The following is a 57,671-nucleotide window of genomic DNA, read 5'->3' as shown; positions in this document are numbered from 1 at the left end:
TTCGCCTGCTACCAGACGAACAACGCCTGTGAGCAAATCGGCAACGCCATCATGTCCTTCGGATCCGGCGGCACTCTCGGCAGCGGCTGGGGCCAGGGCCACTCCGACCTGATCGGCTTCGCCGCCAACGCCGACTTCATCCTCTCCACCGTCGGTGAGGAACTCGGCCTCGCCGGAATGATGGCCGTCCTGCTGATCTACGGTCTGATCGTCGAGCGCGGTGTCCGTACCGCCCTCGCCGCCCGCGACCCGTTCGGCAAGCTCCTCGCCATCGGCCTCTCCGGCGCCTTCGCCATCCAGGTCTTCGTCGTCGCCGGCGGTGTCATGGGCCTCATCCCGCTGACCGGTATGACGATGCCCTTCCTCGCCGCCGGTGGTTCGTCGGTGATCGCCAACTGGGCCCTGATCGGGATCCTGATCCGCATCAGCGACACCGCGCGCCGCCCCGCCCCTGCCCCCGCCCCCTCCTCCGACGCCGAGATGACCCAGGTGGTCCGTCCGTGAACAAGCCCCTGCGCCGGATCGCGGTCTTCTGCGGAATCCTCATCCTGGCTCTGCTCGTACGCACCAACTACCTCCAGTACGTACGGGCCGACGAGCTCAACACCCGCGACGAGAACCGCCGCGTCCGTATCGAGCGGTACGCGCACGAGCGCGGCGACATCATCGTCGACGGCGGCAAGGCCGTCACCGGGTCCAAGGAGACCAAGGACAGCGACTTCAAGTACAAGCGGGTCTGGCAGGACGGCCCGATGTGGGCCCCGGTCACCGGCTACTCCTCGCAGGCGTTCGACGCCTCGCAGCTCGAAAAGCTTGAGGACGGCATCCTCACCGGCAACGACGACCAGCTCTTCTTCGACCGCACGATGTCGATGTTCACCAACGACAAGAAGCAGGGCGGCAACATCGTCACCACGCTCAACGCCGCCGCGCAGAAGGCGGCCTTCACGGGCCTCGGTGACAAGAAGGGCGCCGTCGCCGCCCTCGACCCGCAGACCGGCGCCATCCTGGCGCTCGCCAGCACGCCCTCGTACGACCCCTCGACCTTCGCGGGCAACTCCAACAAGGACTCCGAGGCCTGGCAGGCGCTCCAGAAGGACAAGGACAAGCCGATGCTCAACAGGGCATTGCGCGAGACCTACCCGCCCGGCTCGACCTTCAAGGTCGTCACCGCGGCGGCCGCCCTGGAGAACGGCCTCTACACGGACATCGACGCCAAGACGGATTCCCCGCTGCCCTACCGCCTTCCCCTGAGCACCAGGAACCTGGACAACGAGAACAACATCCCGTGTAAGAACGTCTCGCTCCGGGAAGCGCTGCGGATGTCCTGCAACACCGTCTTCGGCAAGATCAGCGATGACCTCGGCAACCAGAAGATGATCGACGAGGCCGACAAGTTCGGCTTCAACAAGGACGTCTTCATCCCGGTCCGCGCCACCGCGAGCATCTACCCGAAGGACAACCGCCCGCAGAACGCCATGGCAGGCATCGGTCAGGCGTCCAACCGCGCCACCCCGCTCCAGATGGCGATGGTCGCCGCCGCGGTCGCCAACGACGGCAAGCTGATGCAGCCGTACATGGTCGCCAAGCGGCAGTCGCCCAGCCTGGACGACATCTACACCCACCAGCCGGAACAGCTCAGCCAGCCCCTCTCGGGTGAGAACGCCCAGAAGCTCCAGGAGATGATGAAGACCGTCGTCGAGTCGGGAACGGGCGGGAACGCCAAGATTCCCGGCGTCACCGTCGGCGGCAAGACGGGTACGGCTCAGCACGGTCTCGACAACAGTGAGAAGCCGTACGCCTGGTTCATCTCGTACGCGAAGACCGACAGCGGCTCTCCCGTCGCCGTCGCCGTGGTCGTCGAGGACGGCAAGGCCAACCGCGACGACGTCTCCGGTGGCGGTCTGGCCGCCCCCATCGCGAAGGCCGTCATGAAGGCGGTCATCGACGGCAAGAAGTGACGCCCGTCACGCCGAGCACCATATCCGCACGTTGGGATACCGGTCGGATATCAGGTGTGGGCTGCGGGCTGATCAGGTAGTGCGCGGCCGGTAGCGTATGCGCGGACAGCACACCGCCGGACCGCACACCGGTGCGGTCAGGACTGACGGAGAGGGCTGGAACAGTTATGGAAGAGCCGCGTCGCCTCGGCGGCCGGTACGAGCTGGGCTCGGTGCTCGGCCGTGGTGGCATGGCCGAGGTATACCTCGCCCACGACACCCGGCTCGGCCGCACCGTAGCTGTGAAGACGCTGCGGGCGGACCTCGCCCGCGACCCGTCCTTCCAGGCCCGGTTCCGCCGTGAGGCCCAGTCCGCCGCCTCGCTCAACCATCCGGCGATCGTCGCGGTGTACGACACCGGCGAGGACTACGTCGACGGGGTCTCGATCCCGTACATCGTCATGGAGTACGTCGACGGCTCGACGCTCAGAGAGCTGCTGCACTCGGGCCGCAGACTGCTGCCGGAGCGCACGCTCGAAATGACGGTCGGCATCCTCCAGGCGCTGGAGTACTCGCACCGCGCGGGCATCGTTCACCGTGACATCAAGCCGGCCAACGTCATGCTGACGCGCACCGGCCAGGTCAAGGTCATGGACTTCGGCATCGCCCGCGCCATGGGTGACTCCGGTATGACGATGACCCAGACCTCGGCCGTCATCGGCACCGCCCAGTACCTCTCCCCGGAGCAGGCCAAGGGCGAGCAGGTCGACGCCCGGTCGGACCTTTATTCGACGGGTTGTCTGCTCTATGAGCTGCTGACGGTCCGGCCGCCGTTCATCGGTGACTCACCTGTCGCGGTCGCCTACCAGCACGTACGGGAAGAGCCGCAGACCCCGAGCAACTTCGACCCCGAGATCACGCCCGAGATGGACGCGATCGTGTTGAAGGCCCTGGTCAAGGACCCGGACTACCGCTACCAGTCGGCCGACGAGATGCGCGCCGACATCGAGGCCTGCCTCGACGGCCAGCCGGTCACCGCGGCGATGGGCGCGGCCGGCTACGGCGGCTACGACGGGTACGGCAACGACCAGCCCACCACCGCCCCGCATCCCGCGGACCAGAACGGCGCCCAGACGTCGATGCTGCCCCCGGTCAACCCGGACGACGGCGGCTACGGCTACGACGACCGGCCCGGCCGCCGGCGTCAGAAGAAGAGCAACACCTCGACGATCCTGCTGGTCGTCGCGGGCATCCTGGTGCTGATCGGGGCCATCCTGATCGGCAAGCAGGTCTTCGGCGACACGAACAGCGGCGCCGACGAGTTCAAGGTGCCCGACATGGTCGGTTCGACCGTCAAGGAAGCACAGGGGCTCGCCGACAACACCAACATCGTGCTCAAGATCGGCCCGAAGGAAGCGTGCAAGGACCAGCCCAAGAACAAGATCTGCCGCCAGACCCCGACGCCTGACGAGAAGATGGCGGAGCAGGAGACCGTCACGGTCTTCGTCTCCACCGGTGCGCCGAAGGTCAGTGTCCCGGACGTCACTGGGGAGTCCGAGGACAGCGCGCGCAAGCTCCTTGAGGAGCAGGGCTTCACGGTCACCGTCCATTCGGTCGAGTCCGCAGACGCCCAGCCCGGCACCATCCTTGACCAGTCCCCCAAGGGCAACGCCAAGGCCGAGAAGAACTCCGAGGTCAAGCTCTCGGTCGCCAAGCGGGACACGGCGTCTCTGCCGGACCTCCAGGGGCGGACTTTCGACCAGGCAGTGGCCCAGCTCACTCCCCTCGGCTTCACCAACGTCGCTCAGACACCGGTGGATTCGTCCGAACCCGCGGGTATGGTCATCGAACAGAATCCGGCCGGTCCGAGCCAGCAGCCGAAGGACGTCCAGATCATCCTGAAGGTCTCCAAGGGCCCGCCGGAGCCGACGACGACGCCCGTTCCCGAGGTCAGGGGCAAGAAGGTCTCCGAGGCCAAGCAGGCCCTGACCGATGCCGGCTTCACGAACATCCAGTTCGCGGAGAACAGCTCGGACAACGACAACGCCAGGGTCACCGGCGTCGACCCGCAGCCGAACACCCAGGCCGACCCGGCGAACACCACCATCACCCTCACCACGATGGGCGGCGGCGGAGACGGCGGAGACAGCAACTTCTTCGGCGGCCCGTCCGGCTCCCGGCACTGACCGCGTCCCACCCCGTCCGCGCGACCGGCACGGACACAGCGCAGGGCCCCGGCACCTCAACAACGGTGACCGGGGCCCTGTGCTGTGCCTGCGGACGGGGACGGGAACGGGGGCAGGGGCGGGGGCGGGAATGGAAGCGCGGGACGGGGACGCGCGTCAGCGCAGCTCCGCCGGCTTCGTACGGTCGTGGTCGACCTTCTCCGTACGGACCAGCTCGCCCCACACGATGTAGCGGTACTTCGACGTGAAGACGGGCGTGCACGTCGTCAGCGTGATGTAGCGGCCGGGCTTCTTCTTGCCCGAGCCCTTCGGGACCTCCTGGAGCACGTCGACGTTGTACTTCGACGTCTCCGGCAGCTCCTTGAAGACCTTGTAGACGTACCAGGTGTCCTTGGTCTCGAAGACGACCGCGTCCCCGGTCCGCACCTTGTCGATGTTGTGGAACTTCGCGCCGTGGCCGTCCCGGTGGGCGGCCAGCGTGAAGTTGCCCTTCTCGGCGGAGGGGAGCGCCGACTTCACCGGGTCGGTGTAGTAGCCGGCGATGCCGTCGTTGAGGTTCTCGGTGTCGGTGCCCTTCTTGACGAGCACCTCGCCGTTCTTCATCGACGGGACGTGCAGGAAGCCGATGCCGTCCTTGGTGTCCAGCGCCCCCGGACCGTCGGCCCAGCGGTCGCGGACGGTGTGGCCCTGCTTGGTGGCCTCGCGGTCGGCGAGCACGTTCGTCCACCAGAGGGAGTAGACGACGAAGAGCCCGAGCACCAGGCCCGCGGTGATCAGGAGTTCGCCGAAGACACTGACCGCGGCCGCGACGGGATGGCGGCCCCTGCGCCGCACCGGGGGCGCGGACTCGCCGGTCTGTTCTTGGTCCTCGGTCCTCGCTGCCACCGCACCGTCCCTGTCGTGATGATGTCCAGCCCGTTCAGCCCGTTCAGCCCACGAGCGCGTCGGGCTTCCCCTTGCTGCGCGGCCGTTCGTCGACCATCTTGCCCCAGACGATCAATCGGTACGTACTCGTGAATTCGGGCGTACAGGTCGTCAATGTGATGTACCGACCGGGCTTGGTGAATCCGGACTGCGGCGGCACCGGGCCGATCACCGACACATTGGACGGCGAGGTCTGGGGCAGCACGCTCGTCATCTCGTACGTGTAGTAGGCGTCCTGCGTCTCGACCACGATCGGGTCGCCGGGGCTCAGCCGGTTGATGTAGCGGAACGGCTCGCCGTGGGTGTTGCGGTGGCCGGCCAGCGCGAAGTTGCCCTGCTTCGCCGACGGCATGGCCGTGCGCAGCGGGTCCTCGCCGTAGTGGCCGACCATGCCGCGGTCGAGGACCTTGTCCTTGCTGATGCCCTCGGCGATCGGCGTGACCACGTCCAGTTTCGGGATGTGGATGATGGCGAAGCCCTGTCCGGCCTCGAACGTACCGGGGGCACGTTTGCCGCTGGCCCAGTCGTTCTGGATCTTGTGCGTCTCGTTGCCGGCGATCTGGTCGGCCCGCACGTTGGTCCACCACAGCTGGTACGTGACGAACAGCAGCATCAGCACGCCCAGCGAGATGAACAGCTCGCCGACCACCCGGCTGGCCACGACCGCCGGGCTGTCCTTGGCCGCCCGCGCCGCCCGTCGCGCCTCGACGCGTGACATCGGCTTCGCGGGGCCGGCCGGCCCGGACGCCGGCTGCGGGTCGGGCCGTCTGCGGCCGCGGCCCTTGGCCGCACGGCGCCGTTCGGCCCGGCCTCCGGTACCGGGCGCTTCCGCGGATTCCGCGGGCCCTGCGGGTTCCGCGGGTTCCGCATCTGGCCCGGCAGGTACGGCAGGTACGGCAGGTACGGCAGGTACGGCAGGTACGGCTGGTTCGACCGGCCCGGCAGGTATGGCTGCCATGACCTCCGTGGCGTCTTCGGCCGCCGGATCGCATTCCGGTTCCGGGCGGTGTTCCGGGCGGTGTTCCGTCCGTGCGCGGGGGACTACCCGGGGGACTATTCGCCGGGTGTCCGGCGTCCGCAGTGCGACGGTCTCGTCGTGGGGAGGGAGCACTTCGGCCGGAGCCGCCGGGACGGGCGCCTGCCCGCCGTACCAGTCCCGTTCGTACCCCTCGGGGTCGTACCACTCGCGCGGAGGCTCCTGAGCCGTCTGTGGCCCGTGTGGCGCCTGCTGCGGCCCGTGTGGCGCCTGTGCCGACGGCGTACCGGCGCCGTCCGGCCCGCCGCCCGGGTCCGCCGTCCCCCCGGCAACGTCCTCCGCCCGGGACCAGGGCGAGGCGTGCTCCCCCGGCAACGGGTCGTTCAACGGGTCCGCCAACTGGCCGACCGCCGCCTCGAACGCGCCCGCGGCCTCGTACGTCCCCTCTTCGTGCGGGCCGTCCTGACCGGCGTCGCGGCCGTGGCGGGGTGGGGTCACGCGACGGCCTTGCCCACCACCGGCGCGAGCCCCGCCGACCTCTCGACAGCTCCGGCGTCACCGCACTGCGCCAGCCAGTTCGCCAGCATCAGATGGCCGTGCTCGGTGAGCACCGACTCCGGGTGGAACTGCACTCCCTCGACCGCGAACTCCCGGTGTCGCAGCCCCATGATGATGCCGTCGGGCGTGCGCGCGGTGACCTCCAGCTCCTCCGGGACCGTGTCCGGTTCGGCGGCGAGCGAGTGGTAGCGGGTCGCAGTGAAGGGCGAGGGCAGACCGGCGAAGACGCCCTTGCCCTCGTGGGTCACCGGGGACGTCTTGCCGTGCAGCAGTTCGGGGGCTCGGTCCACGACACCGCCGTACGCCACCGCCATCGACTGCATCCCGAGGCAGACCCCGAAGACCGGGACGCCGGTCGCCGCGCAGTGCCGCACCATGTCGACGCAGACGCCCGCGTGCTCGGGGGTGCCGGGGCCCGGCGAGAGCAGGACGCCGTCGAAGCCGTCCTGGGCGTGGGCCGTGGTCACCTCGTCGTTGCGCAGCACCTCGCACTCGGCGCCCAGTTGGTAGAGGTACTGCACGAGGTTGAAGACGAAGCTGTCGTAGTTGTCGACGACCAGGATGCGGGCGCTCATCGGCCGGCCCCCGTCGCGTCCGCGCCGTCGACCGTCACATCGCCGAACGGAAGCAGCGGCTCCGCCCACGGGAAGACGTACTGGAACAGCACATAGACAACCGCCAGGGCGAGCACGAGCGAGACGAACCCGCGCACCCACACGTTGCCCGGCAGATGACGCCAGATCCAGCCGTACATGCTGACCCCTCCGATTCGGTACGGGACCAGACTAAAGGGCCGGGGCAGGGCCGTGGGTCAGCTGTGGAAAGCTGCCGGCCTTCCGTCGGTCACGGGCTGGGTCGCGTCCAGGTGCGCCCAGGCGATCAGCCGGTGGCTGCTGCCCCACTCGGGGTCGCAGGTGGTCAGCGTCAGATAGCGGCCGGGCCCGTCGAAGCCGGACCTGCGCGGCACGGGGTCGATGACACCGATATCGGTCGGCACGGTGCGGTAGGGCTTCTTGTCGATGCGGTACGTGAACCACGTCGTCCCGTCCGTCAGCAGCACCGGGTCCCCGGGGCGCAGCTTCGGGAAGTCCTTGAAGGGGTCGCCGTACGTGCGGCGGTGGCCGGCCACCGCGAAGTTGCCGGTGGTTCCCGGGCGGGCGGTGCCGCGGTAGTGCCCGAGGCCCTTCTGTAACGTCTTGACCTCGGTGTTCTCCAGGACGGGCCACTCCCAGCCCTTTCCGAAGCGGGGTATGTAGAGCATCGCGAACGGCTTCCCGTCGCGGTACGCCTTGGGAGCCGGGGGCTTCGGACCCGGTGATGACCCTGCTGATGGTGATGACGGCGATGACGACGGGGCGGGTGCGGACACCGCCCCTCGCGCCCACTGGCGCTGCAGGTCGTCGATCTGTCCCTCGGTCGCACCGGCGGCCTTCACCCCGGTCCAGAACAGCACGTACACCACAAACAGAACGATCAGGGCACCGACCGTGATGCACAGTTCGCTGAACGTCCTGACGATCAGTCGCACCGACACCGGTCGGCCTCCCCGCAGCTGCTCGCTACTTCACCGGCTCCGCATAGTGGAGATCCACTGTGCCCGAGTAACCGGGAAGAGTCATCGCCTGGCGCTCGTCGACTTTCCAGCCGAGCCCGTACGCCTTCACGTACAGCAGGTAGTTCTGGATCGCCGGGGAGGCGTCGAGCGCCCGCTTGAGCTTGCCGGGGTCACCGACGGCGGTGATCTTGTACGGCGGCGAGTAGACCCGGCCCTGGAGGATCAGGGTGTTGCCGACACAGCGCACCGCGCTGGTGGAGATCAGCCGCTGGTCCATGACCTCGATGCCGCCGGCTCCGCCCTGCCACAGGGCGTTGACGACCGCTTGCAGGTCCTGCTGGTGAATGACCAGGTCATTGGGTTGCGGATCGGGGTAGCCGGGGTTCGCGGTGGCGTTCGGCGGGGCGTCGTCGAGGGTGACGGACACGGCTCGGCCGGAGAGCTTCGCGGTGCCGGCGGCCCGCTCCAGCGCCTTGAGCCGGGCGTCGTCCGCCGTGGTGCTGCCGTCGTCGCGCTGGGCGAGGGCGTCGATGTCCCCGCGCACGGACGCGGCGGATTCCTCCAGGCCCGCGTTCTTCTCGCTGCGCTGCTGGATGAGGTCGGAGAGCTTCAGCAGCGAGGAGTCGGTGCGGATGTTGGTGCCCTTGGCCGTGTTCGCACTGGTGACGAAGATGAGACCGGCGAGGGCGAAAACGGCGGCGGTGAGCACTCTGACCGGATACCGGAGGGTGCGCCGGACCGGCCCGGGGGGAGAGTCGGCAGAATTGCTCAACGTACCCTTATCTCCTTCGGCGCCACGGAAGCACTACGCTAACGGACGCCCGGGGGAGGCAGCATTTCCCCCTCGCGCCACGCCCGGCGTCAGCCAACAGTTCCCTGCGCGGTAACGCAGCGCATCGACAGGAGAGTTCCTCGTGCCGAAGTCACGTATCCGCAAGAAGGCCGACTTCACGCCCCCTCCGGCGAAGCAGGCAACCAGCATAAAGCTGACCAACCGCAGTTGGGTGGCGCCGGTCATGCTGGCGCTGTTCCTGATCGGTCTGGCCTGGATCGTCGTTTTCTACGTGACCGACGGCTCCCTGCCGATCAAGCCACTGGGGAACTGGAACATCGTCGTCGGCTTCGGCTTCATCGCCGGCGGCTTCGGCGTCTCCACCCAGTGGAAGTAGCTCCCCGGAGCACCTGGGTCGTATCCCCAGCACCACAGCGGACCCCGGTACCGCAACCCCTGCCCTGAGTTACCCACAGCGTTATCCACAGGCGGGGGAAAAGGTCAGACGATCTGTGGATAACTCCTTGGTCGTTGACGCCGGTGTGACTGCAGCCACCCCTGAGCGGGGCGGCACGCCCCTTGTCCCTGCTGGAAAAACCCAGCTCAGCGACAAGGGGCACAGTTGTACCCACTGAATGCACAAGATCCGGTACACGCTGTGGACAACTTCGATCACAAACGGTCTTTATCGGGCTGACAGCGTGCTGACAGCGTGCTGCCGATGTGCTGACGACGTGCTGACGACGTGCTTCCTACGTCAGCGAGGCTGTTCTGAGAACCACGATCAGGACCACCACGACCAGGGCCGCGGCGCAGGTGGCGTACTGCACCGGATTCCGCCGCTCGCGCGGGGCATGCACCATGCCGATCGCGATCAGCGTGCCCGCGATCAGCCCGCCGACATGTGCCTGCCAGGCGATTCCGCCCCAGGGGTTGAAGGTGATGATCAGGTTGATCGCGAGGAGCGCGAAGACCGGGCGCATGTCGTAGTTCAGCCGGCGCATGAGCACCACGGTGGCGCCCAGCAGCCCGAAGATGGCGCCCGAGGCACCCAGCGAGGGCTGGTTCGGCTCCGCGAGCCAGTAGGTCAGGGCGCTGCCCGCCAGCCCCGAGAGCATGTAGAGCGCGAGGTAGCGGGCCCGGCCGAGCGCCGCTTCCAGCGGACCCCCGAGCCACCACAGCCCCAGCATGTTGAAGGCGATGTGCCACACCTCCTGGTGCAGGAACATCGACGTCACCAGCCGGTACCACTGGCCTTCCGCAATACCCTCGGGCGGACCGCCGTAGTAGAAATTGGCCCGGCCCAGCAACACCAGATCATTGACCAGCGCGCTGTTGGCCAGCACCGCGACGAAGACCGCGACGTTGATCCCGAGCAGGATCTTGGTGATCAGCCTCGGGTCCGCCGCGACCGAGCCGCCGGCGATCGTACGCGGCCGGGCGGCAGCCGGACTGTGTCCCGTACCGGATCCCTGACGCACGCAGTCCGGGCACTGGAAGCCGACCGAGGCGTTGATCATGCAGTCCGGGCATATCGGGCGGTCGCAGCGGGTGCAGCGGATCGACGTCTCACGGTCCGGGTGGCGGTAGCAGACGACCGGACCGTCCACGGGAGCGGACGCGTTCTGCTCGCCCGGCGGCTGCTGGTCCATCGGTCCCATCACTTCCCGGTCCCCTCGGTCCTCGTCATCGCGGCAGGGCACACCGAGCCGCCCTGCACGTCCGTTCTGTCATCAAGTACGGACGGGCGGGGCGGTTGGTTCCCGGACGGACCAGAGAGTGAGCGGCCGGCGACGTTCAGCGATCAGCGGGTCTCGACGACGACCGACTCGATGACCACGTCCTGCAACGGACGGTCGGTGCGCGCGTTGGTCTGCGCGGCCGCGATGGTGTCGACGACCTTCTGGCTCGCCGGGTCCACCACCTCACCGAAGATGGTGTGCTTGCCGGTCAGCCAGGCGGTCGGCGACACCGTCACGAAGAACTGCGAGCCGTTGGTCCCCGGGCCGGCGTTGGCCATGGCCAGCAGGTACGGCTTGGTGAAGGCGAGGTCCGGGTGGAACTCGTCACCGAACTCGTATCCCGGGCCGCCCGTGCCGTTGCCCAGCGGGTCGCCGCCCTGGATCATGAAGCCGCTGATGACGCGGTGGAAGACGGTGCCGTCGTACAGCCGGTCCTTGGACTTCTTCCCGGTCGCGGGGTGGGTCCACTCGCGCTCACCGGTGGCGAGCTCGACGAAGTTCTTGACCGTCTTGGGCGCGTGGTTCGGCAGAAGCCGGACCTCGATATCACCCTGATTGGTCTTCAAGGTGGCGTAAAGCTGCTCGGCCACGATCTGCCTTCCGTAAGTCTTCCCTGACGTCCACCGATCCTCGCACGGACCACACCCCTCGTCGTCCGGCCCACCCACTCCGCACGGGCCGCCTTAAGCCTCCCTGGCGCCCGGCTCCGGCGGGCGCCGCCGCTTCCGGCCGAGAGGAATGCGGCCAAGTGCGTGACGAACCGGCGCGTGCCGGGCCGAACCGTGGCATTGTCGTCGACAGGCTCCCCTTGCACCTCATTGCCCGAGGGTGTCCCTCATGACCTGAATAACCCGGATGCCCGCCCCAGGTGCCGCACAAGCCCCGTGTAGGCATGATCTCGAACTGGGTGGAAAGGCGGAGTACCAACCCGCCACCAAGGAGGAGGATCCCGTGACCCGCATCGACAGCGTGCGTGCCGCAACCGACTCGGCGAGGGACAGCGTGCAGCACGCCGCGGAAGTAGTGGCCCCCTACGCCGACACGGCCAGGGAACAGGCCGCTCACTACGCGCTGGAGGCCCGTACGCTGCTCGCGCCGAAGGTTTCGAAGGCAGCTCAGCAGGCCCGCGTCCAATACGGCGCGCACCTCGCACCACGTATCGAACTCGCCCGTACCCATGTGCCCTCCAAGGTCGACGAGGCCGCGCAGCGCGCCGCGCTCCGCACCCGTCAGGCCGCCCGGAGCGCCGCGGACTACACCGTCCCCCGCGTCGAGACCGCGATGGCCGCCGCCCAGCCGGTCGCCGAGCAGGCCTCCGCGCGCAGCACCGCCGCACTGGCCGCTCTGCGCGGTCAGGTCACGGCGAAGGAGATCAGGAAGCTGACCCGGAAGCACGAGCGGCGGGCCAGGGCCGGCCGGGCGTGCAAGGGGCTGGCCGTGGCCGGCCTCCTGGCGGGCGGCGCCTATGCCGTCTGGCGCTGGTGGGACCGGCAGGCCAACCCCGACTGGCTGGTCGAGCCGCCCGCCCCCACCGAGGTGGACGACCGTGCCCCGCTGACCTCGGTCGACGGAAGCGGCTCGACGGTCCTCGACCCCGACGTCCAGGCCAAGCAGGCCGACGCCGAGGGACCGGACAGCGCGGACGGCACGGACCTGGACGACCGCCCCTGACCGGCGGCTGAGCAGCGGCACGACGGACGGGCGCCAGGAGGCCTCGGGTCTCCCGGCGCCGGGACGAGGCCGTACTCGCGACGAAGGTCCACTTCCAGACGGGCGAGGGCAGGAACCGGAGCGGCAACTCACGCCGCTGGATCACCCAGGCCGTGGAGGCGAGCCTGCGGCGGCTCGACACCGACTGGACCGACCTCTACCAGGTGCACCGGCCGGACGGGGGTGCTGACGTGGAGTCCGCTCGCCTCCGGCTTCCCGAGCGGCCGGTACCGAGCGGGCGAGCCGTCGATCTCACCTCGGGACGAGCGCAGTTGAACCCCGCCCACTTCGATCCGTCGATCCGTCGATCCGTCGATCCGTCGATCCGTCGATCCCCGAGAACATCACCAAGCTGGAGGTCGCCGACAAGCTCGCCGAACTGGCCACGGACATCGGTTGCACTCTGCCGGAGCTGGCGGTGGCCCGCCGGCCCAGGGAAGAGCGCCCGGCATCGTGACACCGGCCGGGCATCGGCGTATCCGTACGAGAAAAGCCCGCCTGACCTGCATCTTCACAGGTCAGGCGGGCTTTCGGGATGTGGAGCCTAGGAGATTCGAACTCCTGACATCTGCCTTGCAAAGGCAGCGCTCTACCAACTGAGCTAAGGCCCCTGAAGCGGGCAGCAACGGACGCACCGGCATCGTGGTCACCGCCGCAGACCAGAGTACCCGGTGATCCCCTCAATCCTCCAAAAGACAGGGGCTCCCGGTCGACGACCACGCTCCGTAAGATGCTCGTCGGGGTTCGCAGCAGCGAAGCCTCGGCGAAGGGGAGACGCTATGGATGCGGCACAGCAAGAGGCGACGGCCAGAGCCAGGGAGCTTCAGCGCAGTTGGTACGGAGAACCGCTGGGGGCGCTCTTCCGTCGGCTGATCGATGACCTGGGGCTCAACCAGGCCCGGCTGGCGGCAGCACTCGGGCTGTCCGCTCCCATGCTCTCCCAGCTCATGAGCGGTCAGCGGGCGAAGATCGGCAATCCGGCAGTGGTCCAGCGCGTCCAGGCGCTCCAGGAACTGGCCAGTCAGGTCGCGGACGGCAGTGTCAGCGCGGGAGAGGCCACCGACCGGATGGAAGAGATCAAGAAGTCCCAGGGCGGCTCCGTGCTCACCGGCACCAGCCAGACGTCGTCGACCAGTGGCGCTCCCACCGTGCGCCGTGTGGTCCGCGAGATCCAGTCGCTGCTGCGGTCCGTCGCGGCCGCCGGTGACATCATCGATGCCTCGGACGCCCTCGCCCCGACGCACCCGGAACTGGCAGAGTTCCTCAAGGTGTACGGGGCAGGACGCACCGCGGACGCGGTGGCGCACTACGAGGGACACCAGAACTAGTCGGGCCGGGCACGGACCCGGCCACCGCAGTATCCGGGCACGGGCACACGCACCGGCCGAAAGCAGGAACGGGGAGCGAGCGCAGCGCAATGGGTGAGGTCTTCGCTGGTCGGTACGAGCTGATCGATCCGATCGGACGTGGTGGGGTCGGTGCTGTCTGGCGTGCCTGGGATCACCGGCGCCGCCGCTATGTGGCGGCCAAGGTTCTCCAGCAGAGCGACGCACACACGCTGCTGCGCTTCGTCCGTGAACAGGCACTGCGGATCGAGCATCCGCATGTACTCGCTCCGGCCAGCTGGGCCGCGGACGACGACAAGGTCCTGTTCACCATGGACCTCATCAGCGGCGGTTCGCTGGCCCACGTCATCGGTGACTACGGGCCGCTGCCCCCTCGGTTCGTCTGCACGCTGCTCGACCAGTTGCTGTCCGGTCTGTCGACGGTGCATGCCGAGGGGGTCGTGCACCGGGACATCAAGCCCGCCAACATCCTTATGGAGGCCACCGGAAGCGGCCGGCCGCATCTGCGGCTGTCGGACTTCGGCATCTCCATGCGCAAGGGTGAGCCGCGCCTCACCGAGACGAACTACGTGGTGGGAACGCCGGGTTACTTCGCGCCCGAGCAGATGATGGGTGCGGAGCCGGACTTCCCCGCGGACCTCTTCGCGGTCGGCCTCGTCGCCCTGTATCTGCTCCAGGGGCAGAAGCCCGACTCGCAGGCGCTCGTCGAGCACTTCGCCTCGTACGGCACGCCCAGTGCCCCGCAGGGCATCCCCGAGCCTCTCTGGCAGGTGCTCGCGGGGCTGCTGCAACCGGATCCGCAGGCCCGCTTCCGTACGGCCACGGGCGCGCGCAAGGCGCTGACGGCCGCGGTCGAGATGCTGCCCGAGCCCGGCGCCGAGGACGAGCCGGTGGAGGTCTTCGACCAGATCGGCCCGCTGCCCGCCGGCTTCGGCCCCGAAGGGCCGGTCCCGGCCTCGCCGCCGCCCGGCGGCCCGCTGGGTCAGGCGCAGGCGGCGCAGGAACCCGGGCAGCAGACGGGCCGGCAGGCCGCACAGCAGCCATACGCACAGCCACCGGCCTCGATGTCGGAGACGGGCAGCTTCCACCTCCAGCCACCCCCGCAGCACGCCGACTCCACGCCCCAGGCGGCGCAGGCCAGCACTCCCAGCACTCCCGGTACTCCCGGCACTCCCGGCACTCTCCATCCGGCGCATCCGGCATCCTCCTTCCCCGGCGCCGCAGCGGACCTCTCCCAGGCCCCCACGGCCGCGGTGCAGCACGACCAAGCTCTCACTCGTCCATACACCGCTCAGCAGGCGCAGGTTCCCTCTCCCGGACCGGGGTTTTCCGGGGCCGGGGCTCCGCCGGCCTTCGCGCAGGGACCGTCGCCCCAGGTCATGTCCCCTTCGCACACCCCGGCACACGTTCCGCGAAAGCGGCCGGGACCGTCCACGAAGGTGGCGGTCCCGGTGCTGCTGGTGGCCCTGATCTGCTTCGCCGTGGGTATCTGGGCCCTGACCCAGGCCTGAGTGACGGCCCCGGCGGACACGGGCCGGACGGCGGCTCGCATCCAGTCCGGGCCAGTCCAAGCCCATCCCCGTCCGGTCCCCGGCACAGCACCCCGTCCGGCCCCTGCCCAGCCCCTGTCCGGCTACCAGGCCTGCGGCGGCCCTCCGTACGGCTGCTGCTGCCCGCCGTCGGCCGTCACGGCCGGTACCGCGGCTGCGGCCTGCCCGCGCCGTGCGAGCAGCATCCATCCGCCCAGCCCGAGCACCAGGACGGCGCCCGCGCCGATGCCGGACGCGCCGAGCAGCTTCATGTTGCTGCTCCTGCTCTTGCTCTCGGCGGCCTGCGGGCCGCTCTGGCCGTTCCTCGCCATGTCCTTGTCGCCCTGGGTCACACCGAAGATCCCGGCGTCGCCCTCGTACGGCGTGTCCCCGGCTGTCCCCTTGACCGTGACCGAGAGGGTCAGCGGGAACGGTTCGGAACCGTAGGGTTTGGCGACCTCCGGACTCAGCGTCACGGACAGGTAGTACCAGCCGGCGAAGCGCATCGCGCTGACGCTGCTGCGGGAGGCGAACCTGTTCTCGTAGGCCACCGGAGGCACCGGGTCCAGGGACACGGAGGCCGGCCTGCCCGAGTAGGGCATGGGGGACGCGTTGCCGACACGGCCGTGCGCCGGGTTGTCCAGGGACATCGCGAGCGCGCCGCTGATGTAGTCGTCCTCGTCCGGAACGGTGCTGTTGCCGAGACTGGCGGTGGCGAAGATCTGCTGTCCCCAGCCCACCGGGACCCGGTAGAAGAGGGTCTGTCCGGGCACGACCTCGTCCCTCCACTCACCGGTTTCCAGGCTCGTCGCGTCGTAGTAACTGCTGCCGCCGTGCCTGCGGTTGTCATGGACCCCGGTGGGCGGCTTCGGCGAAGCGGACGGCCAGTTCTCCGGCGCCTCGGTCGGCGTCGACCCACCCTTGGCGAGCTGCGGCTCCGACGCGTACCGGATTTCCAGCTCCCAGTCCCCGCGCCCCGAGGTGTCGTCGTTCTCCCGCTCGATCAGGACGTTGTACGTACCGGCGCCCTGGCAGCTGCTGCTGTCCTTCTTCACGTTGCGATAGGCGTACGCGGCGATGGGGCGCGGGTACTCCGCGGACTCGAAATGGGCGTTCTCCGAGCTGCACTGCAGGTCCGACTTGTCCCTGATGCTGATCGCGATGCCGTCCCCATAGGCGACCTTGCCGCCGTCCTTCGGCACGACCACGGCAGAGACGTACGCGTTCGTCGTCGCCTCCAGGTTCAGCCGGTAGTAGAGCTTCTGGCCGAACTTGATCGAGCTCCGGTAGACCGAACCGGCCGTGAGCGCCGTCGCATCGGTGTTGACCTCGGCGCCGGTGACCGCCTTCGCCTTCGGATCGAACCTGTACGCAGCGGGCCCGTCCGCCCCGTACGCCTGCCCCGGCAGCGCCGCCACCGCGCACATCGCCGCGACCGCGGCCAGCGTCGCCCGGCCCCTGCTGCGCTGCCTCATCACGCGCTTCCCCTCGTCGTCCGTGCGGCTGCCCCGCGGCGGTTGCGTACATATACGAACACGGCGACCAGCACGGCCATGACGGCGGCCCCGGCGGCAGCCGCGATGCCGGTCCATCCTGCCCCTCCGGCACCATCGCTGTCTCCGGACGCGGTTGAATCGCCCTTCTTGTCCGCACCCTCGGCCGTATCCCTGTCGGCGTTCTTGTCAGCGCTGCTGCCGGACCCGGCCCGCACGGGCGCTCCGTGCTGCGGCCCGGTCCGTTCCGCACCGAGCACCGATACCCGCAGCACCAGACCGATCCGCGGATTCTCCGCGATCTCGGCGGCCCGCGCGCCCAGCGTCACCGAAATGTAGAACCCGCCCCCGGCATGCACCGGCTGCACATTGTTCCGGCTCTCGTAGCGGTTGGTCCAGGAGACCGGGACGCCGCCCATCCGCAGGGCGGCGGGCCGGCCGTTGTACAGCGTGGTCGAGGTGAACTCACCGCCGCCGGTGAGCGGATGGCGGGCCGGTGTGTAGAGCCGGGTCGCCCCGTAGGAGTACGTGGCCGAGGTGCGGTCCACCGTCGGCTCGTTCGCGAACTCCACGTCGTAGCGCACCTGCTGGCCCCAGCCGGCCGGGACCTTGTACCAGAGCGTCTGGGACGGCAGGATCCGGTCGCGCCACACGCCCTGCCCGATCTCCCTGGCATCGTTGAAGCCGGTGCCGCCCCGCACATCGCGGGGATCGCCCGCAGGCAGCGTCGCCTCCTTGCCACCCCGGCCGTACTCCGCCTGCGACTGCGCGGGAGACAGCCCCTCCTCCAGCGGCGCCTCGACCCCGTACACGAGCTCCAGCGGCCAGCGCGCGGCATCGGAGCCCTTCTTGCTCCGCCGCTCCACCACCAGCCGGTAGCGGCCGGCCCGGTCGCAGGTGCGGGTGCCCGCCTCGGAGCGGATCCGGGCGACCGCCGACGTCAGCGGTGCCGCCCCCTCCTTCTGCTGAAAGCGCTCGGTGTCCGTCCCGCAGGAGCCGTGCCCGTCGTACTCGATCCTGGTGCTCAGCGCGTCGAACGTGTCGACGGCCGCCCCCGGCTGCGGAACCGCCGTCGCCGCGAAGTCCGCCGTGGACACGGCGTCCAGATCCACCGCGTAGTACCGCTTCTCGCCCGGACCGATGGTGTCCAGATACTGCCCGGGTACGAGCACGGGGGACCGGTCGGCCGTGGCCGCGCCCGCCACCCGCTCGCCCCGGAAGCGGTACCCGTCCGCGGAGAGCCGTGAGGCGCGCTGGAGCTGGCGGGCCAGCGACTTGGCGTCCGGGGCGTCGTAGTAACGCCCGTTGCCCGCCTTCGCGATGCATTCGAGCTGCTCGCGGGCCGCGCCCCTCACCTGGAAGCCGACGGTGTCGATCCGCAGCCCGACGCCTTCCTTGCCGAGCTGCTCGGCGACCTCGCAGGGCCGCGGTGTACCGCAGTTGTCCTCGCCGTCGGAGATCAGCAGGATCGTGCGCGTACCGATGGCGCCTGCCTCGGGCCGCGGCAGGTCCTGCGCCGCCTTCCGGAGCGACAGGCCGATGGGGGTGTCGCCCCTGGGCCGTACGCCTGCGACCGCCCGCTTCACCGCGGCCCGGTCGAGCTCGTGCACCGGGCGCACGAGCCGGGTGTCCGTGCAACCGCGCGGCCAGTCGGCGCCGTACACCCGCAGGCCGGTCGGATAGCCGTCGGGAAGGCCGTCCACGACCGTGCCGACGGCTGCGCGGGCGCTCTCCATCCGGGTCCGGCCCGTACCGTCGTCGTCCCCCATGGAGCCGGACGAGTCGAGGACCATGACCAGGCTGCCGCTTCCGTCGGATCCGGTCACGCCCGACGCGGCGGGGGCATCCCCGGGCGCCGCCACGGCCGGCAGCGCGCCTGCCACCAGGGCGAACAGCGCCCCGCCGATCAATGTCCCCGCCCGCGCCGTACGGCGGTGGTCGCGTGCCCTCATCCGTGCCCCCAGACCGAAATCCCCGGCTTCTTTGCTCAAGCAACCTATTGATTTGCTTAGGTGAACTCAAGAGCACAGGTGTCACGGTCCCGCAACAGCACGAAGCCCCGGCCGCTCAAGCGACCGGGGCTCGCAACACAGGCTGTTCTGTCTCACACACCCGAACCTGCGGGCACGGAGTCAGTCGCCTCCGTCCACAGATCCTGCTCGGCGCGATCCGCCTGGATCTGGCGGTACACGAGGAGCCCGCCGATGGCGGCCAGTGCGACCAGGAGAAGCTTCTTCACCGCGCGACCTCGTCTTTCCTTGGCGTAGGGGACTTCTGCCGCCCGACTATACACACCGGCCGATATCGACCGGTGACCTCCCCGCAACCCAACTGGGGCCTACGGAAAAGCGATCGTCGGAAGGTCGGGCCGCCCGCGTCGCCACCCCGTCACGCCTCCCACCACCATCCCGTGACCGTCCCGGAACCAGCTGATGGGGACCGGTTGCACCATACGAGTGGTGTTCATCTGAACATCGGCACATCGGCGGCGTCGGTCCGTGAAATCGCGAGCCGAATCCACATCATCAGGAAGGTAAGCAAAACGGACCACCCGAAAGTGAGTGAGGGGCCATGAGCACCTACAGGGCCAAGAACATCTGGACCGCCTTCATCACCGCGTTCTTCGCACTTCTCGCCGCACTGGGCCTCGCAGGCTCCACCGCGTCGGCCACGGAAGCCACGGTCACGGAGCCGGCGGCCACGACCCACGAGCACACGGGTGCGACCGCGGCAACCGCGACCACCCCGTCGGTGCGATGGACCCTTCCGCGTGACCGGGCACTGCCGCCCACGATGAAGCAGCGCATCCGCGCCGAGGCGCACGGCTCCTCACCCGCGACCCGCCACCTGTCCGCGGACACGACGGACACCGCGAGCACCACAAGCACCGCCCGCGCCTCGCACGGCGCCCCGGCGGGCGACGCCTCCCTGCTGCCACCCTGAGAGCGGCGCACCTGACACCCAGAGCCCCCGGGCCGGTTCACACCGGACGGGGGCTTTCCCGTGCGCCCACCACGGCCGCCACAGCCGCCATGGCCGCCCCGCCCGCTGCCGGCCATGCCCCGCACCTCTGATCCCTGACGGAGTGACCGGAGCGGGCCGCCGGGCCACACATCTGCGCCATGACGCCGCCCGCCGAACTTCTGGAACATCCGTTGATCGGCTGACCCTTCCAACGGATGGTCAGCGGCTACGCCTGTCCCGAACCCAGACCAAGCCAAGAGCAACTGCGGCGACCACGGACAGAAGGATCGCCCCAAGGACCACTGTCACCCCGGCCGAGATCACCAAGATTCCCCACCACGGCGGATCGCCTTCCACAGTCCCCCTCACGAAGCATGAGCGCACCAAGTACGACGCCTGAGGCACCGGGGCTGGTTCCGTGACCGTCTCTGATGCCATCCGTAGATGCAAAAGGCCACCTACTCACTTGAGTAGGTGGCCTTCGTGCTGTGGGGCTAACAGGATTTGAACCTGTGGCCTCATCCTTATCAGGGATGCGCTCTAACCAACTGAGCTATAGCCCCGCCGCGCTGTGCGCTGACTTCAGAAGATTAGCGCACGTCGTGGCCAGTCCCAAAATCGATACCCGCGTCGCTACTCGTCCTCGGCCAGCGTGAGCTCGACACCGCCCACGAAGCCGGCCGACAAGTTGTAGATGAAGGCACCCAGAGTGGCCAGCGCGGTCGCCAGCACCACGTCGATCACCGCGATGACCGAGGTGAAGATGAGGACCCTCGGCAGCGACAGGAACGACTGCAGATCGAAGCCGCTGCCCTCGGTCGAACCGGTTGCCTCGCTGATCGTGCCGCCCACGGTGTTGAAGACGCCCATCGCGTCCATCACCATCCACAGGACCGCCGACGCCACCACCGTGCAGATGCCGAGTGCGATGGACAGCAGGAAGCTGACCTTCATCACCGACCACGGATCGGCCTTGGCGACCCTCAGACGCGCCTTACGGGTACGCGGAGTGGTCCGCGCCCCCGTCCGCGGTTTGCGGGACGCCTGTGCCGTGCTCACGCCCGGCACGCCGCCCTGCTGCCCCTGCGGCCGGCCCCCCTGTGTCCCGCCCGGGGGCGAGGGGTAGGCCTGCGGCGGGTGGTACGGCCCCGCCTGGCCCGTTGCGGGCTCGCGCTCACCGGGCAGCGGCCCGGCCGCGTAGCCCTCGTACTGGGGTTGAGGACCCCGGGTATCCGTCACAGTGCCCCCTTGGGAGTCCGTGGCAGGGCCACGGGCACCGTTCGCGCCGGCTCCGGAAGCGGCCGAACCGGCGCCCGTGGCTCCACTCACGCTCTACTCCTCGTGCTCCCCGGTCGAGGACGTCGTGCCCTCGACTGTGCTCTCACCAGCTGCGTCGGCCGTGGTGGCCTCCGCTGTCACTGCCTCGGCCGTCTCGTCCTCGGCGTCGACGGGACCGTCGACCTCTTCGGCCTCGCGACCCGCCTCGGCGTTACGAGCGATCCCGACAACGGCATCGCGCTTGCCCAGATTGATCAGTTGGACGCCCATGGTGTCACGGCCCGTCTCCCTGACTTCATTGACTCGCGTACGAATCACACCGCCGCCGAGCGTGATGGCAAGGATCTCATCCGTAGCCTCGACCACCAGCGCACCGACCAGTGTGCCCCGGTCCTCCACGATCTTGGCGGCCTTGATGCCCAGGCCGCCGCGACCCTGAACGCGGTACTCGTCGACAGGGGTCCGCTTCGCGTACCCGCCGTCAGTGGCAGTGAACACGAAGGTACCGGGCCTGACGACATTCATCGAGAGAAGTTCGTCTCCCTCGCGGAAACTCATGCCCTTGACGCCCGAAGTGGCGCGGCCCATCGGACGCAGCGCATCGTCCGTCGCAGTGAACCTGATCGACTGGGCCTTCTTGCTGATGAGCAGCAGATCGTCCTCGGACGACACCAGCTCCGCACCGATCAGCTCGTCGTCCGAGCCGTCCGCCGTCTCGCGCAGGTTGATGGCGATGACGCCACCGGAGCGCGGCGAGTCGTAGTCCTTGAGCGCGGTCTTCTTCACGAGACCGCCCTTCGTGGCCAGGATCAGGTACGGCGCCGCGTCGTAGTCGCGGATCGCCAGGATCTGCGCGATCTGCTCGTCCGGCTGGAAGGCCAGCAGGTTGGCGACGTGCTGACCGCGGGCGTCACGGCCGGCGTCCGGCAGCTCGTACGCCTTCGCCCGGTAGACGCGGCCCTTGTTGGTGAAGAACAGCAGCCAGTGGTGCGTCGTCGACACGAAGAAGTGGTCGACGATGTCGTCTTCCTTGAGCTTCGTGCCGCGCACGCCCTTGCCGCCGCGCTTCTGCGAGCGGTAGTCGTCCGTCTTCGTGCGCTTCACGTAGCCGCCGCGGGAGATCGTGACGACGATGTCCTCCTCGGCGATCAGGTCCTCGATGGACATGTCACCGTCGAAGGGCACCAGCTTGGAGCGCCGGTCGTCGCCGAACTTGTCGACGATCGCCGCCAGCTCCTCGCTGACGATCTGCCGCTGCCGCTCGGGCGAGACCAGGATCGCGTTGTACTCGTTGATCTTCGCCTGGAGCTCGTCGTGCTCGGCGGTGATCTTCTGGTGCTCCAGCGCGGCCAGCCGGCGCAGCTGCATCTCCAGGATCGCGTTCGCCTGGATCTCGTCGATCTCCAGGAGGCCCATCAGGCCCTCACGCGCGATCTCCACGGTGTTGCTGCGCCGGATGAGGGCGATGACCTCATCGATGGCGTCCAGGGCCTTGAGCAGGCCGCGCAGGATGTGCGCCCGCTCCTCGGCCTTGCGCAGCCGGAACTTCGTACGCCGGACGATGACCTCGATCTGGTGCGTCACCCAGTGGCGGATGAACGCGTCGATCGACAGGGTGCGCGGCACCCCGTCCACCAGCGCCAGCATGTTGGCGCCGAAGTTGGTCTGCAGATCGGTGTGCTTGTACAGGTTGTTCAGTACGACCTTGGCGACCGCGTCCCGCTTGAGCACGACGACCAGGCGCTGACCCGTACGCGACGACGTCTCGTCACGGACGTCCGCGATCCCGCCGACCTTGCCGTCCTTCACCAGGTCGGCGATCTTCTGCGCGAGGTTGTCGGGGTTGGTCTGATACGGGAGTTCGGTGACCACCAGGCACTGGCGGTTCTGGATCTCCTCGACCGCCACGACCGCGCGCATCGTGATCGAGCCACGGCCCGTGCGGTACGCCTCCTCGATGCCCTTGCGGCCCACGACGAGCGCGCCGGTCGGGAAGTCCGGGCCCTTGATGCGCTCCAGCAGGGCGTCCAGGAGCTCCTCCTGCGAGGCCTCCGGGTGCTCCAGGTACCACTGCGCGCCGGACGCGACCTCGCGCAGGTTGTGCGGCGGGATGTTGGTCGCCATACCGACCGCGATCCCCGCCGAACCGTTGACCAGCAGGTTCGGGAAGCGCGCCGGCAGAACCGTCGGCTCCTGGTTGCGGCCGTCGTAGTTGTCCTGGAAGTCGACGGTCTCCTCGTCGATGTCCCGGACCATCTCCATGGACAGCGGCATCATCTTGCACTCGGTGTACCGCATGGCGGCGGCCGGGTCGTTGCCCGGGGAACCGAAGTTGCCGTTGGAGTCCACCAGCGGCATGCGCATCGACCAGTGCTGCGCCAGGCGCACCAGGGCGTCGTAGATCGAGGAGTCGCCGTGCGGGTGGTACGTACCCATGACGTCACCGACGACACGGGCGCACTTGTAGAAGCCCTTCTCGGGCCGGTAGCCGCCGTCGTACATCGCGTACAGCACCCGGCGGTGGACGGGCTTCAGGCCGTCCCGCACGTCGGGCAGCGCACGCGAGACGATGACGGACATCGCGTAGTCGAGGTAGGAGCGCTGCATCTCCGTTTCGAGCCCGACGGGCTCGACACGCATGCCCACGCCCTCGACGGGCGGAACCTCTTCGGGCGTCACGGGGGCAGGGGTGTTCTCGTCGGCCATTGCTGGTCAAAGTCCTTTCGCGCTGCGGCTTGCTTGTACGGCCGACTCAGATGTCGAGGAAGCGGACGTCCTTGGCGTTGCGCTGGATGAACGAGCGCCGTGCCTCGACGTCCTCACCCATCAGCACCGAGAACAGGTCGTCGGCCTGAGCCGCGTCGTCGAGCGTGACCTGGCCGAGCACGCGGTGGTCGACGTCCATCGTGGTGATGCGCAGTTCCTCGGCGTTCATCTCGCCGAGGCCCTTGAAGCGCTGGATCGAGTCGTCCTTGATCCGCTTGCCGTTCTGCTTGCCGAGCGCCACGAGGGCGTCGCGCTCGCGGTCCGAGTACGCGTACTCGAAGTCGTCCCGGCCCCACTTGATCTTGAAGAGCGGCGGACGCGACAGGTAGATGTGCCCGTGCTCGACCAGCGGCCGCATGAAGCGGAAGAGGAAGGTGAGCAGCAGGGTGTTGATGTGCTGGCCGTCGACGTCGGCGTCCGCCATCAGAATGATCTTGTGATAGCGGAGCTTCTCGATGTCGAAGTCCTCGTGGACCCCGGTACCGAAGGCCGAGATCAGCGCCTGGACCTCGGTGTTCTGCAGGATCTTGTCGATCCGGGCCTTCTCGACGTTCAGGATCTTGCCGCGGATCGGCAGGATGGCCTGGTACATCGGGTTACGGCCGGACTTCGCCGAACCACCGGCGGAGTCACCCTCGACGATGAAGATCTCGCACTTCGTCGGGTCGTTGGACTGGCAGTCGCTCAGCTTGCCCGGCAGCGAGGCGCTCTCCAGGAGCCCCTTGCGGCGGGTCAGGTCACGCGCCTTGCGGGCCGCCACGCGGGCGGTCGAGGCGGCGATGCCCTTGCGGATGATGTCGGCGGCCTCGTTGGGGTTCCGGTCGAACCAGTCCGTCAGCTGCTCGTGGACGACCTTCTGCACGAAGGTCTTGGCCTCCGTGTTGCCCAGCTTGGTCTTCGTCTGGCCCTCGAACTGCGGCTCGCCCAGCTTCACCGAGATGATCGCCGTCAGACCCTCGCGGACGTCCTCACCGGTGAGGTTGTCGTCCTTCTCGCGCAGCAGCTTCTTCTCGCGCGCGTACCGGTTGACCAGCGAGGTCAGCGCCGCACGGAAGCCCTCCTCGTGCGTACCGCCCTCATGCGTGTGGATCGCGTTGGCGAAGGAGTAGACCCCCTCGCTGTACTGCGTGTTCCACTGCATGGCGATCTCGGCCGAGAGGAGACGCTCCTTGTCCTCGGCCTCGATGTCGATCACCGACTGGTGGATGACATCGCCCTTGCGGGAGTTCAGGTACTTCACGAAGTCGACGATGCCGTTTTCGTAGTGGTACGTGACCGTCCGGGCCGGCTCCTCCTCGGGAACCTCGACCGCCTCGGCGCTGTCCGCGCCGGCCGTCGCCTTCGCCGACTCCCGCTCGTCGGTGAGCTTGAGGGTGAGGCCCTTGTTGAGGAAGGCCATCTCCTGGAAGCGCCGCGAGAGGGTCTCGAAGGAGTACTCGGTCGTCTCGAAGATGTCCCCGTCGGCCCAGAAGGTGACCGACGTGCCCGTCTCCTCGATGGCCTCGTTACGGACCAGCGGGGCGGTCGGGACGCCGAACTTGTAGTCCTGGGTCCAGCGGTAGCCGTCCGTCTTGACCTCAACGGCCACCCGGGTGGACAGGGCGTTGACGACGGACACACCGACGCCGTGCAGACCGCCGGAGACCGCGTAACCGCCGCCCCCGAACTTGCCGCCGGCGTGCAGCACGGTGAGGACGACCTCGACGGCCGGCTTGCCCTCGGACGGCACGATGCCGACCGGGATACCCCGGCCGTTGTCGATCACACGTACCCCGCCGTCGGCGAGGATCGTGACGTCGATGGTGTCCGCGTGCCCGGCCATGGCCTCGTCGACCGAGTTGTCGACAACCTCTTGCACGAGGTGGTGGAGACCGCGCTCACCGGTCGAGCCGATGTACATGCCAGGTCGCTTGCGGACCGCGTCCAGACCCTCGAGCACGGTGATCGCGCTGGCGTCGTACGAGGCTGTCACCTCGCCCTGGGCGGGAGCAGCGCTGCTCTCACCGGGGGTGGACGGAATGTTCTCGTTGGGGTTGCCGGAATCGGCCACGAAGCGCCCTTTCTGGCACAGCACAGGCCGTTCTCCGGGCAGGCGGGAGCGGCTGCGTCGTTCGGCTTGTATCGACGAATCCCGCAAGACGCGGGATTGTTCACCAGTCTACCGGTAGCGCCGACCCGAATGGGGGTTTGCCGGTGCCTGAGTCCGCATGTGCCGCCCTGAATGAGCGCCTGACGACTCCCCATATTCGGGATGGGGCCTCAAGAGGCTCACACGGGCGTTGAGCGCTTCGGCCTGTCAACCTTCCACTACCGTGAGGGACGCCCGCCCGACGCCGTACGGTTTCAACCACCGCACACCCGCACAACAGGGAGTCCGCAGGCATCGGGGACAACCGGGGCGCACCCCGCCCCGACCCTCTCGGGCAGGGCCGGGTCACCGTCCACAGAACAGGATAAAAGGCCAGGTCAGCCGTAGGTGTCGCCCGGTCCCTTGCTCCCCGGCGCACGCAGCGGACCGAACCTGCGCTGCGGCCCTCCCGGCCCCAGCACCTTGATCATCCGCACGGTTCCGTGCCCCAGATCCGCGTTCAGCCGGGCCACCAGCTGAGGCGCCAGCAGCCGCAGCTGCGTCGCCCACGCCGTCGAGTCGCACTGCACCGTCAGGACCCGCTCCGCGGGATCCTCGTCGTAACGCAGCGGCACACAATGATTGGCCAGATCATCACCTACGATCTGCGGCCAGCGGCCCATCACACCGCCCACCGCGGCCGGCGCCTCCCAGCCCCGTTCGGTGATCAGACGGTTGATCGCCGCACCCAGCGGCAGCGGATCACGGCCGTCCGCCCGCGCCCCGGACCGCAGCCCGCCGCCCCGCCGGGCCTGCTTCTTCTGCTGCGCCGCCGCACCGCGCGCCCGCGCCTGCTCCTTCGCCGCGCGCAGGGCCACCCGCGCCAGGTCCACCCCCGAGGGCTCCGCCGGCTTCGCCTGCCCGACGGACGGCTCGCGCGGTGTACCGGCCGGCCCCTCCGGGAACGGCTGCGGGCTGCCCGTACCGCTGCTCACAGCCGTTCCACCTCGCCCGCCGACACCGCGTACCGCGTCCCCGCGAGCACCCCCGGGACGTCGTCGTCCACCGCGGCCGTCACCAGCACCTGCTCCCCCGGAGCCACCAGCTCGGCCAGCCGCTCACGGCGGCGCGCGTCCAGCTCGGCGAAGACGTCGTCCAGCACCAGCACGGGCTCGTTGCCCTCCGAGCGCAGCAGATCGTACGAGGCCAGCCGCAGGGCCAGCGCGAACGACCACGACTCCCCGTGGCTCGCATACCCCTTGGCCGGCATTCCGCGCAGCCCCAGCACCAGATCGTCCCGGTGCGGGCCGACCAGCGTCACGCCCCGCTCGATCTCCTGCTTGCGCACCTCGGCCAGGGCCGCGATCAGCCGCGCGTACAGCTCCTCACGCGTACGGGCGGAGTCCGCCCCCGTGCCGGGCCCCACGCCCACCTCCGGGCCCGCCGAGCTCCGGTACTCCAGCGTCACCGGACCGCCGCCGGGCGCCACGTCCGCGTACGCCTTGTCCGTCAGCGGCTGCATCGTCGCGATCAGATCCAGCCGCTGCGCCAGCAGCTCGGCGCCCACCCGGCCCAGGTGCTGGTCCCATACGTCGAGCGTCGACAGGTCCATCGAACGGCCGCCGTGCCTGCGCGCCATCGCCGCCGACTTCAGCAGCGTGTTCCGCTGCTTCAGCACCCGCTCGTAGTCCGATCGCACCCCGGCCATCCGCGGCGAACGCGCCGTGACCAGCTCGTCCAGGAACCGGCGGCGCTCACCCGGATCGCCCTTGACCAGCGCCAGATCCTCCGGTGCGAACAGCACGGTCCGTACGATGCCGAGCACGTCACGGGGTCTGACCTGCGACGATCTATTGATGCGGGCGCGATTGGCCTTGCCCGGATTCAGCTCGAGTTCGATCAGCTGCGAGCGCTCGCCCTGGGTGACGGCAGCCCTGATGACAGCCCGTTCCGCGCCCATGCGCACGAGCGGCGCATCGGAGGAGACCCGGTGGCTGCCGAGCGTCGAGAGATAGCCGACGGCCTCGACCAGATTCGTCTTGCCCTGGCCGTTGGCCCCCACGAACGCGGTGACGCCCGGATCGAGAGGCACCTCGACCCGGGCGTACGAGCGGAAGTCGGCCAGCGACAGATGCGTGACATGCATGGTGTACGCCGACCTTCCCGGCTTCCTGCTCCGTGCTGCGTGGTGCGGGCGGACGCCCGGTCCGGCCCGCTCCTCGTCGCTGCTACTTCTTGTTCTCGACCGCGTGGCCACCGAACTGGTTGCGCAGCGCGGCGATCATCTTCATCTGGGGGGAGTCGTCCTGGCGCGAGGCGAACCGGGCGAAGAGCGACGCGGTGATCGCGGGCAGCGGCACCGCGTTGTCGATCGCGGCCTCCACCGTCCACCGGCCCTCGCCGGAGTCGGCGGCGAAACCGCGGAGCTGGTCCAGGTGCTCGTCGTCGTCCAGCGCGTTGACCGCCAGGTCGAGCAGCCAGGAACGGATGACCGTGCCCTCCTGCCAGGAGCGGAAGACCTCGCGCACATCGGTGACGGAGTCGACCTTCTCCAGGAGCTCCCAGCCCTCGGCGTAGGCCTGCATCATGGCGTACTCGATGCCGTTGTGAACCATCTTCGCGAAGTGGCCGGCGCCGACCTTGCCCGCGTGCACGGAACCGAAGTCACCCTCGGGCTTCAGCGCGTCGAAGACCGGCTGGACCTTCGCGACGTTCTCGGCGTCGCCGCCGTACATCAGCGCGTAGCCGTTCTCCAGGCCCCAGACACCGCCGGAGACGCCGCAGTCGACGAAGCCGATGCCCTTGATGCCGAGCTCGACCGCGTGCTTCTCGTCGTCGGTCCAGCGGGAGTTCCCGCCGTCCACGACGATGTCACCGGCCGACAGCAGCTCGGCCAGCTCGTCGATCGTGGACTGGGTCGCGGCGCCGGCCGGCACCATCACCCATACGACCCGGGGGCCCTTCAGCTTGCCCACGAGCTCTTCGAGGCTGTGGACATCGGCGACGTCCGCGTTGCGGTCGTAACCGATGACGGTGTGGCCTGCGCGGCGGATGCGCTCGCGCATGTTGCCGCCCATCTTGCCGAGGCCGACGAGACCGATCTCCATCAGAGATTCCTTAAGCGTTGTGCCGATTCGTACCCGGGACCGAGCCTACGCCCGGCCGGGGACAGGGCGACGGGCATGCTCGGCGCTGAGCGTGCCCGTCGTCGCCTGCCGTGACAGGACCGGTGACCGGATCAGCCGGAGAGGCGGACCGGCATGATCAGGTACTTGTACGCGTCATCCGCCTCGGCGTCCACGGCGGCACGGCCGCTGAGCAGCGCGGGCTTGGTGGACGTCGTGAAGGAGAGCTGGGCGACCGGGGAGTCGATCGCGCTCAGACCGTCCAGCAGGAAGGTCGGGTTGAAGGCGATCGAGATGTCGTCGCCCTCCAGGACGGCGTCGACGCGCTCCACAGCCTGTGCGTCGTCGCTGGAACCCGCTTCCAGGATCAGCACACCCTGCTCGAAGCTGAGCCGGACCGGGGTGTTCCGCTCGGCCACCAGCGCGACGCGCTTGACGGCCTCGACGAACGGGGCGGTCTCGATGACCGCGACCGTGTTGAACTCGGTCGGGAAGAGCGTGCGGTACTTCGGCAGGTCGCCTTCGAGCAGCCGGGTGGTGGTCCGCCGGCCGGCGCCCTCGAAGCCGATGAGCCCCTCACCGGCACCGGAGCCCGACAGCGCCAGCGTGACCGTGTCGCCGCTGGTGAGCGCCTTGGCGGTGTCCAGCAGCGTCTTGGCGGGCACCAGGGCGACGGCGGAGGCGTCGGCGTTCTCCGGCTTCCAGAGGAACTCGCGGACCGCGAAGCGGTAGCGGTCGGTGGAGGCCAGGGTGACCGTGTCGCCCTCGATCTCGATGCGCACACCGGTGAGGACGGGCAGCGTGTCGTCGCGGCCCGCCGCGATGGCCACCTGGGCGGCCGCCGAGGCGAAGACCTCGCCGGGGACCGTCCCGGTCGCCGTCGGCATCTGCGGCAGCGCGGGGTACTCCTCCACAGGAAGGGTGTGGAGTGTGAATCGCGAGGAGCCGCAGGCCACGGTCGCCCGTACACCGTCTGTGGAGATCTCCACAGGACGGTTGGGCAGGGCCCGGCAGATGTCGGCGAGCAGCCGGCCGGAGACCAGCACCGTGCCGTCCTCCTCGACCTCGGCATCCACCGAGACCCGGGCCGAGACCTCGTAGTCGAAGCTGGAGAAGCTGAGAGCTCCGTCCTCGGCCTTCAGCAGAAGGCCCGCAAGAACGGGCGCCGGCGGCCGGGCCGGGAGGCTACGGGCCACCCAGGCCACAGCCTCCGCGAGTACATCGCGCTCCACCCGGATCTTCACCGGAACCGCCTCCTGCTGTTGCTCGCTCGCCCTGCTGGCCTTCGTCGTCTGGTCGGGTCGCTCCACCGATGACAGGGGGAGGACGCCGGGGACCAGTCTGACGTACGGCACCGACACTCGGTGCTGCTCGGGGTCAAGTCGCGACAACAGGTTCGGGGAGCTCCGGCGCCGAGTTGTGCACAGGCCCCACTTCGAAGCGGATTCCGGGCTAACTAGAGGTAGTAGTAGTAGTAGGGCCTGTGGAAACCGTGGATAACGTCGTTTTCGCAGGTCAGGCCCTGTTTTTTGTCCACCGACCCTGTGGGCGGAACCGGTGGACAACCCGGGGTTTCTGTGGACACCCGAAAGTTCTGCACAACCGGTGCACAGGGCAGGGGGGTTTCTCCCCAGGTCTGTCCCCAGCTTTACCCAGCTTCCCCACAGCCCAACCGACCCTCTTGGTGTGACGCCTTTCACTCGGTGCGGTGAAAGCGGGTGTCACGTTGCCGAACAGTGGACAGAGGTGTGGAGAAGCCCGCCGAAGCTGGGGACAAGAAGGCCCGGCCTGTGGGCCGCCGGTGGACAACGATGACGGCCCCCTGTGGAAGAAAAAGTTGTCCACAGCCTGTGGATCATTGTTGACCACAAATCCCCAGGCCTCTGAGCTGGCCTGATGGAATATCGGCTGCCGTGCCTGTGGAAGCAGTATGGACAACTTTTCAATCCCCAGGCTGTGGAGGGGAGATTGTGCCCAGATCTGTGGAGAACGGCCTCTCCACGGCAGGTATTCGAACAGCCGGGACGGCCGGCGGCGCCCCGGGAACCACGTGCACGGCGGTCCGGGACGCTCGCGGACCGCTTCCGGAGGCTTTCGGCGCCGCCCGTCAGGTGGCTCCGGTGGCGCTCAGCACAACGGAGAAGGGCGCTGCGGGACCCATGGGTCCCGCAGCGCCCTTCCGGTGCTCGGATGCGCGGTGTGTGACGGGGTGGTGGGCCGTCAGCCGTTCTTGATGCGGTTGGTGAGCTCGGTGACCTGGTTGTAGATGGAGCGCCGCTCCGCCATCAGCGCGCGGATCTTCCGGTCGGCGTGCATCACGGTCGTATGGTCACGGCCGCCGAACTGGGCGCCGATCTTGGGCAGCGAGAGGTCCGTCAGCTCACGGCACAGGTACATCGCGATCTGGCGTGCCGTCACGAGCACGCGGCTGCGCGAGGATCCGCAGAGATCCTCCACCGTCAGCCCGAAGTAGTCCGCGGTCGCCGCCATGATGGCCGGCGCCGTGATCTCCGGGGCGGAGTCCTCGCCCCCCGGGATCAGGTCCTTCAGGACGATCTCGGTCAGCCCGAGGTCCACCGGCTGGCGGTTGAGACTGGCGAAGGCCGTTACCCGGATGAGCGCGCCCTCCAGCTCCCGGATGTTGCGCGAGATACGGGAGGCGATGAACTCCAGCACCTCCGGAGGAGCGTTGAGCTGCTCCTGCACCGCCTTCTTACGGAGGATCGCGATGCGCGTCTCCAGTTCCGGCGGCTGCACATCGGTGGTGAGACCCCACTCGAAACGATTCCGCAGCCGGTCCTCCAGGGTCACCAGCTGCTTGGGCGGCCGGTCCGAGGACAGCACGATCTGCTTGTTGGCGTTGTGGAGCGTGTTGAAGGTGTGGAAGAACTCCTCCTGCGTCGACTCCTTGCTCGCCAGGAACTGGATGTCGTCGACCAGCAGGATGTCGACATCGCGGTACCGCTTGCGGAAGGTGTCGCCCTTGCCGTCGCGGATCGAGTTGATGAACTCGTTGGTGAACTCCTCCGAGCTCACGTACCGCACCCGGGTGCCCGGGTAGAGGCTGCGGGCGTAGTGCCCGATGGCGTGCAGCAGGTGGGTCTTGCCGAGCCCCGACTCCCCGTAGATGAAGAGCGGGTTGTACGCCTTGGCGGGCGCTTCGGCCACGGCGACGGCCGCGGCGTGCGCGAAGCGGTTCGACGCCCCGATGACGAAGGTGTCGAAGAGGTACTTCGGATTCAGCCGGGCGTGCGGCTCCCCGGGGCCCGGTGCGGGCGAGGGCTGCGCGCCCATCGGCCCCGGGACCCCGCCGGGCCGGCCGGTACCGCCGCCCTGCCGGTGCTGGGGCTCCTGCATGTCGTGGCGCTCGGGCCGCTGGGACTCGTAGCCCTGGCGCTCGGGAGGCTGCTGGCGGTAGTCGTGCTGCGGCTGCTGCTGGGAGCGGCCGCCCCCGTAGGGCTCGCGCCAGTGCTCGCCGGAGGTGTCGCGGTCCTGGAATCCGCCGAGCCGGGGCTGCTGCCAGGAGAGGTCCTCCTGGGTACGGGGCCAGGCGCCGGGCTCGGGGCGCTGCTGCTGGTAGTCGGGGTAGGCGGGCCGGGCGGTCGGCATGCCGTCGTCCGAGGGCCGGTGGCCGTAGCCGTCGTAGGAGTCGTTGTGCTGCCGCTCGTCGTGCTGCGGCCCCTGGTAGCGGTGCTGCTGCTGGGACTGGTGCATCGGGGGCGCCGGCGGGTTCGGCGGCTCGCCCGCGGAGTCGTCGACCGTGATCGCGATCCGGATCGGGCGGCCGCACTCGCGGCTCAGCGTCTCGCTGATGAGCGGAGCGAGCCGGCCCTCCAGGACCCGCTTGCCCCATTCATTGGGGACGGCGAGCAGCGCGGTGTCGGCAACCAGGGCGAGCGGCTGGCAGCGCTCGATCCACTGTTTGTCCTTCGGCTCGATGCCCTGCTGGCCCTCCCCGAGGAGTTGCTCCAGCACTCGTGGCCACACTGCGGCAAGATCGGCAGGTACGTCAGCCACAAGGCACGCTCTCTCGCTGGTCCCACGAATGTGTGTTTCTCGGGACGGGATGGGTCGGGATGGGTGAGGACCGGCAGGCGGGAAGAAAAAGAACCGGGGTTCGGCCAAGGTAGTCAGGCCGACCCGCGCGGTTCAAGTCGTTGTCCACAGGCTGTGCACAATGGGGGTCGCCGTAAGGCCGGTTTGACCGGATGGCGCAGCCGCGCGTACCGTGACCAGGTCGAGTTGTCGATGGCTGCTGCCGCCTGCCTCCGATGGGCAAAGATCACGATCTGTGATTGTGAAGCGGTGCACTAGGGCGTTTACGCGAGTCTCTCGTGGGCGCACGGTGACAGCCAGGCGATGTCCCGCCAACACACGAATCATTTCTGGAGCCCCCGAGTGAGCAAGCGCACCTTCCAGCCGAACAACCGTCGTCGCGCGAAGACCCACGGCTTCCGGCTGCGTATGCGGACCCGTGCCGGCCGCGCAATCCTGGCGACCCGCCGTGGCAAGGGTCGCGCCAATCTGTCCGCCTGATCGCGTACAGGTCGTCATGACGTGCTGCCTACCGAGAATCGGCTGAGGCGGCGCGAGGACTTCGCGACCGCAGTACGACGAGGACGCCGGGCCGGTCGCCCGCTACTCGTCGTCCATCTACGCAGCGGTGAAACGGACCCGCACGTGACTGGGGAGACTGCTCCCCCGCCGCGTGCGGGTTTCGTTGTCAGCAAAGCCGTGGGTGGCGCGGTCGTCCGCACAGCGGTGAAGCGAAGGCTTCGCCATCTGGTCCGAGAACGACTGGCCCTGCTGCCCCCCGGTAGCCTGGTTGTCGTACGCGCGTTGCCCGGTTCGGGTGACGCCGACCATGAACAGCTGGCCCGAGACCTGGACGCCGCCCTTCAGCGGCTACTGGGAGGGGGCGCGCGATGAAGTACCCGCTGCTGGCTCTCATCAAGCTGTACCAGTGGACTATCAGCCCACTTCTCGGGCCTGTCTGCCGTTACTACCCGTCGTGTTCCCACTATGGATATACGGCGATCGACCGGCACGGAGCGATCAAGGGAACGGCGCTGACAGCCTGGCGCATCCTGCGATGCAATCCGTGGTCACCCGGCGGCGTGGATTACGTACCACCACGCAAACGTCCGCGTTGGCACGAACTGCTGCGAGATCTTTTCCGCGGCGGTAAGGGCGGGGACTCCGCCGCTGATGTGCCTCCCGGGGGATCGGCCACCGATCTTCCGAGCTCGGCCGCAGAGACTTCGCCCAAAGCTCAAGGAGCCTGATTAGTGGACACGATTGCCAGTCTGTTCAGCTTCATCACATGGCCTGTTTCCTGGGTCATCGTCCAGTTCCACAAGTTGTACGGGGCGATCTTCGGCGCCGACACGGGATGGGCCTGGGGTCTGTCCATCGTGTCCCTCGTGGTGCTGATCCGTATCTGTCTTGTTCCGCTGTTCGTCAAGCAGATCAAGTCGACGCGGAACATGCAGGTGCTCCAGCCGAAGATGAAGGCGATCCAGGAGCGCTACAAGAGCGACAAGCAGCGTCAGTCCGAAGAGATGATGAAGCTGTACAAGGAGACGGGTACCAACCCGTTGTCCTCGTGCCTTCCCATCCTGGCGCAGTCGCCGTTCTTCTTCGCTCTGTACCACGTGCTCTCGGCCATCGCGTCGAACAAGAAGATCGGTGTCATCGACCAGTCGCTGCTGGACAGCGCGCGTCAGGCACATATCTTCGGTGCTCCGCTGGCCGCCAAGTTCATGGACAGCGCGGACAAGGTCGAGGCGCTCGGCGCCTCGCTGGTGGATGTCCGGGTTGTCACCGCGGTCATGATCGTGATGATGTCGGCCTCGCAGTTCTTCACGCAGCGCCAGCTGATGACGAAGAACGTGGACCTGACGGTCAAGACGCCTTACATGCAGCAGCAGAAGATGCTGATGTACATCTTCCCGCTGATCTTCGCCGTCATGGGTATCAACTTCCCCGTCGGTGTCCTCGTCTACTGGCTGACCACCAACGTCTGGACCATGGGTCAGCAGATGTACGTGATCAACCAGAACCCGACGCCGGGCAGCAAGGCGCAGGACCAGTACCTGGGGCGTCTGCTGAAGAGCGTCACCGCCCACGGTGAGGTGCGCGGCAGGACCAAGCGCAATACGGTCAAGCGGATCGTGTCCAAGGGCCCGGACCGCAATGACATCGAGCGGAAGTTCATCACGGGACTGGCCAAGCTCGGCCTCGCCGCCCAGGAGGACGGCACGGTGCAGAAGAGCGACACCGCTGTGGCCGACGCCGAGGGCGCAGCCGCGCAGCGGCGTCAGCAGCCCAAGCGCCAGACCAAGGCGAAGCGTCATACCGGTGCAGGTCAGCAGGGCGGGGCCAAGGACACCGACTCCAGCGAGTCGGAGCCCACGACCTCCCTGCAGAAGAATGCGCCGCAGGACGACAAGCCCAAGCCGGCGGGCAAGCCCGCGTCCGGCGCCTCACGCCAAGCCAAGTCCGGACAGCGCAAGGGCCCGCAGCGGCCCAAGCACCCGTCCAAGAAGTAAGAAGGAGTCCATCCGTGACGGAAGGCACCATCTCCACGGCCGCTGAGGGAAGCGACACCTTGACCCGCCTTGAGCAGGAAGGGGAGATCGCAGCGGACTACCTTGAGGGCCTGCTCGACATCGCCGATCTCGACGGCGACATCGACATGGACGTCGAGGCTGACCGGGCCGCGGTCTCGATCATCAGCGAGTCGGCACGTGAACTGCAGAAGCTCGTGGGCCGCGACGGTGAGGTGCTGGAGGCGCTCCAGGAGCTGACGCGGCTGGCCGTGCACCGGGAGACCGGTGACCGGAGCCGTCTGATGCTCGACATCGCGGGTTTCCGGGCGCAGAAGCGCACGGAGCTTGCCGAGCTGGGTGCCAAGGCCGCGGACGAGGTCAAGAACTCCGGTGAGCCGGTGAAGCTGGATCCGATGACACCGTTCGAGCGCAAGGTTGTGCACGATGCGGTCGCGGCCGCAGGTCTGCGCAGCGAATCGGAGGGCGAGGAGCCGCAGCGCTTCGTCGTCGTCCTTCCGGCCTGACCGGCCTTTCTCCTGTCGGCCCCGTCTGTTCGCAGGCGGGGCCGATCTTTGTCAGCCTGATAGTCAGCCACCCATGGTGCGGTTAGTGCGGTATGGAAGGACGGTTCCCGTGACGGAGGAAGTAGAGCTTCCCCAGGCGCCCGAAGAGGCCCGGGAGGTATTCGGTGAGTGCTTTCCTGAGGCCGTCCGGTACGCGGAACTGCTGGCGGATGCGGGGGTCAAGCGAGGCCTGATCGGTCCGCGCGAGGTGCCGCGGCTGTGGGAGAGGCACCTGCTGAACTGTGCGGTGCTCTCCGAGGTAGTCCCGGACGGCGTCACGGTCTGCGATGTGGGCTCGGGCGCCGGGCTTCCGGGGATTCCGCTGGCGCTCGTGCGGCCGGATCTGAAGATCACCCTGCTTGAGCCGTTGCTGCGGCGGACGAATTTCCTTCAGGAGGTCGTCGAGCTCCTGGGGCTGGACCATGTGACGGTCGTCCGTGGCCGGGCCGAGGAGGTGCTGGGGACGCTCCAGCCGGTCCATGTGGTGACGGCTCGGGCGGTGGCCCCGCTGGACCGCTTGGCGGGCTGGGGAGTGCCACTGCTCCGTCCGTACGGCGAGATGCTGGCCCTCAAGGGCGATGCCGCCGAGGGAGAGATCAACGGCGCGCGGGCGGCGCTGAGCAAGCTCGGTGTGCTGGAGACCGAGGTGCTGCATGTGGGCGAGGGCATCGTCGATCCGCTGTCCACCGTGGTGCGTGTGGTGGTGGGTGAGAGCCCGGGTGGTGTGAGGTTCGCCGCAAAGAGGGCCAAGGCCGCGAGGGTCAGCCGGACGCGCCGCCGCCGCTGATTCGGCCGATCACGCTGAGCGCATGACCGTTACGCACCGTTTGGTGCGTGTATCGATGATGCTTCGCGTGGGGAGCTGTACGTACCCCGCGCGGAGTGTCGTGCCCCTGTAGCTACGCTGCAGGGGCATCGTGTTTCACGTGAAACGTCGCTCTCTGCTGCATGGAATTATCAGCCGCGGTCGTGCGGCTGCCGCGCCTCGCCATCGCAGGCCCGTTAGGGCTACGGAGTTGTCCACAGAAGTGGATTCATCCACAGAAGAGCGGGCCTCGCTGGTTCGCGACCCCGAAAGCATGGCAGGCTCTGCTCATTGCGAGCCTGAAGTCGAGGAGAGTGAATCCTTGCGGTCCGACGCCAACATCGCGGGACCGATGACCGATCCGGTCCCCGGCCCCCGATCCGAATCGGCGGTGGACGGTGTTTCACGTGAAACACCGCCACCGATGGACGACACACCCATCGGTCGCGCGGCCCAGCTGGCGGTAGAGGCCCTCGGCCGCGCCGGCGATGGGCTGCCGCGGCCTGACCAGACACGCGTCATGGTGGTGGCCAATCAGAAGGGCGGGGTGGGTAAGACCACCTCGACGGTCAACCTTGCCGCGTCACTTGCCCTTCACGGTGCTCGTGTTCTGGTGGTCGACCTGGACCCGCAGGGGAACGCCTCTACGGCACTGGGGATCGACCACCATGCCGAGGTCCCCTCGATCTACGACGTTCTGGTGGAGAGCAAGCCGCTCTCCGACGTGGTCCAGCCCGTCCCGGACGTCGAAGGTCTCTTCTGCGCCCCAGCGACCATCGATCTCGCCGGTGCGGAGATTGAGCTGGTGTCGCTGGTGGCGCGGGAGAGTCGACTCCAGCGGGCGATCCAGGCCTACGAGCAGCCGCTGGACTACATCCTCATCGACTGCCCGCCCTCACTCGGTCTCCTCACGGTCAACGCCCTGGTGGCCGGCGCCGAGGTGCTGATCCCGATTCAGTGCGAGTACTACGCGCTGGAAGGGCTTGGGCAGCTACTGCGCAACGTCGACCTGGTACGGGGACACCTCAACCCCGACCTCCATGTGTCGACGATCCTGCTCACCATGTACGACGGCCGCACCAGGCTCGCGTCTCAGGTCGCGGAGGAGGTGCGCACCCACTTCGGCAAGGAGGTGCTGCGCACCAGCATTCCGCGCTCTGTGCGGATCTCCGAGGCGCCGAGCTACGGGCAGACCGTACTCACCTATGACCCCGGCTCCAGCGGCTCCCTGTCGTATCTTGAGGCGGCACGTGAGATCGCTCTGCGCGGGGTGGGGTTGCAGTACGAGGCGCAGCAAGCCCACACGGGCAGTCGGAACAGCCAGCAGAACACTTCGGAGGGGATCCAGTGAGTGAGCGTCGTAGAGGGTTGGGGCGAGGGCTCGGTGCCCTGATCCCCGCCGCTCCGCAGGAGAAGCAGGTGCCGTCCGCGGGCGCTGGTGCGTCTTCTTCCGGGACGGTTCCGGTCATGACGGCCGAGCGCGGAGTGGCTGCTGCCAAGGTGACCACGCTCGGGGTGGTGCCGGAGCCGAGTGCGCCTGTTTCGGAGCCGAGCGGAGCGGGCGGGCCGAGCGAGGTGGCGGGTGCTTTCTTCGCGGAGATCCTTCTCGACTCCATCACGCCGAACCCTCGTCAGCCCCGAGAGGTATTCGACGAGGACGCGCTTGCCGAGTTGGTCACCTCCATCAAGGAGGTGGGTCTTCTCCAGCCTGTCGTCGTACGGCAGACCGGGCCCGAGCGCTTCGAGCTCATCATGGGCGAGCGGCGCTGGAGGGCCTGCCGTGAAGCCGGTCTTGAGCGGATCCCGTCCATCGTCCGGGCAACGGACGACGAGAAGCTGCTTCTCGACGCGCTCCTGGAGAACCTGCACCGGGCTCAGCTCAACCCGTTGGAAGAGGCGGCGGCGTACGACCAGCTGCTCAAGGAATTCAAGTGCACGCATGACCAGCTGGCCGACCGCATCGGGCGGTCGCGGCCGCAGGTGTCCAACACCTTGCGTCTGCTGAGGCTGTCGCCTCCGGTGCAGCGAAGGGTCGCGGCCGGGGTGCTCTCGGCAGGACATGCGCGTGCGCTGCTGTCGGTGGACGACTCCGAGGAGCAGGACAAGCTGGCGCATCGCATCGTGGCCGAAGGGCTCTCGGTGCGTGCGGTCGAGGAGATCGTGACGCTGATGGGCTCCAGGCCCACGAGCGCCTCCAAGGCCAAGGGGCCCCGGGCGGGCGGTCGGCTGTCGCCGGCGCTGTCCGATCTGGCCTCCAGGCTCTCGGACCGCTTCGAGACCCGAGTGAAGGTCGATCTCGGACAGAAGAAGGGAAAGATCGTCGTCGAGTTCGCCTCGATGGAGGATCTGGACCGCATTCTCGGCAGTCTCGCGCCCGGTGAGGGCCGTGTGCTGGACCGCAGCCCGTCGGATGAGCCGGCAGAGGACGACGAGAGCTGACGTCCTGAGTGACGCTGGGCGGGCTGTGTTCCGGAAGGACGGAACACAGCCCGCCCTTTGCTTTCTCTCGGTGTCAGCTTGATCCCGTGGTGGATACGATGCGTTCTGGTAGGCCACATCCAGTTGGTCCATCTCCGCGAACGGAGTGCACCGACCGTCGCAGGCGATGCGGCGGGCGAGGGAAGTGAGGAACAGCCTTCATGGGGCGTCGGCTCGCACCGCTCACGCTGGACAACCTTGCCGATCTTCCCGAACGCTGCCGTTCATGTGTGTTCTGGGAACTTGATCCGGTGCGTGGGGCAGCCGCGGTCAAGGCCGGCCGGCCCGGGGCGGAGAAGGAGGCCTGGATCTCCGGTGTCCTGCTGGAGTGGGGATGCTGCGGGCGCGTTGTCTATGTCGATGATGTTCCGGTCGGCTTCGTTCTCTATGCACCGCCGGCTTACGTCCCCCGGGCTGCGTCGTTTCCGACCAGCCCCGTCTCCCCCGATGCCGTCCAGCTGATGACTGCCTTGATCCTGCCGGGATACCAGGGGCAGGGTCTCGGCCGGGTCATGGTGCAGACCGTCGCCAAGGATCTGCTCAGTCGCGGATTCAAGGCCATCGAGGCGTTCGGGGACGCCCGCTGGAAAGAGCCTGCCTGTGTGCTGCCCGCGGATCATCTGCTGGCAGTGGGCTTCAAGACCGTACGAACGCATCCGTCTCACCCGCGGCTGAGGCTGGAGCTGCGTACGACGCTTTCGTGGAAGGAAGATGTCGAGCTGGCCCTGGACCGGCTGCTGGGTGCGGTCAAGAAGGAGCCGGTGCTGCGACCGCTGTGATTCGTCGGTGCCAACGTGAAACGGGCCCACCCCTCGGGGGTGGGCCCGTTTCACGTGAAACATCGGACGGCGGTACTGCCTTACTCGGTGATGAAGGCATCCAGGTCGCGGAGGATCGCGGCCTTCGGCTTGGCGCCCACGATGGTCTTGGCGACCTCGCCGCCCTGGTAGACGTTCAGCGTCGGGATGGACATGACGCCGTACTTGGCAGCGGTGGCCGGGTTCTCGTCGATGTTGAGCTTGACGATCTCGATCCGGTCGCCGTGCTCAGCCGCGATGGCCTCCAGAGAGGGGGCGATCTGGCGGCACGGACCGCACCAGGCGGCCCAGAAGTCCACCAGCACGGGCTTGTCGCTCTTCAGGACGACCTCGTCGAACGAGTCGTCAGTCACGTTCTTCAGCGCGCCGGCCACGGCGGCCTCCTTAACTTCGCGGGGGTGTGGGGTGAGGCTTGGATCAGACGGTTGCTGCGGCAGCCTTCTCGCCGTCGGCGAGCGCGGCAAGGAAGCGCTCGGCGTCGAGTGCGGCGGAGCAGCCGGTGCCGGCAGCGGTGATGGCCTGCCGGTAGGTGTGGTCGACGACATCGCCGGCGCCGAAGACACCGGTGAGGTTGGTGCGCGTCGAGGGCGCCTCGACCTTGAGGTAGCCCTCGTCGTCCAGGTCGAGCTGCCCCTTGAAGAGCTCGGTGCGCGGGTCGTGGCCGACTGCGATGAACAGGCCGGTCACGGGGAGCTCGGAGGTCTCACCGGTCTTGGTGTTGCGCAGGGTCAGACCGGAGAGCTTCTGCTCGCCGTGCACCCCGGCGACCTCGCTGTCCCAGGCGAACTTGATCTTCGGGTCCGCGAAGGCGCGGTCCTGCATGGCCTTGGAGGCACGCAGCGAGTCGCGGCGGTGGACGATGGTGACCGACTTGGCGAAGCGGGAGAGGAATGTGGCCTCCTCCATCGCGGTGTCACCGCCGCCGACCACGGCGATGTCCTGGTCCTTGAAGAAGAACCCGTCACAGGTCGCGCACCAGGAGACGCCGCGTCCGGAGAGGGCGTCCTCGTTGGGCAGACCGAGCTTGCGGTGCTGCGAGCCGGTGGTGATGATGACGGCCTTGGCGCGGTGTACCGTGCCCGCCGTGTCGGTGACGGTCTTGATGTCACCGGTGAGGTCGACGGAGACCACATCGTCCGGGACGAGCTCGGCACCGAACCGCTCGGACTGGGCGCGCATGTTGTCCATGAGCTCCGGGCCCATGATTCCGTCCTGGAAACCGGGGAAGTTCTCCACGTCGGTCGTGTTCATCAGCGCGCCACCGGCGGTGACGGCACCCTCGAAGACCAGCGGCTTCAGCGAGGCGCGCGCGGTGTAGAGGGCGGCTGTGTAGCCCGCGGGGCCAGAGCCGATGATGATCACATTACGCACGTCGCTCACGGGTTTCTTCCTCGTCTCTGCAGACTGCCTACTGTCCACGCCTACTGGGGTCGGTTCAACGACTCTCACCCCACCCAACGGATCCTACGGGTGATGCATTCCCGACGTGCCGGAGCGGCCCCGAGCGTGATGCTCAGGGGCGGACGTAGGCGTGTGTCAGCAGGAGCTTCCCCTTGGCCGCAGGGTCCGCACCGACGCATGCCGCATCGATGACATAGGCCTCGACGCGGCTCGTATCGGTGGGGTGAGGAAGGACAACGAGGAAGGCGTCCGTGCCTTCGTAGGTGCCCTTCTCGATGGCAAGGGCGGTGGCGTCCCGCCCTATGCCCTGCTCAACGCAGGAAGGGACGGGCACGACGGGGGCACGGAGCGGCGTCTGCGGTGATGCGGAGCCGGGCGGTGCGGTCTTCGGCGAGGACTTCGTATCGACGGACGGGGCCTGGTTCGCGCCGGCCGACTCCTTTGGGCTCGACGGGTCCGTGCGGGAGCTCAGGAGACTGTGGACACGCTCTTCGAGCGTGGACTGCGAGAACGTCTGCGAGCTTGCCTTCGAGGCGTCGGCCCCGCGGTCTGCGGCACTGAGGTCGGCGGAGTTCTGGGACGAGGAGACGTTCTGCAGCAGGAAGACACTCACGCCGACCGCGGCGGCGCCCAGTGCGGTGCCGAGTACCGCCGTGCGGCGGCGTCGCCGCACCGACCGGCGGCCGGGACCGGTGGCGGCACGTGAATGTCCGGCGGGGCGGTCCGCGAGGTCCTGCACCGTGGCGGCATGCTCTGTTTCACGTGAAACATCTGCCTCCGCGTCGGAAACGGCACGGGCTTCGTCAGCCAGCGCGGCGTCGATGCGGTCCGCTATATCGACGGGCATGGGCTGTGGAGCAGGCATGGAGCCCAGCAGATCGCGAATCTCCTCCAGCGACGCCTGGACGTCGGAGCAGAGCTCGCAGCCGTCCACGTGCCGGCGGACATCCGCTGTGCGCGACGGTGAGAGCACGCCTTCGGCGAGGTCGGAGATCTCCGAGACGTCCGGGTGCTGGGTCGTGTCAGTCGTCGATGTCATGTGCGCCCACCTCCGCCCTTCACTCCAGCTGGATCGCTCGTTCCCGCGTCTCTTGGCTCCGCTGCCGGTGGGACGGATGCTCTCGCCGTCCGGTTCCTTTCCACGCTCCGGTCATCGCTGTCCCCGTTCCCGGTGCGGAGGTGTGTGAGCAGTGGGGCCAGCCGGGCGCGTCCTCGGGCGCAGCGGCTCTTCACGGTGCCGACCGGCACGTCGAGGATGCGACCGGCCTCTGCCACCGGGTACCCCTGCATATCGACGAGGACGAGTGCCGCGCGCTGCTCTGCGGGGAGGGTGGCGAGGGCCGCGAACAGTTCGCGGTGCAGGTCCTGCCGTACGGCCGGGGCCTCGGCGGACTCGTGCGGTTCCAGAAGCTGGTCGAGCCGCTCCGGTTCGTTGACGGGCGAGGTCTTCCGTGAGGATGCCTTGCGGACCCGGTCGAGACAGGCGTTGACGGTGATGCGGTGCAGCCAGGTGGTGACGGCGGACTGGCCGCGGAAGGTGTGGGCGGCGCGGAAGGCGGAGACCAGGGCGTCCTGCACGGCGTCGGCCGCCTCCTCGCGGTCGCCCAGCGTTCGCAGAGCCACGGCCCACAGCCGGTCGCGATGACGCCTGACAAGCTCGCCGAAGGCGTCGGGTTCGCCGGCTACATGGCGAGCGAGGAGGTCTGAGTCGCTGAGTTGTCCGGACGGCTCGGCGGCCACCTCCCCCTCCCTCCCTCTCTGAGTCAAGGTGCGTCTGTCTATCACGGTTCCCGTGGGGAGGGGGAGGGGCAGAGGCGGTCAGCCGAGAACTGAGATCTCCGAGATGCCCCCGCGGTAGCCGCTGCCGGTGTCGTCCGACGGGAGCTCAGTGATGTGGATGAGGACGTAGCGGGTCCGCACCGGCTTGGTGAGGGTTTCCTTGAGGCTGCTTCCCGCCGTTTTGAGCTGGGTGAGGCGCTGCGGGAAGTCCGCGAGGGACGAGGGTGCGGAGGCACTCTTGTCGGCCGCCAGCACCTCGGCCTTCTGCCCGCTGCGGTACATGGCGATGTCGATGCCCGAGACGTCCTTCACACTCCCCAGGTCAACGATGATGCCGCTGCCGTCCTTGCGGGAGGGGAGGTTGCCGAAATTCGCGTAGCCCTGGTAGCGCGGGGTGATCCACGCGGTGCCCGGCTTGCCGTCGATCGCGTTCGGTACGGCCTCCTGCTTGATCCCGGACCCGCTGGGCATGAACTCCGCCGCATCGGTGATCCGCAGGGGCACGGCAGGCGGCGGCGCGACTTCGTCACCGTTCTTCGGGCTGGTCTGTGTGGTGCCGGGGTCATCCGAGTTGTTGTCCCGGCCCAGGAGGGTCTCGGCGAGCTGCCAGCTGCCGAGGCCCAGTGCGGCGATGAGCAGCGCGGACACGGCCCACTTGAGCGCCTTGCCCGTGCGGCTCTGGAGCGGGGCGGGCGGTATGGCGTGCACGGACTGGGTGGGCGGGACGCCGGGCCCGGCCGGGCGGCCGTAGGTGCCCTGCTGGTACGTGGTCCGCTGGTACTCGGGCGGTGCGGTGAACGTGGGCTCGGGCGGGCGGATGCGTGGCATCGCCGCGACGGCCCTTGCGAGCTCGTCCGGGGTGGTGCACGGCTGCTCCTGGCGGGAGGCCGTGGCTCCGTCGTTGGCGAGCGCCCGCATGGCGATCTCGGAGAGACCGCGGTGGACCCCGGCGCGCACCTGGTCGGGTGCGATCAGGCCGACACCCTTGGGGAGCCCGGTGAGGCCGTAGGCGTCGCTCTCGTACGGCCAGCGCTGGGTGAGCGCGGCGTAGAGCAGGGCGCCGATGGCTTCGGTGTCGGCGCGCTGGGGACTTTCGGAGGTGATGCCCCGCAGCGCGGCGTTCACCGCGAGGCCGCGGATCCGGTACTGACCGGAAGAGCTGCGCAGCACCGCTCCGGGAGTGAGCCTCAGATGGGCCAGCCCCTCACGGTGTGCGGCCGCCATGGCCTGGGAGATCTGGCTGACGAGCTGGTACGCGTCATGAGCGTCCATCGGGCCCGCGCCCAGCAGGGCGGTGAGCTCGGTGGCGTCCGGAAGCCACTCGTGGACGACGTAGACGAGGTCGTTCTCCTCCACGGCGTCGAGGACCTGTACGAAGCGGGGGTCGCCGAGCAGTGCGGAGGAACGGGCCGCGGCCAGCACGGAGCGGGCCCGCGGGTGGTCGGCGGGAAGGAGATGGACGCCCACCGCGCGGCGCAGTTTCTCGTCGACTGCGCGCCAGCTGCTGAACCCGTCCAGACGGGTGACGCACTCCTCCAGCCGGTAGCGCCCGGCAAGTTTGTGACCGCTGTGCAGGTCGGGGGCCGACGCGGCGCCATCGGAGCCTGTCGGCTCCTCCACCGCTTCCTGGGGGCCTGCGTCCGTTGAATCCTGGGCTTCTGCCGTGCCGTCGGTCGTGGCCTCGTCCGCCTTGGCGGACAGCGGCTCGTCACCGCTGTTGTCGGCCACGTCAACGGCAGCCGTGCTACGTTCCGCCACCGTCGTTCCTGCCTCCCCATCCGTTGCGCGATGCCAGCCAGCTCTGCACAGTCACGCCAATTGTGCCCATACTCCGGCACCATGCACGACACGCGGGGACCGGCGATGGTTGTGCGGGCCGGTGGCACTCAGCGGCCGAGCCGTCCCCGGATCATGCCGACCATGCCGTTGATCTCTTCGATCCGCATCCGCTTCGCCGCGACGACGAAGACTCCCAGCAGCACGATCCCACCGCAGATCAGCGCGACGAGCGAGCCCGAGGCGCCGTCGCCGAGCGCGTGCAGAAGAGCGAAGCCCACGCCGCCGCCGATCACTGCCCCGGGGATCGCGGCGAGGCACAGCCGGGCGTAGGTGCGCAGGACGTGGGCGCCGTCCAGATCGCCGCCCAGACGGTTGCGCAGCCGGCGCCACGCGATACCGACGCCGACGGCGTAGGCGAGGCCGTACGAGCCCGCCATGCCGACCACGGCCCACTGGGCGGGCAGAACGAGGTAGCAGACGGCCGAGGCGGCTGCGTTGACCAGGGCGACGATGACGGTGTTGTAGAAGGGTGTGCGGGTGTCCTCGTAGGCGTAGAACCCGCGCAGCACCACGTACTGCACCGAGTAGGGGATCAGCCCGAGACCGAAGGCCATCAGGATGAATCCCATGGAGCGGGCGGCCTCGGGGCCGCTGGAGGCGTAGAGCAGCGTGCACAGCGGGACACCCAGGGCGAGGAACGTGAACGCGACCGGCACGATGGCCACGGCGGAGTTGCGCAGGCCCTGCGAGATGTCGTCGCGGACCGCGCCCGGGTCGTTGTCGTGTGCGGCGCGGGAGATACGGGGCAGCAGGGCGGCCATGACCGAGACGGTGATGATCGCCTGCGGCATGCCCCAGATCAGCTGGGCGTTGGAATAGGCCAGGATTCCCGCCCCGTTCCTGCCCGACTCCTTGCCGGCCGCGGTCGCGAGCTGGGTGACGATGAGGACACCGGCCTGGTTGGCGAAGACGAACAGGACCGTCCACTTGGCCAGCTTGATCGTCTTGCCGAGCCCGTGGCCCTTCCAGTCGAAGCGCGGGCGGAACCTGAATCCGGCTTCGCGCAGGTACGGGATCATGGCCAGGGACTGGACGATCAGGCCGAGCAGAGTGCCGATGCCCAGCAGCCGGACGCCTTCCGGCGGGATCGTCTGGACGCCCATGTGGGATTCGTGCGAGGTGCCGTAGACCCAGATGAACATGCCGAAGGTGAAGATCATCACGATGTTGTTGAGGACCGGAGTCCACATCATCGCGCCGAACTTTCCGCGGGCGTTGAGGATCTGGCCCATCACGACATGCACACCCATGAAGAAGATGGTGGGCAGGCAGTACCGGGCGAAGGTCGTGGCCACGTTGTTGGCGGCGGCGTCGTTCGCGATCGGCAGCGACATCAGCCGGATGAGCCAGGGCGCGGCGAAGACGGCGAGGGCGACGATCAGGCCGAGCGCGACCATCACGAGGGTCAGCAGCCGGTTCGCGTAGGCCTCGCCGCCGTCCTCGTCGTCCTTCATGGAGCGGACGAGCTGGGGGACGAACACCGAGTTGAGGCCGCCGCCCACGGTGAGGATGTAGATCATCGTCGGCAGCGTGTACGCGATGGTGAAGCTGTCGCCGAGCATGGCCGCGCCGAGCGCCGCGGTGATCACCAGACTGCGTACGAAACCGGTGAGCCGTGAGACGAGGGTGCCGGCCGCCATGACCGCGCTGGACTTCAGCAGTCCGGAGGCCCGGCCGCCGCCGGACTTCGGCGGTACGGGTGCGGGAGCCGGCTCGGGCCGGGCCGGGCCGGGTGAGCTCGCCGGGCCCTCCTGGTCCCTGAAGAGGTGGGCGAACGCATCGGGTTCGTCGCGGCCCGTCGATGCCTGGGTGACGAGATCGTCCACGCCGACGAACTGGGTGGTCGCGGCGTCGTCACCGTACGGCAGGTGCCGGGACGGACCGTCGGGCTCGGGCGGCGGGGTCTGTGCCCAGATCCGGGGGTCGGGGGCGTACGGGGCGGCGGGCGGCTGCTGGTAGAGCGGCTGGGGCTGCTGATAGGTGCCAGGAGGCGGCGGCGGGTGCGCGGCGCGGTCGTACAGCGCCTCGCCCACCGGATCCTGCGCCGAGAGGTCCTGGGCCCGGTAGGGGTCGTAGTCGTACGCAGCCTGCAGATACGGATCGGGTGCCGGTGGCACCTGCTCCGGTCCGGGAGGCACCGGAGGACCGCCGGAAGACCCAGCTCCGCCCGTACCCTGACCGCGATCACCGTCGTACGGCGCGTTCATCGAAACCCCACCTCATCGTCCCCGGCCGACCGGCCACGACAGACATCGCTCAACGGTCCACTTTCTCACCCGTGCCCGACGGCTCCGCGCTTTCGGGACCGGTGTCCGGCCTCGGGTCACTCGGCTGGTCGGGTTCACTGCCGTCGCCGCCTGCCGCGCCGCCCGCGTTGGCGCGCTTGCGATGTGCATACATCCTGATGCCGGCGAGGACCAGCAGCAGCAGCCCGCCGGCGATCACGAGAAGCACGGTCGGTGTCAGCTCCGACACCTTCACGGTGAAGTTCATCTCCGCGCCGTACGGTGTGCCGTCCTCGGTGTACAGCTGTGCGGTCATCTGGACCTGGCCGTTGATGTTGGCCGCGGCGTCGAACTTCACGGACTGACTGTGACCGCCGGCGATCTGGATCGGCTGCTCCGCCACGGCACCGTCGTTGTTCAGCTTGAGGCGCGTCGCGTTCTCCGACTTCAGGCGCAGCACCAGATGGTCGACGTCCTGCAGCAGTCTGTTCTGCACCGTCACCGGGATCGTGGCGCTGCGGCCGGACAGGGTGACGTCCGACTTCGAGATGAGCTGGACCTCGTTGACGAGGCTCTGCAGATAGGTGCGCACCGAGTCCCGGTACTGCTGGGCCTCCAGGGGCCTGCCCCGCCACGACGTCGACATGGAGCGGTTGACCGCGTTGCCGAAGGGGGCCACCACTCGCTCGGGCTGGGTCAGGATGACCTGGAAGTTGTTGAGGGAGGCCTGGGTGGACTTGATGTCCTGGAAGGCCTGAGTGGGCAGCTCCTGGCTGCGCAGCTTCTTCGGGTACCGGGACGCCGGGGGGACCTGGGTGGTCGCCTTCGCGTCGGGCTTGGCCTCCGCCGCCTGGACCAGCCCCTGGGACTGCGTCCAGCGGCCGTCGTCGAGGGTGCGCAGGGCGCGGGCCATCGACTGGGCCTGGGCGACCGTCGGCATCCGCTGGGGTGCGACGACGAGGCTTCGGTCCTTGTCCGTGTCCTGCTCGGCCAGGGAGAGCGTGAGGGCGAGGAACTTCTGCACGGCGAGCGTGGAGGCCCCGGCCTTCGTCATGTCGCCCTGGAACGCCGTGGAGAGCCGTGCGTCGGAGACCACGGCGGTCGTGCCGCCGCCGATCGGCCGGGCGGCGGTGGGCGTGTACACCAGGCCGCCGGTCTCCTGAAGGCTGTCGCTGCGGGCGATCACGTTGTGGGCACCGGCCGAGGTCGCGACGTCCACGATGGACGGGTCGACGGCACCGTCGACCGGCCAGGCGAAGTCCGTCGACGGCTTCAGGTGCAGGATCGTCTGCACGGTCGTCGTGGCCACCTCGCTGGCGTTCTGGAGGTGGCTGAGGGTGCCCGACACGTTCTTGGCGCGGTGCGCGATCGACGCCAGATCGGGATCCCCGAACGGCAGCGCGATGACCTTGCCCTCGGACACCGAGGCTTCCAGTGAGGTGAGCCACTGCTTGGCCACGTTCTGGTTCGTACCGGCGATCGTGGTGTCGCCGGACTTGACCCGGTAGTCCCGTGTCATCGCGTCGACGCTGGCCAGCAGATCCGGGTCGATGACCCAGGTCACGGGCAGCTGCCGGCCCAGCGACACCATCTGTTCCAGGCGACCGCCGGGCGCGATCTCGGCGGCCAGGTCGTCGTCGGCGAACACCGGGGTCTGCTGGGAGTCGGAGCCGGTCTCCGCGGTGAGGTGGGCCGCCGCGATCAGGGGCCAGACGTAGCTGATCCGGGGCTTGGAGTCACGGTCCTCGCTCTGCCAGGGGAGGAAGGTCCGCTTGATCCCGAGCACCTGGTCGTACAGGGCGTGGGACGTCCGGCCCGACAGGGTGACGCCGAGCTGGTACACACCGTCGTCACCCAGTCCCAGCTTGCTGACCGGCACGGACAGGGTGAAGTCCTGGCTGATCCCGGAGGGAAGCTTGGCGATCTTGACCGTGTACTTGCCGCCGACCGGAGACGGATCGGCGTCGGGCAGGTATCCCGTGCGCTGGTCGGCCGCGTCGATCGAGGTCCTGCTGAAGAGCCGGGGCCCCACTCGCAGATCGACCTGAGCCGCGGTGACGGTCTCCTTGCCCTTGTTGGTCAGAGTGCCGGAGACGGTGAGTGTGTCCCCCTTCACGGGGGCGCTCGGAGTCACCGTGTCCAGGGATACCGCGACAGTGCCGGACCCCGTCGGGGCCTTGTCCGTCACGCCGGCCTGTGCCACCGGAGCGGTCGCCCCGGCCAGCAGGGCAGCGATGAGCGGAGCCCCGGCGAGCACGGCGGCTGTGCGCCTCAGCCACCGGCGGGCAGGAGAGAGGTTCGTCCCCTGGAAGTCTGCCGCCTCGGCCACGCGCCTACCCGTCCCTCGTCGTCATGAGCTGCTGTCGATCGTCGTCCGTTGCTGCGTCCACGCATGGTAACGATGTGCGCGGGGGCTAAGTGCTGGGGAGTACGACACATGATCGGGAGAGTCTCGCAGGGCTGAAGGAAACAATGACGCCCGGACCGGTCCGGGCACGTACCCTTTTCTGTTGTGCCGAACGCCAATGAAGACAACTCCAGTGCCCTGACCCAGGTGCAGCACCGCGCAGTCAGTGAACTGCTCCGGGTGTCCCCGGTCGCCGACGATCTCGCCCGCCGATTCAAGGATGCCGGATTCAGTCTTGCCCTGGTCGGCGGCTCGGTCCGGGACGCACTTCTCGGCAGGCTCGGGAACGACCTGGACTTCACGACCGATGCCCGTCCCGAGGACGTCCTCAAGATCGTCCGGCCATGGGCGGACTCGGTGTGGGAGGTCGGGATCGCCTTTGGCACGGTGGGCGCCCAGAAGGACGGCTACCAGATCGAAGTCACCACATACCGGTCCGAGGCGTACGACCGAACCTCGCGCAAGCCGGAAGTTTCCTACGGTGACTCCATCGAGGAGGACCTCGTCCGCCGCGATTTCACGGTCAACGCGATGGCCGTCGCGCTGCCTCAGAAGGACTTCATCGACCCGCACGGCGGCACTGAGGACCTGGCGGAGCGCGTCCTGCGCACCCCTGGAACGCCCGAGGAATCCTTCTCGGACGATCCCCTGCGGATGCTGCGCGCCGCGCGCTTCGCCGCTCAGCTGGACTTCGAAGTGGCCCCCGAGGTCGTCGCGGCGATGACGGAAATGGCCGGCCGGATCGAAATCGTCTCCGCCGAGCGGGTCCGTGAGGAGCTCAACAAGCTCCTGCTCTCCTCGCACCCCAGGAAGGGATTGGCGCTCCTTGTCGACACCGGACTGGCACAGGAGGTCCTTCCCGAGCTTCCCGCGCTCCGGCTCGAAAGTGATGAGCATCACCGTCACAAGGATGTGTACGAGCACTCTCTGACCGTTCTGGAGCAGGCGATCGACCTGGAGGAGGAAGGCCCGGACCTCGTTCTGCGTCTTGCCGCCCTCCTCCATGACATCGGCAAGCCGAGGACCCGGCGCTTCGAGAAGGACGGCCGGGTCTCGTTCCATCACCACGAGGTGGTGGGCGCCAAGATGGTCAAGAAGCGGATGGCCGAACTCAAGTACTCCAACGACATGGTCAAGGACGTCTCGAAGCTGGTGGAGCTGCACTTGCGCTTCCACGGGTACGGCGATGGGGAGTGGACCGACTCGGCGGTCCGCCGCTATGTGCGTGACGCCGGCCCTCTGCTGGAGCGGCTGCACAAGCTCACCCGCTCGGACTGCACCACGCGCAATAAGCGCAAGGCCGCCGCCCTCTCGCGGACCTACGACGCGCTGGAGGAGCGCATCGCTCAGTTGCAGGACAAGGAGGAGCTCGATGCGATCCGGCCGGACCTGGACGGAAACGAGATCATGCAGATCCTGAGCGTCGGACCCGGCCCGGTCATCGGCAAGGCGTATGCGTTCCTGCTGGAACTGCGCCTGGAGAACGGGCCGATGGAGCACGACGAGGCAGTGGCGGAGCTCAAGAAGTGGTGGGAATCGCAGAGCTGAGTCCCGCGAAGACGGTACGGGCCGGGAGGGCTGCCGGTCATGTTTCACGTGAAACATGACCGGCAACGCACACGCCGAGGGCGCTGTTTCACGTGAAACAGCACCCTCGGCCGGTACTGGTTCCGGTTTCGGTTCCGGGGGTCAGCTCGCCGGCTTGACCGGCGCGAGGCGGAACAGGGCCACGGCCACCAAGGCGTAGAGCGCGGCCACTCCGATCACCACCGCGGCGGACTTCCCGTCAGGAGGCAGCATCAGGGCGGAGACCGCGGCGGCGCCCACGAACGCCACGTTGAACAGCACGTCGTAGAGCGAGAAGACCCGGCCGCGGAAGGCATCGTCCACGGACGTCTGCACCACCGTGTCCGTCGCGATCTTCGCCCCCTGGGTGACGAGTCCGAGCACGAACGCGGCGACGAGCATCGGCGCGGGGGCGAACCACAGCCCCAGCGCCGGCACGAGGACAGCGGCCGCCGCCGCGCACACCATCATCCAGCGGAACCGGCCGAGCCGTGCCACGGCCCAGGGAGACAGCACCGCCGCTGCGAAGAACCCGGCACCGGATACGCCCACCGCCAGCCCGAGCAGCGCCAGCCCGTGGGACTCCGTGGTGGCCCAGGCGTACCGGCACAGCATCAGGACCGTCACGGTCAGCGCCCCGTAACAGAAGCGGATCACCGTTATGGCGGCCAGCGCCTGTGCGGCGTGCTTGCGTTCGGCCAGATGCCGCAGTCCGTCGCCGAGCCCGCGGGCGGTCGTGGACAGAGCCTCGCTCAGGCGGAGATGGTCACCGCTCCGCTCCGGTCCGAGCAGTCCGGCGGCAAGGGTCAGGGACGCCACCGCCGAGGCGAAGTAGAGCCCCGCCCCCAGCAGCACCACCGCCGCGTCGGAGTCCGACAGTGCCAGCCGTACGACGAAGGCGAGGCCACCGCCCGCCGTCGCGGCGAGTGTGCCCGCGGTCGGGGAGAGGGAGTTGGCCAGCACCAGCCGGTCCTGGTCGACGACACGCGGAAGCGCAGCGGAGAGGCCGGCCAGGACGAAGCGGTTGACCGCGGTGACACACAGAGCCGAGGCGTAGAAGAGCCAGTCGGGGGCGGAACCGAGGATCAGGAGCGCGGTGCAGCACGCGAACGCGGCGCGCAGCAGATTGCCGTAGAGGAAGACCTGGCGGCGGGGCCAGCGGTCCAGGAGCACTCCGGCGAACGGGCCGATGAGCGAGTAGGGCAGCAGGAGTACGGCCATCGCGGAGGCGATGGCGCCCGCCGACGTCTGTTTCTCCGGGGAGAAGACCACGTGCGTAGCGAGGGCCACCTGATAGACGCCGTCGGCCGACTGGGACAGCACCCTCACGGCCAGCAGGCGGCGGAAGTTCCGGAGACGCAGGAGAACGCGCAGGTCACGCACGACGGGCATGGGAGCAAGGGTCACATACGTTGAGGGTCCCCGGGCGGATTGCCCGGGGACCCTCAACGGTGCGGGAGCCGAGGAGCGTTGCCGCTCCTCGCCTGTGCCGCGCCGACGCGCCTGGGGCCGTCCGTCCGGATTCGGCTTGGAACCGGACCGGAGACCCTATTCAGGTGGCGTCAGTCGGAGACCTCGCCCCTGATGAACTTCTCGACGTTCTCGCGGGCCTCGTCGTCGAAGTACTGGACCGGCGGGGACTTCATGAAGTACGAGGACGCGGAGAGGATCGGGCCGCCGATGCCGCGGTCCTTGGCGATCTTCGCAGCGCGGACGGCGTCGATGATGACACCGGCCGAGTTCGGGGAGTCCCAGACCTCGAGCTTGTACTCCAGGTTCAGCGGAACGTCACCGAAGGCGCGGCCCTCAAGGCGCACGTACGCCCACTTGCGGTCGTCCAGCCAGGCCACGTAGTCCGACGGGCCGATGTGGACGTTGTCCGCACCGAGGTCGCGGTCACGGATCTGCGAGGTGACGGCCTGCGTCTTGGAGATCTTCTTGGACTCAAGGCGCTCACGCTCGAGCATGTTCTTGAAGTCCATGTTGCCGCCGACGTTCAGCTGCATCGTGCGGTCCAGGACAACGCCCCGGTCCTCGAACAGCTTCGCCATCACGCGGTGCGTGATGGTGGCGCCGACCTGCGACTTGATGTCGTCGCCGACGATCGGGACACCGGCCTCGGTGAACTTGTCCGCCCACTCCTTGGTACCGGCGATGAAGACCGGGAGGGCGTTGACGAACGCGACCTTGGCGTCGATGGCGCACTGCGCGTAGAACTTCGCAGCGACCTCGGAGCCGACGGGCAGGTAGCAGACCAGCACGTCGACCTTGCGGTCCTTGAGGATCTGGACGATGTCGACCGGGGCCTCGGCCGACTCCTCGATGGTCTCGCGGTAGTACTTGCCGAGCCCGTCGTGGGTGTGGCCGCGCTGGACGGTCAGTCCGGCGTTCGGCACGTCGCAGAGCTTGATGGTGTTGTTCTCGCTGGCGCCGATGGCGTCCGAGAGGTCGAGGCCGACCTTCTTCGCGTCGACGTCGAAGGCGGCGACGAACTCGACGTCCCGTACGTGGTACTCGCCGAACTGGACGTGCATCAGACCGGGCACCTTGCCGGCCGGATCGGCGTCCTTGTAGTACTCGACGCCCTGGACCAGCGAGGCGGCGCAGTTGCCCACGCCGACGATGGCTACGCGAACCGAACCCATTCCGGTTGCTCCCTGTGTGTAATGGATGTTCCTGATGAGGCCCCCACGGATCTGCGGGGATCTCACTTGGCGGTGTCGCCGGACGGATCCGGCGGGTTGTTACCCCGCCGGGGCAGGCCGTCCGGCTCTCCTGCGGTGTTCTGCTGAGCTGAGCCCTCGGGCGAGGATCGTCGCTGATCCCGTCCCGACCGCTCGCTCTCGATGAGCTCGTTCAGCCAGCGCACTTCGCGCTCCACGGACTCCATGCCGTGTCGCTGAAGCTCAAGTGTGTAGTCGTCGAGACGCTCGCGAGTGCGGGCCAGAGAGGCGCTCATCTTCTCGAGACGCTCCTCCAGTCGGCTGCGACGGCCTTCCAGCACCCGCATGCGCACCTCGCGCTCCGTCTGTCCGAAGAAGGCGAAACGAGCAGCGAAGTGCTCGTCCTCCCAGGAGTCGGGGCCGGTGTGCGAGAGCAGCTCTTCGAAGTGCTCCTTACCTTCCGCCGTCAATCGATAGACGATCTTGGCGCGGCGCCCTGACAGAGAAGAGGAAGGGGCCACCGCGCGGCCGGAGCCGGGCGGAAGGTCTGCCGGAGCGTTTCCCGGCTCCTCGATCAACCAGCCGTTGGCGACCAGCGTCTTGAGGCAGGGATAGAGGGTTCCGTAGCTGAAGGCACGGAAGATCCCCAGTGATGTGTTGAGACGTTTGCGCAGCTCATAGCCGTGCATCGGGGACTCACGGAGCAGTCCGAGGACAGCGAACTCGAGGATGCCGGAGCGTCTGCTCAACCTCGCCTCCTCCTTCTCCGAGTGCTCTCGCTGTCCCTGTGCCGAGCTGATATGCCGAGCCGATGTACCGAGCTGATGTATCGACTCGATACATCAGCACGATAGATCGGACTCTCCGCTGGGGCAAGGGGGGCCTTAGTGAACGGCGTCACATCGCGAATTCTTAGGAACCGACTTGCGTAATTTGAGGTGAAGTTCGGTCCTGGAAGGGTTTTGACCGTGCGTAGTCTGTCCGGCATGCAGACCACCGGGAACCGTGTGACGCCCGACCGCGTCAGTCTCCGCGGACTGACCGGATGCACTGCGGACGAGCCCGTCGCAGGGATGGTCCGTAATTCGGGGGGACCGGATCTCAACTGCCGCTTCCAGGCGTTCTCGCCTGCCCGAGGAGTAGTCGTTCGATGAGCGAGCACCGTCGCAAAACGCCCCAACCGCAAGGTGGCGGGCGCGCCGCGACCAGACGAGCCACCCAGCAGTCCTCAGGACGCCGGGCGGCACCGTCACACGGCGTCACCGAAGAATCACCTTCCGGTCCGTCCGGCGAGGACGCCCCGTACGGCGGCCGTGCCGCCGCGAGACGAGCCGCCCAGCGCGGCGGCGGCGGCCGCGGTGGTTCCGACGGCGGAGGGCGGCGCCGCGGCGGTGGTGACGACGGGGCGGAGGGCCCCGGGCGGGGCCGCGGGCGCGGAAACCAGCGCCCGGTCAAGAAGCGCTTCATCGACTACCCGCGCGCCGGCAAGTACGGCGCGCGGCGCTGGGTGCCGTCGTGGAAGCTGGTCTCCAGCCTGTGCATCGGCTTCGTCGGCCTTCTGATGGGCGTTGCCAGTCTTGCGTACGCGATGGTGACGATGCCCGAGGTGAACAAGGCCGCGAAGGCGGAGAACAACGTCTACTACTGGTCCGACGGCACCCAGATGGTCGCGACAGGTGGTGGGGCGAACCGTCAGGTCATCGCCTACGAGCAGATTCCCGAAGCGATGCGCAGCGCGGTCATCTCGGCGGAGAACAAGACTTTCGAGCACGACAGGGGCATCGACCCGATGGGTATCGGCCGAGCCCTGTGGAACATGGCCAAGGGCGGCCAGACGCAGGGTGGCTCGACCATCACGCAGCAGTATGTGAAGAACTCACGGCTCTCCCAGGAACAGACCCTGAGCCGGAAGGTCGAGGAGCTCTTCATCACGCTGAAGGTCGGCGAGCAGGGTAACAAGAAGGAGGTCATGGCCGGGTACCTCAACGTCTCGTACTACGGGCGGGGAGCCTCCGGTCTCCAGGCAGCGGCCCGTACGTACTACGGCATTGACGCCAAGGATCTGAACCCGAGCCAGTGCGCCTTCCTGGCGACCCTGCTCAAGGGCGCCAGCTACTACGACCCGGCCGGTGCCCCGGAGATCGACGCGAAGGAAGCCACCGCGGACAAGAACCGGGACCGGGCGGAGAAGCGTTGGCGGTGGATCCTCGACGAAGAGGTGAAGGACGGCCGGATGACGAAGGCCGACCGCCTCAAGTACACGAAGTTCCCGATGCCCGATCCGCCGAAGAAGGACGCCCAGCTGGGCGGCCAGACCGGCTACCTGGTCGACCTCGCGAAGTCGTACTTCCTCAACAACAACGACCATGGCGTCACCGAGGAAATGCTCCGCCTGGGCGGGTACGAGATCCACACGACCTTCGACAAGAAGAAGGTCAAGCAGCTCAACGCGGCGGTCAAGAGGGTCTACGACGAGAAGATCGACCCCAAGAAGCGCCCCGACGAGGACACGCACGTCCAGTTCGGTGGCGGGTCGGTCGATCCGGCGACCGGCGCCATCAAGGCGATCTACGGCGGCAAGGACGCGACCCAGCACTACACCAACAACGCGGACCCGACGGGCGCCGCGGTCGGTTCGACGTTCAAGCCCTTCGTGCTGGCCGCTGCCATGGAGTACGGGAGGCGGGACCCCGAGCTCAGCGCGGACCAGAGCGACTCGGCACGCGAGAAGGTCTCGCCGATGAGCATCTACAACGGCGACGACAAGCTGAAGATCAAGAAGTACAACGGTGAGATCTGGACCAACGAGAAGGGCGAGGAGTGGCTGCAGACCAACGATGGGCACCACTCCGAGGGCGACGTCACCCTTCGTAAGGCGATGGAGGTGTCCGCCAACTCCCCCTACGTCCAGCTGGGCATGGACGTGGGCACCGACAAGGTGAAGAAGGCGGCGCTGGCGGCCGGCCTGAAGGACGACAACAACATGGCGAACTCCACCGTTCCGTCGTTCTCCATCGGTACGTCCTCACCCAGTGTGATTCGCATGGCCGGCGCGTACGCCACCTTCGCGGCGAGCGGCCAGCAGCGCGAGCCGTTCTCGGTCACCCAGGTGAAGAAGCTCGGCAGGGTGATGTACCAGCACGAGACGGTCACCAAGCGCGCCTTCGACAATGACGTCGCCGACAACGTGACCGACGTGCTCAAGAACGTCGTCGAGAAGGGCACGGGTACGCCCGCGAAGCTCCCGGGCCGTGATGTGGCGGGCAAGACGGGTACGACGGACGACAACCTCTCCGCCTGGTTCGTCGGCTACACCCCGCAGCTGTCGACCGCGATCAGCATGTACCGGCTGGATGACAACGAGAAGCACAAGAACCGCAAGTTCGAGAAGATGTACGGGACCGGCGGTGAGAAGAAGATCCACGGTGCCTCGTTCCCGGCCCAGATCTGGCACGACTACATGGCCGAAGCGATGAAGAACCAGAAGGTCGTGAAGTTCCCGAAGGCGGAGCCGATCGGCGAGACGCTCTACGGGGGCGGCGCGAGCAGCCCCGAGCCGACGCCGAGCTACACGCCCCCTCCGAGCCCGCCGCCGTCGCCGTCCAAAACACCCAAGCCGAGTACTCCGCCCTCGCCGTCGCCCG

At 68.3% G+C, this 57,671-nt stretch carries 48 protein-coding genes, 2 tRNA genes and 1 pseudogene (2 of these 51 cut by a window edge); 20 read left to right on the top strand and 31 right to left on the bottom strand.

Translation table 11 applies throughout. From position 1 onward, the window contains the following. The 3 genes from ACZ6S6_RS17725 to pknB form a co-directional block, all read left to right on the top strand. Nucleotides 1–504: the 3' portion of an FtsW/RodA/SpoVE family cell cycle protein gene (locus ACZ6S6_RS17725; RefSeq protein ID WP_362953314.1), read on the top strand. Its footprint begins 909 nt before the window's first position; the window shows 504 of its 1,413 coding nt (coding positions 910–1,413); its start codon lies off the left edge, out of view; it ends in the stop codon at nt 502–504. After that, nucleotides 501–1,961 (top strand): peptidoglycan D,D-transpeptidase FtsI family protein, encoded by a 1,461-nt coding sequence (locus tag ACZ6S6_RS17720; protein WP_362953313.1) that lies wholly within the window; start codon nt 501–503, stop codon nt 1,959–1,961. Before ACZ6S6_RS17725 ends, ACZ6S6_RS17720 begins: the two co-directional genes overlap by 4 nt. 167 nt (nt 1,962–2,128) lie before the next feature. After that, a complete protein-coding gene (gene pknB / locus ACZ6S6_RS17715) occupies nt 2,129–4,126 on the top strand; it encodes a Stk1 family PASTA domain-containing Ser/Thr kinase (protein ID WP_469706159.1) in 1,998 nt (665 codons plus the stop codon). 156 nt (nt 4,127–4,282) lie between these two features. Here the strand turns inward: pknB and ACZ6S6_RS17710 are convergent, their stop codons facing one another. Genes ACZ6S6_RS17710 through ACZ6S6_RS17685 form a run of 6 tightly spaced genes read right to left on the bottom strand, consistent with a single transcriptional unit; the run spans nt 4,283 to nt 8,911 of the window. Then, a complete protein-coding gene (locus tag ACZ6S6_RS17710) occupies nt 4,283–5,011 on the bottom strand; it encodes a class E sortase (RefSeq protein WP_362953311.1) in 729 nt (242 codons plus the stop codon). A 43-nt stretch (nt 5,012–5,054) separates the two neighbouring features. Continuing rightward, on the bottom strand, nt 5,055–6,524 hold the full coding sequence (locus tag ACZ6S6_RS17705) for a class E sortase (RefSeq protein WP_469706158.1): 1,470 nt from the start codon (nt 6,522–6,524) through the stop codon (nt 5,055–5,057). Continuing rightward, the gene (locus tag ACZ6S6_RS17700) at nt 6,521–7,159 is read right to left on the bottom strand and encodes an aminodeoxychorismate/anthranilate synthase component II (protein ID WP_266411520.1); all 639 of its coding nucleotides are present in this window, start codon (nt 7,157–7,159) and stop codon (nt 6,521–6,523) included. The genes ACZ6S6_RS17705 and ACZ6S6_RS17700 overlap by 4 nt, the downstream gene beginning before the upstream one ends. Further along, nucleotides 7,156–7,338 carry a hypothetical protein gene (locus tag ACZ6S6_RS17695; protein ID WP_362953308.1) on the bottom strand — a complete coding sequence of 61 codons (183 nt, stop codon included), beginning with the start codon at nt 7,336–7,338 and terminating at the stop codon, nt 7,156–7,158. The genes ACZ6S6_RS17700 and ACZ6S6_RS17695 overlap by 4 nt, the downstream gene beginning before the upstream one ends. A 57-nt stretch (nt 7,339–7,395) precedes the next feature. Then, nucleotides 7,396–8,118: a class E sortase gene (locus ACZ6S6_RS17690; RefSeq protein WP_362953307.1), complete on the bottom strand. Its 723-nt coding sequence runs from the start codon at nt 8,116–8,118 to the stop codon at nt 7,396–7,398. A 25-nt stretch (nt 8,119–8,143) separates the two neighbouring features. Continuing rightward, a complete protein-coding gene (locus ACZ6S6_RS17685) occupies nt 8,144–8,911 on the bottom strand; it encodes a DUF881 domain-containing protein (protein ID WP_469706157.1) in 768 nt (255 codons plus the stop codon). A gap of 142 nt (nt 8,912–9,053) precedes the next feature. On the opposite strand from ACZ6S6_RS17685, the gene crgA reads away from it, so the two are divergent. Then, nucleotides 9,054–9,308, top strand: a complete 255-nt coding sequence (gene crgA / locus ACZ6S6_RS17680) for a cell division protein CrgA (protein ID WP_362953305.1) — start codon at nt 9,054–9,056, stop codon at nt 9,306–9,308. A gap of 355 nt (nt 9,309–9,663) precedes the next feature. Here the strand turns inward: crgA and ACZ6S6_RS17675 are convergent, their stop codons facing one another. Together ACZ6S6_RS17675 and ACZ6S6_RS17670 are read right to left on the bottom strand one after the other, a co-directional pair. Continuing rightward, nucleotides 9,664–10,563, bottom strand: coding sequence for a rhomboid family intramembrane serine protease (locus tag ACZ6S6_RS17675; RefSeq protein WP_469706156.1), 900 nt, complete (start codon nt 10,561–10,563; stop codon nt 9,664–9,666). A gap of 152 nt (nt 10,564–10,715) precedes the next feature. Further along, the gene (locus ACZ6S6_RS17670; protein ID WP_469706155.1) at nt 10,716–11,243 is read right to left on the bottom strand and encodes a peptidylprolyl isomerase; all 528 of its coding nucleotides are present in this window, start codon (nt 11,241–11,243) and stop codon (nt 10,716–10,718) included. Between the two features lie 361 nt (nt 11,244–11,604). Here ACZ6S6_RS17670 and ACZ6S6_RS17665 point away from each other — a divergent pair, with 361 nt between their 5' ends. Both ACZ6S6_RS17665 and ACZ6S6_RS17660 read left to right on the top strand, forming a co-directional pair. Beyond that, on the top strand, nt 11,605–12,324 hold the full coding sequence (locus tag ACZ6S6_RS17665) for a DUF5324 family protein (RefSeq protein WP_362953303.1): 720 nt from the start codon (nt 11,605–11,607) through the stop codon (nt 12,322–12,324). Nucleotides 12,325–12,380: 56 nt separating this feature from the next. After that, nucleotides 12,381–12,787: pseudogene (locus tag ACZ6S6_RS17660) on the top strand (aldo/keto reductase); the annotation flags it as partial. A 114-nt stretch (nt 12,788–12,901) separates the two neighbouring features. On the opposite strand, the gene ACZ6S6_RS17655 reads toward ACZ6S6_RS17660, so the two are convergent. Continuing rightward, a tRNA-Ala gene (locus ACZ6S6_RS17655) sits at nt 12,902–12,974 on the bottom strand. A 168-nt stretch (nt 12,975–13,142) separates the two neighbouring features. Between ACZ6S6_RS17655 and ACZ6S6_RS17650 the strand changes: the two genes are divergently transcribed. Both ACZ6S6_RS17650 and ACZ6S6_RS17645 read left to right on the top strand, forming a co-directional pair. Continuing rightward, a complete protein-coding gene (locus ACZ6S6_RS17650) occupies nt 13,143–13,691 on the top strand; it encodes a helix-turn-helix transcriptional regulator (protein ID WP_362953302.1) in 549 nt (182 codons plus the stop codon). Nucleotides 13,692–13,780: 89 nt separating this feature from the next. Beyond that, entirely contained in the window at nt 13,781–15,220 is a 1,440-nt protein-coding gene (locus tag ACZ6S6_RS17645) for a serine/threonine protein kinase (protein WP_362953301.1), read from the top strand. 122 nt (nt 15,221–15,342) lie between these two features. Here ACZ6S6_RS17645 and ACZ6S6_RS17640 read toward each other — a convergent pair whose 3' ends face one another. From ACZ6S6_RS17640 to ACZ6S6_RS17630, 3 genes are all read right to left on the bottom strand, one after another. Further along, a complete protein-coding gene (locus tag ACZ6S6_RS17640) occupies nt 15,343–16,713 on the bottom strand; it encodes a hypothetical protein (RefSeq protein ID WP_469706154.1) in 1,371 nt (456 codons plus the stop codon). Continuing rightward, a complete protein-coding gene (locus tag ACZ6S6_RS17635) occupies nt 16,713–18,683 on the bottom strand; it encodes a vWA domain-containing protein (protein ID WP_469706153.1) in 1,971 nt (656 codons plus the stop codon). The genes ACZ6S6_RS17640 and ACZ6S6_RS17635 overlap by 1 nt, the downstream gene beginning before the upstream one ends. A 152-nt stretch (nt 18,684–18,835) precedes the next feature. Next, nucleotides 18,836–18,970 (bottom strand): DLW-39 family protein, encoded by a 135-nt coding sequence (locus tag ACZ6S6_RS17630; RefSeq protein WP_003958712.1) that lies wholly within the window; start codon nt 18,968–18,970, stop codon nt 18,836–18,838. Nucleotides 18,971–19,302: 332 nt separating this feature from the next. Here ACZ6S6_RS17630 and ACZ6S6_RS17625 point away from each other — a divergent pair, with 332 nt between their 5' ends. Beyond that, nucleotides 19,303–19,674, top strand: a complete 372-nt coding sequence (locus ACZ6S6_RS17625; RefSeq protein ID WP_362953298.1) for a DUF6344 domain-containing protein — start codon at nt 19,303–19,305, stop codon at nt 19,672–19,674. Nucleotides 19,675–20,184: 510 nt separating this feature from the next. On the opposite strand, the gene ACZ6S6_RS17620 is transcribed toward ACZ6S6_RS17625, so the two are convergent. The 9 genes from ACZ6S6_RS17620 to dnaA all read right to left on the bottom strand — a co-directional run bounded on the left by ACZ6S6_RS17620 (nt 20,185) and on the right by dnaA (nt 32,949). Next, nucleotides 20,185–20,258 (bottom strand) — tRNA-Ile (locus ACZ6S6_RS17620). Between the two features lie 70 nt (nt 20,259–20,328). Further along, nucleotides 20,329–20,934: a DUF3566 domain-containing protein gene (locus ACZ6S6_RS17615; protein WP_362953297.1), complete on the bottom strand. Its 606-nt coding sequence runs from the start codon at nt 20,932–20,934 to the stop codon at nt 20,329–20,331. A gap of 93 nt (nt 20,935–21,027) precedes the next feature. Then, on the bottom strand, nt 21,028–23,679 hold the full coding sequence (gene gyrA / locus ACZ6S6_RS17610; protein WP_362953296.1) for a DNA gyrase subunit A: 2,652 nt from the start codon (nt 23,677–23,679) through the stop codon (nt 21,028–21,030). A 46-nt stretch (nt 23,680–23,725) separates the two neighbouring features. After that, nucleotides 23,726–25,813 carry a DNA topoisomerase (ATP-hydrolyzing) subunit B gene (gene gyrB, locus ACZ6S6_RS17605; RefSeq protein WP_362953295.1) on the bottom strand — a complete coding sequence of 696 codons (2,088 nt, stop codon included), beginning with the start codon at nt 25,811–25,813 and terminating at the stop codon, nt 23,726–23,728. Between the two features lie 392 nt (nt 25,814–26,205). After that, nucleotides 26,206–26,802, bottom strand: coding sequence for a DciA family protein (locus ACZ6S6_RS17600; protein ID WP_469706152.1), 597 nt, complete (start codon nt 26,800–26,802; stop codon nt 26,206–26,208). Then, a complete protein-coding gene (gene recF, locus ACZ6S6_RS17595; RefSeq protein ID WP_362953293.1) occupies nt 26,799–27,953 on the bottom strand; it encodes a DNA replication/repair protein RecF in 1,155 nt (384 codons plus the stop codon). The genes ACZ6S6_RS17600 and recF overlap by 4 nt, the downstream gene beginning before the upstream one ends. 82 nt (nt 27,954–28,035) lie before the next feature. Next, on the bottom strand, nt 28,036–28,914 hold the full coding sequence (gnd, locus tag ACZ6S6_RS17590; RefSeq protein WP_362953292.1) for a phosphogluconate dehydrogenase (NAD(+)-dependent, decarboxylating): 879 nt from the start codon (nt 28,912–28,914) through the stop codon (nt 28,036–28,038). 131 nt (nt 28,915–29,045) lie between these two features. Further along, complete coding sequence (gene dnaN, locus ACZ6S6_RS17585; RefSeq protein ID WP_362953413.1) at nt 29,046–30,176, bottom strand: DNA polymerase III subunit beta; 1,131 nt, start codon at nt 30,174–30,176, stop codon at nt 29,046–29,048. Between the two features lie 976 nt (nt 30,177–31,152). Further along, nucleotides 31,153–32,949, bottom strand: coding sequence for a chromosomal replication initiator protein DnaA (gene dnaA, locus ACZ6S6_RS17580; protein WP_362953291.1), 1,797 nt, complete (start codon nt 32,947–32,949; stop codon nt 31,153–31,155). A 381-nt stretch (nt 32,950–33,330) separates the two neighbouring features. Between dnaA and rpmH the strand changes: the two genes are divergently transcribed. The 9 genes from rpmH to ACZ6S6_RS17535 all read left to right on the top strand — a co-directional run bounded on the left by rpmH (nt 33,331) and on the right by ACZ6S6_RS17535 (nt 40,108). Continuing rightward, nucleotides 33,331–33,468, top strand: a complete 138-nt coding sequence (gene rpmH, locus ACZ6S6_RS17575) for a 50S ribosomal protein L34 (protein WP_362953290.1) — start codon at nt 33,331–33,333, stop codon at nt 33,466–33,468. A gap of 21 nt (nt 33,469–33,489) precedes the next feature. Further along, a complete protein-coding gene (gene rnpA, locus ACZ6S6_RS17570; RefSeq protein WP_362953289.1) occupies nt 33,490–33,861 on the top strand; it encodes a ribonuclease P protein component in 372 nt (123 codons plus the stop codon). After that, a complete protein-coding gene (yidD, locus tag ACZ6S6_RS17565; protein WP_073733242.1) occupies nt 33,858–34,217 on the top strand; it encodes a membrane protein insertion efficiency factor YidD in 360 nt (119 codons plus the stop codon). Before rnpA ends, yidD begins: the two co-directional genes overlap by 4 nt. A gap of 3 nt (nt 34,218–34,220) precedes the next feature. Beyond that, nucleotides 34,221–35,483 (top strand): membrane protein insertase YidC, encoded by a 1,263-nt coding sequence (yidC, locus tag ACZ6S6_RS17560; protein ID WP_362953288.1) that lies wholly within the window; start codon nt 34,221–34,223, stop codon nt 35,481–35,483. Between the two features lie 14 nt (nt 35,484–35,497). Further along, nucleotides 35,498–36,007, top strand: a complete 510-nt coding sequence (locus ACZ6S6_RS17555) for a Jag family protein (RefSeq protein ID WP_145764517.1) — start codon at nt 35,498–35,500, stop codon at nt 36,005–36,007. Nucleotides 36,008–36,116: 109 nt separating this feature from the next. Next, entirely contained in the window at nt 36,117–36,833 is a 717-nt protein-coding gene (gene rsmG / locus ACZ6S6_RS17550; protein WP_362953287.1) for a 16S rRNA (guanine(527)-N(7))-methyltransferase RsmG, read from the top strand. Nucleotides 36,834–37,125: 292 nt separating this feature from the next. Then, nucleotides 37,126–38,202: a ParA family protein gene (locus tag ACZ6S6_RS17545; RefSeq protein WP_362953412.1), complete on the top strand. Its 1,077-nt coding sequence runs from the start codon at nt 37,126–37,128 to the stop codon at nt 38,200–38,202. After that, nucleotides 38,199–39,290: a ParB/RepB/Spo0J family partition protein gene (locus tag ACZ6S6_RS17540; RefSeq protein WP_362953286.1), complete on the top strand. Its 1,092-nt coding sequence runs from the start codon at nt 38,199–38,201 to the stop codon at nt 39,288–39,290. Before ACZ6S6_RS17545 ends, ACZ6S6_RS17540 begins: the two co-directional genes overlap by 4 nt. A 200-nt stretch (nt 39,291–39,490) precedes the next feature. Then, nucleotides 39,491–40,108, top strand: coding sequence for a GNAT family N-acetyltransferase (locus tag ACZ6S6_RS17535; protein ID WP_469706151.1), 618 nt, complete (start codon nt 39,491–39,493; stop codon nt 40,106–40,108). An 80-nt stretch (nt 40,109–40,188) separates the two neighbouring features. Here ACZ6S6_RS17535 and trxA read toward each other — a convergent pair whose 3' ends face one another. From trxA to ACZ6S6_RS17500, 7 genes are all read right to left on the bottom strand, one after another. After that, a complete protein-coding gene (gene trxA / locus ACZ6S6_RS17530; RefSeq protein WP_123460444.1) occupies nt 40,189–40,521 on the bottom strand; it encodes a thioredoxin in 333 nt (110 codons plus the stop codon). Nucleotides 40,522–40,564: 43 nt separating this feature from the next. Then, entirely contained in the window at nt 40,565–41,527 is a 963-nt protein-coding gene (trxB, locus tag ACZ6S6_RS17525; protein ID WP_362953284.1) for a thioredoxin-disulfide reductase, read from the bottom strand. A gap of 133 nt (nt 41,528–41,660) precedes the next feature. Then, on the bottom strand, nt 41,661–42,587 hold the full coding sequence (locus tag ACZ6S6_RS17520; protein ID WP_469706150.1) for an anti-sigma factor family protein: 927 nt from the start codon (nt 42,585–42,587) through the stop codon (nt 41,661–41,663). Next, entirely contained in the window at nt 42,584–43,288 is a 705-nt protein-coding gene (gene sigM / locus ACZ6S6_RS17515; protein WP_469706149.1) for an RNA polymerase sigma factor SigM, read from the bottom strand. The genes ACZ6S6_RS17520 and sigM overlap by 4 nt, the downstream gene beginning before the upstream one ends. A 78-nt stretch (nt 43,289–43,366) precedes the next feature. Continuing rightward, nucleotides 43,367–45,085, bottom strand: coding sequence for a protein kinase family protein (locus tag ACZ6S6_RS17510; protein ID WP_469706148.1), 1,719 nt, complete (start codon nt 45,083–45,085; stop codon nt 43,367–43,369). Between the two features lie 128 nt (nt 45,086–45,213). Beyond that, the gene (murJ, locus tag ACZ6S6_RS17505; RefSeq protein WP_362953280.1) at nt 45,214–47,373 is read right to left on the bottom strand and encodes a murein biosynthesis integral membrane protein MurJ; all 2,160 of its coding nucleotides are present in this window, start codon (nt 47,371–47,373) and stop codon (nt 45,214–45,216) included. A gap of 49 nt (nt 47,374–47,422) precedes the next feature. After that, nucleotides 47,423–49,720 (bottom strand): DUF6049 family protein, encoded by a 2,298-nt coding sequence (locus ACZ6S6_RS17500; RefSeq protein ID WP_469706147.1) that lies wholly within the window; start codon nt 49,718–49,720, stop codon nt 47,423–47,425. A 183-nt stretch (nt 49,721–49,903) separates the two neighbouring features. On the opposite strand from ACZ6S6_RS17500, the gene ACZ6S6_RS17495 reads away from it, so the two are divergent. Next, nucleotides 49,904–51,346 carry a CCA tRNA nucleotidyltransferase gene (locus tag ACZ6S6_RS17495; protein WP_469706146.1) on the top strand — a complete coding sequence of 481 codons (1,443 nt, stop codon included), beginning with the start codon at nt 49,904–49,906 and terminating at the stop codon, nt 51,344–51,346. A 141-nt stretch (nt 51,347–51,487) separates the two neighbouring features. On the opposite strand, the gene ACZ6S6_RS17490 is transcribed toward ACZ6S6_RS17495, so the two are convergent. The 3 genes from ACZ6S6_RS17490 to ACZ6S6_RS17480 form a co-directional block, all read right to left on the bottom strand. Beyond that, complete coding sequence (locus ACZ6S6_RS17490) at nt 51,488–52,756, bottom strand: MFS transporter (RefSeq protein WP_362953277.1); 1,269 nt, start codon at nt 52,754–52,756, stop codon at nt 51,488–51,490. A 170-nt stretch (nt 52,757–52,926) separates the two neighbouring features. Beyond that, entirely contained in the window at nt 52,927–54,009 is a 1,083-nt protein-coding gene (locus tag ACZ6S6_RS17485) for an inositol-3-phosphate synthase (RefSeq protein WP_362953276.1), read from the bottom strand. A 62-nt stretch (nt 54,010–54,071) separates the two neighbouring features. Then, on the bottom strand, nt 54,072–54,776 hold the full coding sequence (locus ACZ6S6_RS17480) for a PadR family transcriptional regulator (RefSeq protein ID WP_362953275.1): 705 nt from the start codon (nt 54,774–54,776) through the stop codon (nt 54,072–54,074). Between the two features lie 401 nt (nt 54,777–55,177). On the opposite strand from ACZ6S6_RS17480, the gene ACZ6S6_RS17475 reads away from it, so the two are divergent. After that, nucleotides 55,178–57,671 carry the 5' portion of a transglycosylase domain-containing protein gene (locus tag ACZ6S6_RS17475; protein ID WP_469706145.1) on the top strand. 245 nt of this gene lie beyond the right edge of the window, so the window shows 2,494 of its 2,739 coding nt (coding positions 1–2,494); its start codon is at nt 55,178–55,180; its stop codon lies beyond the right edge, outside the window.

The sequence above is a fragment of the Streptomyces sp. NPDC048671 genome (assembly GCF_055587045.1).
Note: the sequence above shows the minus strand (reverse complement) of the source record. Positions and strands in the feature narration are given on the sequence as shown.

What these genes read in the sequence shown, in the direction of transcription:
- pknB (WP_469706159.1), top strand. Translation starts at nt 2,129, where the DNA reads ATGGAAGAGCCGCGTCGCCTCGGCGGCCGGTACGAGCTGGGCTCGGTG.
- ACZ6S6_RS17700 (WP_266411520.1), bottom strand. Translation starts at nt 7,159, where the DNA reads ATGAGCGCCCGCATCCTGGTCGTCGACAACTACGACAGCTTCGTCTTC.
- ACZ6S6_RS17695 (WP_362953308.1), bottom strand. Translation starts at nt 7,338, where the DNA reads ATGTACGGCTGGATCTGGCGTCATCTGCCGGGCAACGTGTGGGTGCGC.
- ACZ6S6_RS17675 (WP_469706156.1), bottom strand. Translation starts at nt 10,563, where the DNA reads ATGGACCAGCAGCCGCCGGGCGAGCAGAACGCGTCCGCTCCCGTGGAC.
- ACZ6S6_RS17650 (WP_362953302.1), top strand. Translation starts at nt 13,143, where the DNA reads ATGGATGCGGCACAGCAAGAGGCGACGGCCAGAGCCAGGGAGCTTCAG.
- ACZ6S6_RS17645 (WP_362953301.1), top strand. Translation starts at nt 13,781, where the DNA reads ATGGGTGAGGTCTTCGCTGGTCGGTACGAGCTGATCGATCCGATCGGA.
- ACZ6S6_RS17640 (WP_469706154.1), bottom strand. Translation starts at nt 16,713, where the DNA reads ATGAGGCAGCGCAGCAGGGGCCGGGCGACGCTGGCCGCGGTCGCGGCG.
- ACZ6S6_RS17635 (WP_469706153.1), bottom strand. Translation starts at nt 18,683, where the DNA reads ATGAGGGCACGCGACCACCGCCGTACGGCGCGGGCGGGGACATTGATC.
- ACZ6S6_RS17625 (WP_362953298.1), top strand. Translation starts at nt 19,303, where the DNA reads ATGAGCACCTACAGGGCCAAGAACATCTGGACCGCCTTCATCACCGCG.
- gyrA (WP_362953296.1), bottom strand. Translation starts at nt 23,679, where the DNA reads ATGGCCGACGAGAACACCCCTGCCCCCGTGACGCCCGAAGAGGTTCCG.
- recF (WP_362953293.1), bottom strand. Translation starts at nt 27,953, where the DNA reads ATGCATGTCACGCATCTGTCGCTGGCCGACTTCCGCTCGTACGCCCGG.
- gnd (WP_362953292.1), bottom strand. Translation starts at nt 28,914, where the DNA reads ATGGAGATCGGTCTCGTCGGCCTCGGCAAGATGGGCGGCAACATGCGC.
- yidD (WP_073733242.1), top strand. Translation starts at nt 33,858, where the DNA reads ATGAAGTACCCGCTGCTGGCTCTCATCAAGCTGTACCAGTGGACTATC.
- ACZ6S6_RS17545 (WP_362953412.1), top strand. Translation starts at nt 37,126, where the DNA reads ATGGCAGGCTCTGCTCATTGCGAGCCTGAAGTCGAGGAGAGTGAATCC.
- ACZ6S6_RS17535 (WP_469706151.1), top strand. Translation starts at nt 39,491, where the DNA reads ATGGGGCGTCGGCTCGCACCGCTCACGCTGGACAACCTTGCCGATCTT.
- ACZ6S6_RS17520 (WP_469706150.1), bottom strand. Translation starts at nt 42,587, where the DNA reads ATGACATCGACGACTGACACGACCCAGCACCCGGACGTCTCGGAGATC.
- murJ (WP_362953280.1), bottom strand. Translation starts at nt 47,373, where the DNA reads ATGAACGCGCCGTACGACGGTGATCGCGGTCAGGGTACGGGCGGAGCT.
- ACZ6S6_RS17490 (WP_362953277.1), bottom strand. Translation starts at nt 52,756, where the DNA reads ATGCCCGTCGTGCGTGACCTGCGCGTTCTCCTGCGTCTCCGGAACTTC.
- ACZ6S6_RS17485 (WP_362953276.1), bottom strand. Translation starts at nt 54,009, where the DNA reads ATGGGTTCGGTTCGCGTAGCCATCGTCGGCGTGGGCAACTGCGCCGCC.